Annotated in this window: 52 protein-coding genes and 1 tRNA gene; 20 read left to right on the top strand and 33 right to left on the bottom strand. The window is 63.1% G+C overall.

Annotated features, from left to right (window positions below; genetic code table 11):
- Window positions 1-744, top strand: a 744-nt coding sequence (locus ACKUUH_RS07615) for a hypothetical protein (protein WP_407949293.1), incomplete at its 5' end; no start/stop codon positions are given.
- Window positions 745-909: 165 nt separating this feature from the next.
- On the opposite strand, the gene ACKUUH_RS07620 is transcribed toward ACKUUH_RS07615, so the two are convergent.
- Genes ACKUUH_RS07620 through ACKUUH_RS07630 form a run of 3 tightly spaced genes read right to left on the bottom strand, consistent with a single transcriptional unit; the run spans window position 910 to window position 1927 of the window.
- Window positions 910-1197: a helix-turn-helix domain-containing protein gene (locus ACKUUH_RS07620; RefSeq protein ID WP_407949294.1), complete on the bottom strand. Its 288-nt coding sequence runs from the start codon at window positions 1195-1197 to the stop codon at window positions 910-912.
- A gap of 2 nt (window positions 1198-1199) precedes the next feature.
- Window positions 1200-1550 (bottom strand): type II toxin-antitoxin system RelE/ParE family toxin, encoded by a 351-nt coding sequence (locus ACKUUH_RS07625; protein ID WP_407949295.1) that lies wholly within the window; start codon window positions 1548-1550, stop codon window positions 1200-1202.
- Between the two features lie 35 nt (window positions 1551-1585).
- Window positions 1586-1927 (bottom strand): hypothetical protein, encoded by a 342-nt coding sequence (locus ACKUUH_RS07630; RefSeq protein ID WP_407949296.1) that lies wholly within the window; start codon window positions 1925-1927, stop codon window positions 1586-1588.
- Window positions 1928-2394: 467 nt separating this feature from the next.
- Between ACKUUH_RS07630 and ACKUUH_RS07635 the strand changes: the two genes are divergently transcribed.
- Together ACKUUH_RS07635 and ACKUUH_RS07640 are read left to right on the top strand one after the other, a co-directional pair.
- On the top strand, window positions 2395-2841 hold the full coding sequence (locus ACKUUH_RS07635) for a PaaI family thioesterase (protein ID WP_407949297.1): 447 nt from the start codon (window positions 2395-2397) through the stop codon (window positions 2839-2841).
- Between the two features lie 462 nt (window positions 2842-3303).
- Complete coding sequence (locus ACKUUH_RS07640; protein WP_407949298.1) at window positions 3304-3843, top strand: outer membrane beta-barrel protein; 540 nt, start codon at window positions 3304-3306, stop codon at window positions 3841-3843.
- A gap of 255 nt (window positions 3844-4098) precedes the next feature.
- On the opposite strand, the gene ACKUUH_RS07645 is transcribed toward ACKUUH_RS07640, so the two are convergent.
- Both ACKUUH_RS07645 and ACKUUH_RS07650 read right to left on the bottom strand, forming a co-directional pair.
- Window positions 4099-4908, bottom strand: coding sequence for an enoyl-CoA hydratase/isomerase family protein (locus tag ACKUUH_RS07645; protein WP_407949299.1), 810 nt, complete (start codon window positions 4906-4908; stop codon window positions 4099-4101).
- A gap of 77 nt (window positions 4909-4985) precedes the next feature.
- The gene (locus ACKUUH_RS07650; RefSeq protein WP_407949300.1) at window positions 4986-5324 is read right to left on the bottom strand and encodes a PilZ domain-containing protein; all 339 of its coding nucleotides are present in this window, start codon (window positions 5322-5324) and stop codon (window positions 4986-4988) included.
- Window positions 5325-5484: 160 nt separating this feature from the next.
- Between ACKUUH_RS07650 and ACKUUH_RS07655 the strand changes: the two genes are divergently transcribed.
- A complete protein-coding gene (locus ACKUUH_RS07655) occupies window positions 5485-5892 on the top strand; it encodes a DUF6165 family protein (protein ID WP_407949302.1) in 408 nt (135 codons plus the stop codon).
- Here ACKUUH_RS07655 and ACKUUH_RS07660 read toward each other — a convergent pair.
- From ACKUUH_RS07660 to ACKUUH_RS07670, 3 genes are all read right to left on the bottom strand, one after another.
- The gene (locus tag ACKUUH_RS07660; protein ID WP_407949303.1) at window positions 5874-6842 is read right to left on the bottom strand and encodes a glycosyltransferase family 9 protein; all 969 of its coding nucleotides are present in this window, start codon (window positions 6840-6842) and stop codon (window positions 5874-5876) included. The two genes, ACKUUH_RS07655 and ACKUUH_RS07660, sit on opposite strands and share 19 nt — an antisense overlap.
- Window positions 6843-6855: 13 nt before the next feature.
- Window positions 6856-7569 carry a S24 family peptidase gene (locus ACKUUH_RS07665; protein ID WP_407949304.1) on the bottom strand — a complete coding sequence of 238 codons (714 nt, stop codon included), beginning with the start codon at window positions 7567-7569 and terminating at the stop codon, window positions 6856-6858.
- Window positions 7570-7893: 324 nt separating this feature from the next.
- Window positions 7894-7970: transfer RNA gene (locus tag ACKUUH_RS07670), tRNA-Arg, on the bottom strand.
- A 269-nt stretch (window positions 7971-8239) separates the two neighbouring features.
- On the opposite strand from ACKUUH_RS07670, the gene ACKUUH_RS07675 reads away from it, so the two are divergent.
- The 3 genes from ACKUUH_RS07675 to ACKUUH_RS07685 are packed head-to-tail and all read left to right on the top strand — an operon-like array spanning window position 8240 to window position 11331.
- Complete coding sequence (locus ACKUUH_RS07675; protein ID WP_407949305.1) at window positions 8240-8890, top strand: DNA-binding response regulator; 651 nt, start codon at window positions 8240-8242, stop codon at window positions 8888-8890.
- Between the two features lie 33 nt (window positions 8891-8923).
- Window positions 8924-9820 carry a thermonuclease family protein gene (locus ACKUUH_RS07680; protein ID WP_407949306.1) on the top strand — a complete coding sequence of 299 codons (897 nt, stop codon included), beginning with the start codon at window positions 8924-8926 and terminating at the stop codon, window positions 9818-9820.
- Between the two features lie 32 nt (window positions 9821-9852).
- Complete coding sequence (locus ACKUUH_RS07685) at window positions 9853-11331, top strand: M48 family metalloprotease (protein ID WP_407949307.1); 1479 nt, start codon at window positions 9853-9855, stop codon at window positions 11329-11331.
- A gap of 5 nt (window positions 11332-11336) precedes the next feature.
- Here the strand turns inward: ACKUUH_RS07685 and ACKUUH_RS07690 are convergent, their stop codons facing one another.
- The 7 genes from ACKUUH_RS07690 to ACKUUH_RS07720 form a co-directional block, all read right to left on the bottom strand.
- Window positions 11337-12233 (bottom strand): RNA polymerase factor sigma-32, encoded by an 897-nt coding sequence (locus ACKUUH_RS07690; RefSeq protein ID WP_407949308.1) that lies wholly within the window; start codon window positions 12231-12233, stop codon window positions 11337-11339.
- Between the two features lie 203 nt (window positions 12234-12436).
- Window positions 12437-13513 (bottom strand): CarD family transcriptional regulator, encoded by a 1077-nt coding sequence (locus tag ACKUUH_RS07695; protein WP_407949309.1) that lies wholly within the window; start codon window positions 13511-13513, stop codon window positions 12437-12439.
- An 8-nt stretch (window positions 13514-13521) separates the two neighbouring features.
- Complete coding sequence (locus ACKUUH_RS07700) at window positions 13522-13647, bottom strand: hypothetical protein (RefSeq protein ID WP_407949310.1); 126 nt, start codon at window positions 13645-13647, stop codon at window positions 13522-13524.
- 378 nt (window positions 13648-14025) lie between these two features.
- Window positions 14026-14364, bottom strand: coding sequence for a ferredoxin FdxA (gene fdxA, locus ACKUUH_RS07705; protein ID WP_407949311.1), 339 nt, complete (start codon window positions 14362-14364; stop codon window positions 14026-14028).
- Window positions 14365-14426: 62 nt separating this feature from the next.
- Complete coding sequence (locus tag ACKUUH_RS07710; protein WP_322313549.1) at window positions 14427-14894, bottom strand: TerB family tellurite resistance protein; 468 nt, start codon at window positions 14892-14894, stop codon at window positions 14427-14429.
- Between the two features lie 56 nt (window positions 14895-14950).
- Entirely contained in the window at window positions 14951-15352 is a 402-nt protein-coding gene (locus ACKUUH_RS07715; RefSeq protein WP_407949312.1) for an RNA-binding S4 domain-containing protein, read from the bottom strand.
- A gap of 1 nt (window position 15353) precedes the next feature.
- On the bottom strand, window positions 15354-18362 hold the full coding sequence (locus ACKUUH_RS07720; protein WP_407949313.1) for a helicase-related protein: 3009 nt from the start codon (window positions 18360-18362) through the stop codon (window positions 15354-15356).
- A gap of 358 nt (window positions 18363-18720) precedes the next feature.
- Between ACKUUH_RS07720 and ACKUUH_RS07725 the strand changes: the two genes are divergently transcribed.
- The gene (locus ACKUUH_RS07725; RefSeq protein WP_407949314.1) at window positions 18721-20013 is read left to right on the top strand and encodes an acyl-CoA dehydrogenase family protein; all 1293 of its coding nucleotides are present in this window, start codon (window positions 18721-18723) and stop codon (window positions 20011-20013) included.
- Between the two features lie 37 nt (window positions 20014-20050).
- On the opposite strand, the gene ACKUUH_RS07730 is transcribed toward ACKUUH_RS07725, so the two are convergent.
- Both ACKUUH_RS07730 and ACKUUH_RS07735 read right to left on the bottom strand, forming a co-directional pair.
- A complete protein-coding gene (locus ACKUUH_RS07730; RefSeq protein ID WP_407949315.1) occupies window positions 20051-22438 on the bottom strand; it encodes an ATP-binding protein in 2388 nt (795 codons plus the stop codon).
- Between the two features lie 160 nt (window positions 22439-22598).
- Window positions 22599-23288 carry a hypothetical protein gene (locus ACKUUH_RS07735; RefSeq protein ID WP_407949317.1) on the bottom strand — a complete coding sequence of 230 codons (690 nt, stop codon included), beginning with the start codon at window positions 23286-23288 and terminating at the stop codon, window positions 22599-22601.
- A 224-nt stretch (window positions 23289-23512) separates the two neighbouring features.
- On the opposite strand from ACKUUH_RS07735, the gene scpA reads away from it, so the two are divergent.
- Together scpA and ACKUUH_RS07745 are read left to right on the top strand one after the other, a co-directional pair.
- A complete protein-coding gene (gene scpA, locus ACKUUH_RS07740; protein WP_407949318.1) occupies window positions 23513-25669 on the top strand; it encodes a methylmalonyl-CoA mutase in 2157 nt (718 codons plus the stop codon).
- A 286-nt stretch (window positions 25670-25955) separates the two neighbouring features.
- On the top strand, window positions 25956-26186 hold the full coding sequence (locus ACKUUH_RS07745; protein WP_407949320.1) for a hypothetical protein: 231 nt from the start codon (window positions 25956-25958) through the stop codon (window positions 26184-26186).
- 12 nt (window positions 26187-26198) lie between these two features.
- Here the strand turns inward: ACKUUH_RS07745 and ACKUUH_RS07750 are convergent, their stop codons facing one another.
- Window positions 26199-27062, bottom strand: a complete 864-nt coding sequence (locus tag ACKUUH_RS07750; protein ID WP_407949321.1) for a DUF3108 domain-containing protein — start codon at window positions 27060-27062, stop codon at window positions 26199-26201.
- Window positions 27063-27196: 134 nt separating this feature from the next.
- Between ACKUUH_RS07750 and meaB the strand changes: the two genes are divergently transcribed.
- From meaB to ACKUUH_RS07765, 3 genes are all read left to right on the top strand, one after another.
- Window positions 27197-28237: a methylmalonyl Co-A mutase-associated GTPase MeaB gene (meaB, locus tag ACKUUH_RS07755; RefSeq protein WP_407949322.1), complete on the top strand. Its 1041-nt coding sequence runs from the start codon at window positions 27197-27199 to the stop codon at window positions 28235-28237.
- 122 nt (window positions 28238-28359) lie between these two features.
- The gene (gene rpmB, locus ACKUUH_RS07760) at window positions 28360-28650 is read left to right on the top strand and encodes a 50S ribosomal protein L28 (protein ID WP_407949323.1); all 291 of its coding nucleotides are present in this window, start codon (window positions 28360-28362) and stop codon (window positions 28648-28650) included.
- Between the two features lie 167 nt (window positions 28651-28817).
- On the top strand, window positions 28818-29498 hold the full coding sequence (locus ACKUUH_RS07765) for a hypothetical protein (RefSeq protein ID WP_407949324.1): 681 nt from the start codon (window positions 28818-28820) through the stop codon (window positions 29496-29498).
- Here ACKUUH_RS07765 and ACKUUH_RS07770 read toward each other — a convergent pair.
- From ACKUUH_RS07770 to ACKUUH_RS07790, 5 genes are all read right to left on the bottom strand, one after another.
- Entirely contained in the window at window positions 29416-30552 is a 1137-nt protein-coding gene (locus ACKUUH_RS07770) for an esterase-like activity of phytase family protein (RefSeq protein WP_407949325.1), read from the bottom strand. The two genes, ACKUUH_RS07765 and ACKUUH_RS07770, sit on opposite strands and share 83 nt — an antisense overlap.
- A gap of 104 nt (window positions 30553-30656) precedes the next feature.
- Entirely contained in the window at window positions 30657-32090 is a 1434-nt protein-coding gene (locus tag ACKUUH_RS07775; protein ID WP_407949326.1) for an MATE family efflux transporter, read from the bottom strand.
- Between the two features lie 176 nt (window positions 32091-32266).
- Window positions 32267-34153: a cobaltochelatase subunit CobT gene (cobT, locus tag ACKUUH_RS07780; RefSeq protein WP_407949327.1), complete on the bottom strand. Its 1887-nt coding sequence runs from the start codon at window positions 34151-34153 to the stop codon at window positions 32267-32269.
- A gap of 76 nt (window positions 34154-34229) precedes the next feature.
- A complete protein-coding gene (gene cobS, locus ACKUUH_RS07785; protein ID WP_322313534.1) occupies window positions 34230-35201 on the bottom strand; it encodes a cobaltochelatase subunit CobS in 972 nt (323 codons plus the stop codon).
- A gap of 163 nt (window positions 35202-35364) precedes the next feature.
- A complete protein-coding gene (locus ACKUUH_RS07790; RefSeq protein ID WP_407949328.1) occupies window positions 35365-36051 on the bottom strand; it encodes a J domain-containing protein in 687 nt (228 codons plus the stop codon).
- A gap of 83 nt (window positions 36052-36134) precedes the next feature.
- On the opposite strand from ACKUUH_RS07790, the gene ACKUUH_RS07795 reads away from it, so the two are divergent.
- Entirely contained in the window at window positions 36135-36413 is a 279-nt protein-coding gene (locus ACKUUH_RS07795) for a BolA family protein (RefSeq protein ID WP_407949329.1), read from the top strand.
- Here ACKUUH_RS07795 and ACKUUH_RS07800 read toward each other — a convergent pair whose 3' ends face one another.
- Genes ACKUUH_RS07800 through ACKUUH_RS07810 form a run of 3 tightly spaced genes read right to left on the bottom strand, consistent with a single transcriptional unit; the run spans window position 36414 to window position 39446 of the window.
- Window positions 36414-37706 (bottom strand): HlyC/CorC family transporter, encoded by a 1293-nt coding sequence (locus ACKUUH_RS07800; protein ID WP_407949330.1) that lies wholly within the window; start codon window positions 37704-37706, stop codon window positions 36414-36416. It lies immediately after the preceding gene.
- A 1-nt stretch (window position 37707) separates the two neighbouring features.
- Entirely contained in the window at window positions 37708-38826 is a 1119-nt protein-coding gene (gene aroB / locus ACKUUH_RS07805; RefSeq protein WP_407949331.1) for a 3-dehydroquinate synthase, read from the bottom strand.
- Window positions 38823-39446 carry a shikimate kinase gene (locus ACKUUH_RS07810; protein WP_407949332.1) on the bottom strand — a complete coding sequence of 208 codons (624 nt, stop codon included), beginning with the start codon at window positions 39444-39446 and terminating at the stop codon, window positions 38823-38825. The genes aroB and ACKUUH_RS07810 overlap by 4 nt, the downstream gene beginning before the upstream one ends.
- 267 nt (window positions 39447-39713) lie before the next feature.
- On the opposite strand from ACKUUH_RS07810, the gene ACKUUH_RS07815 reads away from it, so the two are divergent.
- Genes ACKUUH_RS07815 through xerD form a run of 3 tightly spaced genes read left to right on the top strand, consistent with a single transcriptional unit; the run spans window position 39714 to window position 42784 of the window.
- A complete protein-coding gene (locus ACKUUH_RS07815; protein WP_407949333.1) occupies window positions 39714-39857 on the top strand; it encodes a hypothetical protein in 144 nt (47 codons plus the stop codon).
- Window positions 39838-41808: a hypothetical protein gene (locus ACKUUH_RS07820; protein WP_407949334.1), complete on the top strand. Its 1971-nt coding sequence runs from the start codon at window positions 39838-39840 to the stop codon at window positions 41806-41808. Before ACKUUH_RS07815 ends, ACKUUH_RS07820 begins: the two co-directional genes overlap by 20 nt.
- 16 nt (window positions 41809-41824) lie before the next feature.
- Entirely contained in the window at window positions 41825-42784 is a 960-nt protein-coding gene (gene xerD, locus ACKUUH_RS07825) for a site-specific tyrosine recombinase XerD (protein WP_407949335.1), read from the top strand.
- On the opposite strand, the gene ACKUUH_RS07830 is transcribed toward xerD, so the two are convergent.
- Genes ACKUUH_RS07830 through ACKUUH_RS07840 form a run of 3 tightly spaced genes read right to left on the bottom strand, consistent with a single transcriptional unit; the run spans window position 42781 to window position 44677 of the window.
- Complete coding sequence (locus ACKUUH_RS07830; RefSeq protein WP_407949336.1) at window positions 42781-43680, bottom strand: sigma-70 family RNA polymerase sigma factor; 900 nt, start codon at window positions 43678-43680, stop codon at window positions 42781-42783. The two genes, xerD and ACKUUH_RS07830, sit on opposite strands and share 4 nt — an antisense overlap.
- On the bottom strand, window positions 43677-44231 hold the full coding sequence (locus ACKUUH_RS07835) for a hypothetical protein (protein WP_407949337.1): 555 nt from the start codon (window positions 44229-44231) through the stop codon (window positions 43677-43679). Before ACKUUH_RS07835 ends, ACKUUH_RS07830 begins: the two co-directional genes overlap by 4 nt.
- 17 nt (window positions 44232-44248) lie before the next feature.
- Window positions 44249-44677, bottom strand: coding sequence for a hypothetical protein (locus ACKUUH_RS07840; protein ID WP_407949338.1), 429 nt, complete (start codon window positions 44675-44677; stop codon window positions 44249-44251).
- A gap of 233 nt (window positions 44678-44910) precedes the next feature.
- On the opposite strand from ACKUUH_RS07840, the gene ACKUUH_RS07845 reads away from it, so the two are divergent.
- On the top strand, window positions 44911-45870 hold the full coding sequence (locus ACKUUH_RS07845; RefSeq protein ID WP_407949339.1) for an acetyl-CoA carboxylase carboxyltransferase subunit alpha: 960 nt from the start codon (window positions 44911-44913) through the stop codon (window positions 45868-45870).
- A gap of 114 nt (window positions 45871-45984) precedes the next feature.
- Entirely contained in the window at window positions 45985-46509 is a 525-nt protein-coding gene (locus tag ACKUUH_RS07850) for a PAS domain-containing protein (RefSeq protein ID WP_407949340.1), read from the top strand.
- A 5-nt stretch (window positions 46510-46514) separates the two neighbouring features.
- On the opposite strand, the gene ACKUUH_RS07855 is transcribed toward ACKUUH_RS07850, so the two are convergent.
- Genes ACKUUH_RS07855 through ACKUUH_RS07865 form a run of 3 tightly spaced genes read right to left on the bottom strand, consistent with a single transcriptional unit; the run spans window position 46515 to window position 50715 of the window.
- Window positions 46515-48290 carry an SLC13 family permease gene (locus ACKUUH_RS07855; RefSeq protein WP_407949341.1) on the bottom strand — a complete coding sequence of 592 codons (1776 nt, stop codon included), beginning with the start codon at window positions 48288-48290 and terminating at the stop codon, window positions 46515-46517.
- Window positions 48287-49510: an epoxide hydrolase family protein gene (locus ACKUUH_RS07860; RefSeq protein ID WP_407949342.1), complete on the bottom strand. Its 1224-nt coding sequence runs from the start codon at window positions 49508-49510 to the stop codon at window positions 48287-48289. Before ACKUUH_RS07860 ends, ACKUUH_RS07855 begins: the two co-directional genes overlap by 4 nt.
- A gap of 8 nt (window positions 49511-49518) precedes the next feature.
- Window positions 49519-50715, bottom strand: a complete 1197-nt coding sequence (locus ACKUUH_RS07865; RefSeq protein WP_407949343.1) for an epoxide hydrolase family protein — start codon at window positions 50713-50715, stop codon at window positions 49519-49521.
- Between the two features lie 147 nt (window positions 50716-50862).
- On the opposite strand from ACKUUH_RS07865, the gene ACKUUH_RS07870 reads away from it, so the two are divergent.
- Window positions 50863-52227 (top strand): spinster family MFS transporter, encoded by a 1365-nt coding sequence (locus ACKUUH_RS07870; protein ID WP_407949344.1) that lies wholly within the window; start codon window positions 50863-50865, stop codon window positions 52225-52227.
- Between the two features lie 68 nt (window positions 52228-52295).
- Here ACKUUH_RS07870 and secA read toward each other — a convergent pair whose 3' ends face one another.
- Window positions 52296-55016, bottom strand: coding sequence for a preprotein translocase subunit SecA (gene secA / locus ACKUUH_RS07875; RefSeq protein WP_407949345.1), 2721 nt, complete (start codon window positions 55014-55016; stop codon window positions 52296-52298).
- Window positions 55017-55200: the final 184 nt, after the last annotated feature.

A 55200-nucleotide genomic window follows, 5' to 3' on the forward strand; every position in this document is an offset into this window, starting at 1 on the left:
CTTCAATTGACGGACTCTACTCAAATCTGGAGGAAGTTCAGGGGCTCACGTCACGATCAGCAGTTTTGGGAGCTGTTGGTCAACTGGCCTTCATCCAGGAAGTCAGTGCTGCGTTGGTGGTCGCATTGTCTCAATCCGACTGCAAAACTACATTTAATAGCAGACTTCATGGCCAATGGAGACGTGATCGACCATGGCGCTGTCATGGACGTTGCAAGAGCGCTCGTTGATACGCCACTTCCCGACAGCCCTGTTGTGGTCGCGCAGATAGACAAGATACTTACTTCTATCGATGTAAAAGACCCGTGGGGCTTCTATGCGAAGGCATGGATTCTTTCTAAGTACGGCACAGAAAAGCAGATTATAGACCTGCTCGGCGCCGAGGTTTCGCTGTGGTCAAGTCAGGAGCATCTCTCTCGAATGGTGGCCGGATTCTATCCGCGTGTAGCGGGAACGGTGGAACAGTCAAAATTTGAGGCAATACTGAATCGCTCCGGAAACGCTTGGTCTCAATCAGTTCTAGCCTTCCACAGAGATCTTCTTACAACCGCTGTAGGCTATACCGCCATTAAAGACATTGCTCTTGCACCCAATACGTCAATGCCTTCGGCTATTTCCCATGCAAAGTATCTAACAATCTTGTCACTGTTGAAGAACCCAACGATATCCGGCTCGCATGGCCTTATAAAGACTAAGCATGCGAAGGCATTGGCGGTTCCTTTTTATGCCAAATGGGTTCCTTAACTAAAAGAAGGGCGTTAAGGGCATTAGTTGAGAAATCATCTTCCCTGAACAACTCCCGCCCTCTGCGACCACGCCGTCCACAAATCCTGCAGCGGGTCTTCGATCTCGCCCGCGCGCTGGATCACCTCGTGGGCGCTGGCGCTCCGGCGCGAGGAGAGTGCCCCCTCAAGCCGCCTTCTTCAGTTTCATTTCCACCTTCAGCCCCGCGCGGCAGGCGAGTTTCGTCAGCATGTCGAGACTGAAGCTTTCGATCTGTCCCCGGAGCATGTTATTGAGGCGCGGCTGCGAGATGCCGAGCCGCTTCGCGGCTTCCGCCTGCGTCAGTTTCCACGCCGCCACCCGGTCGCGCAGCGCGATGAGCAGGTCCGCGCGCAGGCGCATCGTTTCGGCTTCCGCCTCGTCCTTCGCAAGCGCCTGCCACACGCTGTCATAGACCTTCGGTTTCGTCGTCATACTCAACTCCTTTCGCGCCGTCTTTTCATCAGCGCCTTGTACCGTGCCGCCGCAATGCCGATGTTCCGCTGCGGCGTTTTCTGCGTCTTTTTCGCGAAGGCATGGAGTACATAGACAGCCTCCTCGAACTTCGCGACATAGATGACACGGAACTGTCCATCCGCTCCGGCAACCCTTATCTCGCGCACGCCCGGCCCGATGGTCTTCATCGGCTTCCAGTCGTCGGGATCGCGGCCGAGTTCCACGAGGTAAATCTGGAAGCCTGCGGCCTCGCGCGCCGGTGGCGGAAAAGAAAGCAGTTCGCCGAGCGTATCGCCCTCGAAAACGGCCTGCTTCTTCTTGCTCGTGGTCATGTTAAACTGATTATATAACTATTTGTATAATTTAGTCAACGATCCGCGCGCCGGTTTCCCGCCCTCTGCGACCAAGCCGTCCACAAATCCTGCAGCGGGTCTTCGATCTCGCCCGCGCGCTGGATCACGTTGCGCGCGCGCTGGCGCTCCGGCGTGACGCCGTTTCCCTTTCCCGTGCCTTTCGCGCCGATGCGGTCGCGCTGCGCGGCGGCGGTCATCAGTCTGCGGAGCATATCGAGGCGCCGGGCCAGGTCGTCTCGGCGCGCCGCCGCCGCCGCGCGGGCGGCGTCCTGCCCAAGCGCGGCTTCCGCCTCCGCCATGACGGCTTTCGTGCCCGCAATGAAGGCGAGCGCCTCCTCGTATTCCCCCTCGCTCATGACGCGCCCGGCGGCGCGCGCAACCCCCGCTCCCCCGAATCCGGAGCCGGGGACAAGAAAAAGCGCCATCAGGACCACAAAAAGATATGCCCGCCTCACTTGTCCTCCCCCTCGCGCGCTCCCGCGCCTCCTCATGCACCCGCCACCCGCACCCGGGAATCTATGTGCCCGGCCGGGGACAAGTCTCCCCGTCCCGCCGCCCCGCGTCGAGCCCCTTGAGCGGGGTGCCCGAAACCGGGGACAAGATTTTTCGCAGGCCCCGCCGCAGCGTCCGCAAGGCCCTTTCAGGCCGTTTGTAACAGTTCGATGACATTTCGATGACAGTCTGGCCCCTTTATCCCCGCCTCCGTTCATTCGCGAACGGGGCGCGGGGCGCCCGTGAACGGTCATGCGGTCTTCCCGCCGCCGCCGAAATGCCTAGACTGAGCCCCACAGCCATTCCCGAAAACAGGTTTCCGCGAGTTCCCATGTCAGAGACGATTGCGCCCGAAAAACATTTCGACCGGGAGGCCGGCAAGGACGGTCTCGGTGAGTCCCTCGGTATCGTCCGTACACTGTATATGGACAAGGAGACGGGCCGCGCCGCCATCGAGGTCGAGGCCGAAATGCGCATGTGCCATTCGGGCGGCGTGGTGCAGGGCGGCTTCGTCACCGGCTGGATCGACGCGGCCATGGCGCGCGCTGCCATGTGCATCACGGATTTTCAGCAGACGCCGATGTCGCTCGAAATCAAGGTCAGCTTCTTCGCGCCCGCCACGCCCGGTCTTCTCGTCGCCGAAGGCTGGATCGAGCGGCGCGGCCGTTCCACCATGTTCGCCGAAGGCAACCTGAAAAATGCGGCGGGCGACATCATCGCAAAAGGCACCTCCACCATCCGCATGATGCCGCTCATCGACATGAGCAAGAAGAAGTAGGCAATACAGCCTCTCGTCCCACCCTCCCCTCGGGGAGGGTCGAGCGGCTGCAAGCCGTTCGGGGCGGGGGGACGGTGGCGCTCAGCCCCCGCCCCGAAAAATTCTTCGCAGGCTCGAATTTTTCGACCCGCCCCCAGGGGCGGGTGGGAGCAATGGCTCAACACCCTCCGTCAACGGATCATTTAGCGCGGGCGCTGATTCCCTCCACGCCTCGCCTTTTCAACTCCACTCACACAAACTGTTGCATTGCAGTCACGCAACCGTGACAAACGATGCAGCCTGCCGTGCTTTCCATAATTTCCCGTCGCGAAAAGTGCTTGTGGCACAGGCACTTTTCCAATTGTGGCGGCAATTCGGCAGGGATGCCATGCAACGGCCACTTGCGGCGGCGGGATTGTGGGGCCGATAGTCGCGCCGGGCTATACGGGGGGCTTCGAATAACGAAACGAGGCTCTGTCGAAAATGAAAACCGCAAATCGCATTCTTTGTGCCGCCGGCCTTGCGCTGGGTCTCGCCGGCTTTGCCAATGGCGCGGCGGCCCAGTCGGCCGGGGCATCGGGCGACGCCAATCTCTACAACCAGACCGCTTTCCAGCGCGGCCTTTATGTGGGCGGTGGCCTCGGCTGGGGCTGGGCGGATGACGACGACGACTGGACCTGGCGCGGCATGGCCGGCTGGCGTCTCAATCAGTATCTCGCCGTGCAGGGCTTCTACGCCGATCTCGCCGACATCACCGTCGGCGGCGTGAGCGACAATGTCGACACGTATGGCGGCGAGCTTCTCGTCTCCTGGCCGGTGTCCAACGACTTCGCCGTCTACGGCAAGGGCGGCATCCACAATTACGACCGTCCCGGCGACGACCGCAAGACGAGCTGGCTCGGCGGTGCGGGCGCGGAGTTCGCCGTCGCGGAGCGCACCTCCGTGCGCACCGAGTGGACGCATTACGACATGGACTCCGACAGCGTGGACGAGCTCAGCGCCGCCCTCGTTTTCGGTTTCTGATCCAGCGAACGAGACCCGTCCGGCGGGGGAGATGCATGGGCGGGCGAGCGGCCGCTTCGCGGGCAGCGAAGCGGCCGTTTTCGCGCGTGAAAAGTCGTTGGGAGAGAGGGGATTCTTTCTCCGGCGCCTTTTCTCCGCTTTCACCATAGATCGTCATGGCCCGCTTTATGCGGGCCATCCACGTCTTTGCGAGGCGAGCGACAGAAAGACGTGGATGACCCGGACAAGCCGGGTCATGACGCGACTTGGGGGTTCTCAGCTATTCGTATATTCAGGCGCGCGCTTGCCGAGAAAGGCGGAAATGCCTTCGCGAAAATCCTTCGTCTGTGCGCAGAGGATCTGGTTGCGGTCTTCCATGGCGATGGCCGCTTCGAGGCTTCCCGCATCGACCGACATGTTGAGGCATTCCTTCGTCAGGCGCAGGCCGAGCGGCGAGGTCGTCAGCATCTCGTCGATATAGGGCTGTGCCGCTTCCTCCAGCTTCTCGTCCGCCACCACCTCCGACACGAGGCCCACGCGTTCGGCGCGTGCCGCATTGATGAAGCGGCCCGTCATCATCAGTTCCGACGCGAGCGACACGCCCACGAGACGCGGCAGGAAATAGCTCACGCCGATATCGCAGGCCGACAATCCGATCCTTATGAATGCGGCATTCATGCGCGCGCTCGCGCCCGCGATGCGGATGTCGGAGGCGAGCGCCAGCGCGAAGCCGCCGCCGCAGGCCGGACCATGCACCAGCGAGATAATCGGCTGCGGGCAGCGGCGCATGCGCATCACGATTTCGCTGATGCGGCGCTGGGAGACGAGCCCTGCCTGCGGGCTGCCGCTTGCGCCGCTGTCGTCGCGGTTCGAGCGGTCCTTGAGGTCGAGGCCGGCGCAGAAGGCGCGGCCCGCGCCTTTCAGCACGACGACGCGCACGGAATGATCCGTGTAGAGCCTTCCGAAATAGTCCTGCAACTCGTCCACGAGTTCGGGGTTCATCGCGTTCAGCGCGTCGGGGCGGTTGAGCGTCACGCGGTCGACCGCGCCGTCCTTCTTCACGATGAGCGTCTTGTAGGCGGTCATGGCGTCCTCCCTGTTTCGATTGCTTTTGAGGGAGCCTAGCGCGTGGGTCCGCGCGCGCAACTGACGCAAGGTCGGCCTCAGCCGATATGCGCTTCCATTTCCTGCTGGATTGCGAGCGGCAGGTCGAGCCAGCGCAGCGCCAGCGCGCCCGCGGGGTCGAGGCGCATCACCTCGGCAGCAAAGGCGAGCTTTCGTTTGTCGCCCGCCCAGTAGAGATGCCCGCTCAGGATGTTGCCGATCGCCACCGCTTCCGCGAAGCCCTCGATGCAGGCGCCGCCCGCCGACCAGTCGCGCGCCCTGTGCGCATAGCCGCCGATCTCGACCATCAGCACGGGCGCCGAGGCGCGCGCGGCCTGGCGCTCCTCGGGCATGTCGTTTCCGCGCAAGTGGTCGAGCAGTTTCGAGATCAGGGACATCGGCCTCCGGTGGCTCGTTCGGCTTCGCGCCAATCTTCGGCGCGGGGCGGCTCTCCCGCAAGCGGAGATTGGCGTTAACGCATTTCCGCCGTGCCGGATGACAAGCCCGGTGCGCTTGCGCTATAGCAGGCTCATTCGTCACGCAAAGCCCGGAGCTTCCATGTCACAGAAAGACGCCAAGCCTGTCATGATCGAGGTCGGTCCGGGCGAGCTCATCGACAAGATCACCATTCTGCGCATCAAGTCGGAGCGGATGTCGGATGCGGCAAAGCTTGCCAATGTCCGGCACGAACTCACCGTGCTCGAGAATGCGCGCAAGGCGAATCTCGAGGACAGCGCGGAGATGCGCCGCCTCGAAGGCGAGCTGAAGGCGGTCAACGAGGCGCTCTGGGTGATCGAGGACGATATCCGTCAGTGCGAGGCGGACAAGGATTTCGGGCCGAAGTTCATCGAGCTCGCCCGCTCCGTCTACAAGCAGAACGACAAGCGCGCCGCGATCAAGAAGGAGATCAATCTCCTCACGGGTTCGGCGATCGTCGAAGAGAAGTCCTACACCGAATTCGAGTGATCGGCGAGGCGGCGTTCCACCTCGTCGAAGACGCGGGGCACGGGGAGCGCCGCGAGGTCGTCCACCTCGATGGCGCCGAAATTCTCCGTGAGAATGCCGGTGCGCTCCGCCGGCATATGCGATCCGAATAGCGCAAGCCCCGCAACGCCCATATGCGCGGCGAGGTGGCTCGGCCCCGTGTCGTTGCCGATGACGAAGCGCGCGCCCTTCAATATCCCGGCGAGTGCCGACCAGTTCGTCTTCTCGATGCAGGTGCCGGGAATGGCGCGTGCGAGTTCCACCTCGTCGGGGCCCGGCGCCGTCACGACCGTCTCGCCCGCCGCGATCAGGCGCGCCGCGAGTTCCGCGTAATGCGGCCAGCGTTTTTGCGGGTGGCGCGCGGAGCAGCCGGGCACGAGCACGATATAGGGCGCCGTCACGCAAGCTGCCGAGAGCATCCCGCTCACATCGTCGGCGAGCCATGAGACGTCGGGCTTGCGCGTGTGGCGGATGCTCAGGCCCGCATCCTCCAACTGTCCGGCGAGACGGTCGAGCGTGCGGATTTTTTTCGGGTCTTTCGCGCGGTGCGGGTGGCTGCATCCCTTCGCGGTGCCGGACCAGCGGCGGTCGTTCAGCATCCATTTGAAATAGAAGGCCGTGCGCTTCGAGTTCTGCAGGTCATAGACCATGCCGGCATCGAGGCCGCGCAGCTTTTCGCGCAGCGCCAGCATCCGGTCGATGCGCCAGCGCGGGGCGCGTTCATCGACGATCACCTCGTCCACATGCGGGCAGCGCGCAAGGATCGCGCGGTAGGCGGGCATGGTCAGCACGGCGATGAAGGCGTGCGGATGGTTCTCGCGGATGTCGCGCAGTGCGCCTTCCGCCTGGATCACGTCGCCAAAGGCGCCATGCTTGATGACGAGAATGCGTTTCGCGTCGCTCGCGAAGGAGGCGGGGGAGGGTGAGGTCATTTTCGGCGTTCGCTCACATCCGTCCGCTGCGCCAGATCACGCGTCCCAGGATGTTCAGGTTGGCGGCGTCTTCCTTGCCGATTTCTTCCGGCGGGTAGCGGGTGGCGTTGTCGCTCGAGACGATGACGCTGCCGCCGATCTTCATCTGCAGCCGCCTCACGAGAAGGGTGCTGCCGATCGTCAGAACATAGATGCCGCCGCCGCGCGTTTTCGGTTCCGAGGTGTCTGCGAGCAATATGTCGCCTGCGGAGAATGTCGGCATCATGGAATCGTCCGGCATTTCCACGGCAAGCAGGCGCGCCGGGTCCGCTTTCAGTTCGGTCTCGATGAAGTCCCGCCGGAACGCGATCGCATCGAGCAGCGAGCGTTCTTCCACCCGCATGCGCGTGCCGCTTGCGCTCTCGACGATGTGCAGCGCATAGCGCGGTACGAATATGTGCGACCCGGCCTCGTTGCGCGCAAGTTCGGGTTGGCCCCGTTCCGCAAACCCTCTGTCCGGTCCGCGGACCGATGCCACGCTCTTCCGCATCTCGCCCTGTCCGGTCAGCACCCAGTTCATGTCGAATCCCTCGCCCGACAAATGCGCAAGCACATGGGCGTTCGGCGCAGCGTTCTCCAATTCGTAGTTCTGCCACGTCGTTCCGGACACGCCGACTCGCTTTCCCATGTCCTTTTGAGAGAGACCAAGAAATCTTCGTATTCGCGTGAGGCGCTCGGCAACACTCATATGCGATGGCCGCCCGTCGAAAAGACTAAAGAGTGCGCCCGAAAATCGGCTGAAAACCGCGAAAAAACGCGTATTTTTCGAGCAAGGACAGGATACGTAACTCCGTACGCCGCTTGGCGTAGGCGGAATAGCCAAGATTTCTTGTTGACATACACAAAGATATCTTTGTATTCATGATTTGGAACGTACCAATAAAGTTATACAACCTGGGCCGAACGCCGCCAAACCCTCACCGTCGCGCTGGAGGAGAAAAATGGGCCAATCTCCGTTCAAATTGAACTTGCAGCTGGGCCTTCGGCTGGATTCTTCGGCAGTTGGAGTGAGTGGTGACCTCGGCGCGATTCGAACGCGCGACCCTCAGATTAGGAATCTGATGCTCTATCCAGCTGAGCTACGAGGCCTCAAAAAGGCAAGCAGTGCCGTGGGAAAACGGGCTGTCGCGCTGCGAAACCTAGGTCAGCTCTTCCCGCGCTGCAATAGCCCCCTGCAGACGGGATGCAGCCGGGCCAAACTTCGTTCTTTGCATCTATCTCCACTTTGGCCTAAATATCTATGGATACGCTCTAAGGTTGACGCAGGTTGTATAGTCTTGCTTGAAACACGTACAGATTGCGCCGAAGCGCCAGACGAACAGGGGGACGCCGCGCCTTCCGGAAGGCGAGGTGCCTGAATGCGTGTCCTCATTGTTGGCGAGCAGCCGATCTTTTGCGAGGGGCTTTCCTCGATAACGAAGCGGCTCTATTCCGGTGCAGAACTCCGGGTCGCGGCAGGGCCGCGCCCGCTTAATGGAATAGATACGGGCCTTGCGGACCTCGTCCTTTTTGACGCCGGCAGCGGCGCTTTGTCGAACATGGAAGTGTTGAGCGACTTCGTGTCGAGGACGAATGGCAGGATCGCCGTTTTCAGCGACAAGAGTTCGCCCGGCTTTGTGCGCGAAGTCATGGATCTCGGTGTTGCGGGCTTCATTCCCAAAAATCTGGGCGTCAATCTCGTCGAGAGCGCGCTGCGGATGATTGAAATGGGCGGGCGCTACGTGCCGGACATCCTTCTGACTGCGGAGGCGGAGGGATTCGCCGAGCCGTCCAGGGCGTTTCTTGGCGCAGGGCAGGACAAACTCACGCCTCGCCAGAGAGAAGTGCTCCAGGAGCTCGGCAAAGGCCGCTCGAACCAGGAAATTGCACGGGTACTCGGCATCTCGATCGCGACGGTCAAGCTGCATGTCAACGCGATCCTGCAGGCGCTCGGTGTGCGCAACCGGACCGAGGCCGCCATCATCGCTCTGCGAAGCGAGTCCTCGCCGCGCGTGGGAGATTCGATCTGAAACAAGGGCAAGCCGAAGGCGGATGGTGACGGAATGGTCCTGCGTATAGTTGTGGGGCGCCTGCCGCTTGTCCGCCGCTTTGCTCTTCTCATTTTTCTCGCTGCACTCGCCGCTCCCGGCATCCATGGGGACGGTGTTGCCTTTGCTTCCGAGTGTTTGCTGGAACAAGACGAGGCGACATCCGTCGTTGCATCCGTCATCGATGGCGACACACTGGTTCTCGAAGATGGCCGAGAAGTCAGGCTGACGGGAATCCAGGCGCCTAAACTGCCGCTCGGGCGGTCGAACTTCGAGGCGTGGCCGCTGGCCGACGAAGCGCGCGATGCCGTCGCCGACCTCGCGCTCGGGAAGCTCGCGATGCTCCGGTTTGGTGGAGCGCGTATGGACCGGCACAAGCGCGTGCTGGCGCAGGTCTTCATCGCGCGTGAGAACGGTGGTTTCGGCTGGCTGCAGAAGGAGATACTCGGGCGGGGGCTCGCACGTGTCTATACGTTCAGCGACAACCGGGCCTGCAGCGAAGAGCTTCTGGAGGCGGAACGAGCGGCGCGAGGAAAAGCCCTCGGCATTTGGGCGAAGGATTTCTACGACATTCGTGACGCTGCCGATGTTCCGGTTCTTCTGGAACGCATCGGGCGCTTTGAACTTGTCGAGGGGAGGGTGACGTCCGCCGCGCTCGTGCGTGGAAGGCTGTATCTCAATTTCGGCGACGACTACCGGGAGGACTTCACCGTGACAGTTCAGGAGCGGGACGTTAAGCTTTTCGGAACGGAAGAGCCTTGGGCATCCTTCCTTACCGGGGCTGAAGCAGCAGATGCCCGGGCCCTTGCGGGAAGGCGGGTCCGGGTACGCGGATGGCTCGACCGTTACAACGGTCCGGAAATGGAAGCGACGCACCCGGAGCAAATCGAATTCGTCGGCGGTGCCGGATGATATACCGGTGTTTCGCCGGTAAGCGGGGGTAGATGTTGAGACGCTCTGTTGCTGCGGTGTTCGCCAGCCTTCGCGCAATCCCGCTTGCCGCGTGTCTCCTTGCCGCGGCTGGTTGTGCGACCAATCCCGCGACGGGCGAACGGCAGCTTGCGCCGATCATGTCGGCGGAACAGGAAGCTCGCGCGGGCGCCGAAAACCACCCGAAGATTCTCAAAGCCTATGGCGGCGCTTACGGGGATGAGAAACTCGGCAGTTACGTCGCGGGCATCACAGCACGAATCGTCAAGGCGACGAACCGGCCCGACGGTCCCTACCGTGTCACCATACTCGACAGCCCTGTCGTCAACGCCTTCGCTCTGCCCGGCGGCTACGTCTATGTGACGCGCGGGCTGATGGCGCTCGTCAACGACGAAGCAGAACTCGCGGGCGTCATCGGTCACGAGATCGGGCACGTCAACGCTCGCCATTCGGCGCAGAGGCAGACGGCAGCGCTCGGAACCTCTCTGTTGGGCGCGGTTCTTGGAGCGGTCGTCGGCAGCGACGCGCTCAACCAGATTGCGGGGCTGGGCGGTCAGGGTCTGCTCGCCAGCTATTCACGCGATCAGGAATACGAGGCGGACATGCTTGGCGTTCGTTATCTCGCGGGTTCTGGTTACGATCCTTATGCGGCGGCGGGTTTCCTCCAGTCCATGGGTGCGCAACAGGCGCTCAATGCAAGGGTACGCAACGCAGAATACGACGCATCGCGCAACGACTGGCTGGCGAGCCACCCTGGAACACCGGATCGCATTGCGGCCGCTGTCGAACATGCGCGCGCGACGGGGGTGGCGCCGGGGCAAAACGCGCGAAATCGCGACATCTACCTGACCGCTATAGACGGCATGCTCTATGGTGACGATCCGAAAGAGGGGGTGGTGCGCGACCGCGAATTCATCCACCCCGACATGAGCTTCGCCTTCAATGCACCGCCGCGCTTTGCAATTACCAATTCGGCCCGTGCGGTGCTTATCGAAGGGCCCGACGGCACGGTGGCGCAATTTGACGGGGCAAAGAAAGCTGCCGGGGTGGAGATCGGGGCTTATTTGTCGAACGTCTGGGCAAGCGGTGTCAGGCTTTCGTCGATCGAGCGCTTCTCCGTGAACGGCATGAAGGCGGCGACGGCGACCACGACGATAGGCAAATACAATGGCCGTCTCGTCGCCATTGAATACGCGCCGGATCAGGTCTACCGCTTTCTGACGGGTACGTTGCCGCAGGCGGGCAATCGCTATGACGCTGCGCTCCACTCCCTGGTCATGAGTTTCCGGAAGATTTCGGCGGCAGAAGCGCGCGCGGTCAAGCCTCTGCGTATCTCGGTCGTGACGGTCCGCAAGGGCGATACGGCAGAGACGCTCGGGCGGCGAATGATATTTTCGGATTTCGCGGCCGAGCGCTTTCGGGTGTTGAACGGACTTGACCCGAACGCGCAGCCGGTGGCCGGACAACGCGTGAAGATCATCGTCGCGGAATAACTCTCTCAGACGAGAAGGCCGGCTTCCTCCGGATTGGGGACTTTGCTCAACAGCGCGTCTCTCAGCTTCCGGAGCGCGGCGTGCTCGATCTGGCGCACGCGCTCCTTCGAAATACCAAGCTGCGTCCCCAAGGTTTCGAGAGTGACCGCATCGTCGCGAAGGCGGCGTTGCCTGATAATGGTGAGTTCGCGCTCATTCAGGCTCTCGAGAGCGCTTTCGATCCACCTGGATCTCTGCCTTCCATCGTGCTCTTCCATGACTTCCTCGTCCGGCAGAGGCCTGTCGCAGGGCAGGAGATCCTGCCACTCGGTGGTGCTTTCCACCGAAGTACTGTCGGCAACGGTCGCATTGAGGGAGCGGTCGCCGTTCATCAGGCGTGCGTCGATCGTCTCCACGTCTCGCGTGCCGACGCCGAGCCGCTTTGCGATGAAAATCCGGTCTTCTTCCGTCAGATTTTGCCGCGTTCCGTTGGCGATGAGCGCGCGCAGACGGCGCAGGTTGAAGAAGAGCGACTTGTGCGCCGCTGTCGTTCCCGTCCGGACGATCGACCAGTTGCGCAGGATGTAGTCCTGGATTGCCGCACGAATCCACCAGCTCGCATAGGTCGAGAAGCGGACACCGCGATCCGGCTCGAAGCGGGCCGCAGCTTGCATGAGGCCTACATTGCCTTCCTGTATGAGGTCGCCATAGGGAAGGCCGTAGTTGCGGAACCGCGTGGCCAGGGAAATGACAAGACGCATGTAGGCACGTGTGAGTTCGTGCAGGGCGTGCTCATCCTTTTGTTCTTTCCACCGGCGAGCGAGTTCGAATTCGTGGTTTTCGTCGAGGAGCGGCACCGTCATCGCGCTCTTCATGTAGCGACGGTTGGCCCGCTGGGTTTCTGGCGTGTCCATATGTGCCATCTCGGTCTCCCCTGCTGGATGTGGGGCTCGTGTAGCGCATCCTGGTTTTTCTACGTCTCAGTCTCCGTTTGAGATCAACTCGACAGCTCCGAAAACGTTCCGGTTTCCGCCTTTGTGCGGGGAAGGGCGGTTTCGGTAAGCAAAAAAGGCCCGGCAATCTGCCGGGCCTTTCGAAGCTCAGTTCGCGATGTGCGCCGGGCAGGTTACGCCGCCTCGCTTGCCTCGTCGGATTTCGGTGTCTTCTCGCCCTTCGGCGTTCCCTGAAGGGCCTGCTCCACCCGCTCGATGGCGGCATCCTCGCCAATGCGCTCGACGGCCGCCACTTCGCGCGCCATGCGATCGAGTGCGGCTTCGTAGAGTTGGCGTTCGGAGTAGGACTGTTCCGGCTGCCGGTCCGAACGGTAGAGGTCACGGACCACCTCGGCGATCGAGATCAGATCGCCGGAGTTGATCTTGGCTTCGTATTCCTGGGCGCGGCGGCTCCACATGGTGCGCTTGATGCGGGCGCGGCCACGCAGTGTCTCGAGCGCGGAGTCGACGACGCCGGCGTCGGAAAGCTTGCGCATGCCAACGGCTGTCGCCTTGTTGGTCGGAACCCGGAGCGTCATCTTCTCCTTGTCGAAGTTGATGACAAAAAGCTCCAGCCTGTGGCCGGCCACTTCCTGCTCTTCGATTTCGAGGATCTGGCCGACGCCATGCGCCGGGTAGACCACGTATTCCTTCGCCTTGAAGTTCGGGCGCGGCGCTGCAGGTTTTGCAGGCTCGGGTTTCGCCTTCGGCGCTTCCGGCTTTGCCTGCTTCGCCTCGGCGGCTTCCTTCGCTGCTTTCGCGGCGTCGGCTTTGCGTGCATTTTCGGCGCGGCTTTTGGCCGCCGCCATCAGCTTGCTTGCCGCATTGCTGGGCGTCGTCTTGGCGGGCTTAGCGGGGGCGGCCTTTGCTTCCGGCTTTGCCGCGGGCTCCTTCTTCTTGGGAGCGGGCTTTGCGGGAGCAGCTTTCGCTTTCGGCTTCTCGGCGGCCTTCTTTGGCGCGGCGGCCTTGGCGGTTGTCTTCGGGGCTGCCTTGCTCTTTGCCGGCTTCGCCGTCCTGGCTGCCGTTTTGGGCGCGGCCTTCGCCTTCCCGGCGGGGGCTTTCGCCTTGGCGGGAGCGGCCTTCGTCGCTTTGGTTTTGGCTGCCGCCGTCTTGGCGCGCGCCTTGGCCGGCTTCGCCGCTACCTTGGATTTTGCGGGCGATTTTGCGGGTGCAGACTTGGACTTGGGTGTCTTGGTGATTTTGCTCGCCATCGTCTTTCCTATACCCAGCCTTTCTCGTTTCCGAAGGCCGGAAGCGGCGGTATGCCCTCTTCACGGCTCAGCATTTCATGCCCGCAGATACGCATCTTCATCGTCCAGCCGTCGAAGACCTGCAGGCGGGACATTATCCCGCCTCCCCATAGTCATCGAACAAGAAGACCGACATCGACGGCGGCACCAGCGCCTTCCAGGAAGGCTCGGGGCCGGGACCTTTCAACGTCCTGGACGAAGTGCGGCCTTCCATCGGGCTCAACATCTCCAGCCCTGTCGACAGCTAACGGCTAGCCACCTCGAGCCGGAAGATTGGTTAGACGCTACCGGCGCATCCTTAGAACTTTAGGTTTATGCGCCTGCATTCGCGGAAATTCCTGTGCGACATATATAGCACAAAGGCCCGCCCTTTGGAAGGACGTCCGCAGAAAAGACAGTTAACACAGGAGGATAGGCGCTCTTCTTCGCAGTTTCCTGCGCCTTTCGAGGGGCTTGCGAGCCTCTCGATCGGGTCAGTCGCCTTCGCCCGCCTCGGGGCTGAAATGCTGCTCGAACTTGCCCGCGACGCCCTGCCAGTCGTCGGCATCGGCCGGCGGTTCGCGCTTGATTGTAATGTTCGGCCACTTCGAGGCGTATTCGGTATTGAGTTCCAGCCATTTTTCGAGGCCCGGCTCGGTATCCGGCTTGATGGCTTCGGCCGGGCATTCGGGCTCGCAGACGCCGCAATCGATGCATTCGTCAGGATGGATGACCAGCATGTTTTCACCCTCGTAGAAGCAGTCCACGGGGCAAACCTCCACGCAGTCCATATATTTGCAGCGGATGCAGGCGTCGGTCACGATATAGGTCATCGCACTCTCCAATGGCGCCGCCGCATCGCAGCGAACGCTCCTTCCGGGGTTTCCCCCTTTGCTTATCCTTGCTTACGGGGCGGTATGCCGAGCCGGGCGATGACACGCTGGCGCGCCTGCCCGGATTCGCGATCGGGAACGTATATCAGCCCCGCGATGCGCCGCAACAAATTGGCTTCGTAGTCGTCGAGAACGCCGTCCGCGTAAACGACTTCCCACATTTTCTCGATCACCCCGACACGTTCTTCTTCGCTATAGGCCCGCTTGATAGCCTGGGTCCAGCGATGGAGGTCGAGCGTTTCGGCTTCTTCGCCTTCGGCCTCCTTCACCAGAGAGAGCACGGCTTCGGGCGTCAGGCCGAAGGAATCGGCTGCGATGCGGCGAATGGTTTCCCGTTCGTCCTCTCCGAACCGGGCGTCCGATGTCGCCGCCCTGATGAGTAGTGCGACAACCGCCACCTGGAGGTCGCCGAATTCCCTTGGCGCGCTCTCGGGGTTTCCGAGCAGAAAAGATTTGAGCCGGTCGATCATGAGTATTTTACCTATAGGCGCCGGAAGAATTATTCAAGCACGTAGAAAAGTGTGAATTATCCGCCGTTCCCGCGGAGCATTTCGGTCTGCCGTCTCTCTTTTTTTGTAGGGCGTCCGGAGCCCGGTTCACGCATGGGTGCTTGTGGTTCCGAAGGATCGCTTCGGGACGACAGCGGCGCCGGGGGATCGAGATCCTCGTAGAGCGATTGCGCTTCGGGCGCAGGACCACGGCGCTCGGCGAGAAAGAGAACTTTCACCACCCGGATATGGGGCCCGAGCGGGAATGTCAGTGCATCGCCCGGGCGAATGGCTCGACTTGCTTTCGAAATGCGTTCGCCATTGACCCGGACGCGGCCGGACTGGACGAGGGTGGCAGCCAGCGAACGGCTCTTCAGGAAACGGGCGCACCAGAGCCAGCGATCGATCCGCTGACCAGGTTGACCCATCGCATCGCTCATGTCAGGAGCCGTTGCCGCGCACGCGTTCCTTGAGGGCGGCGAGGGCAGCGAAAGGCGAATCCGGATCGGGTTCGCGCTCGCGCGGTTTCCTGTCCGGCTTCGCGGGAGGGGGGCCGGGGCGACGGTCCCGGCGCTGCGGCTTGTTGCCCTGCGCTTCCTGTTCGCCATCACGTTTTTTCTTGTCGTGGCGCGGCTTCTTGCGATCGCTTTCGGCTTTGCCGCCGTGACGCTTGCGGACGGGACGCCAGATTTCCATTTCGACCGGCGCTGCGGCCGCTTCGGCGATGCCGGGCGCGGCGGGCTCTGCCTCGGGTGACGTTTCGGAGGATGCGGGCGCGCTTGCCTGTTCTTCAGGTGCCGCTTCGGCTTCGTCTGCGGCCTCAACGGAGGCGGAGACATCCGCTGCCGGCATTTCTTCCGGGCTTCCGGCAGGGGTGGGCTCTTCCGGTGTTTCCGCGGCACTCGGCGCGGAAGCCGTCTCTGCCTCTGCGCCCTGCTCCGCAGCCGGTGCCGCCTTGTTTTCCTTCGGCGTTTCCATGACCGGAGGCGTCACGGTTTCGACCTGCGAACGGTAGCCGAGACCCCGAAGGAGGCTGGCGAATTCCTCTCCCGAACATCCGACGAGCGACATCATGTCGGGCGTGACGATGAAGCCGCCATTGTAGGTGCGCGCAGCGATGACCGGACGGATCAGGTCGGCAACGCGCTCGAGCATGTCGAGGCGGACAGCGCGAACACCGCAAACACGGAAGCCGACGGTTTCGTAGAAGCCTTCCGGTGCGGCCGGATCGGCGGGCACGGAGGTAAGGCCGGGTGTCGGTGGCGCGGGCAGGTTTTCGAAGGGCTCGCTCTCTGCCGCCGCATTGCCAAGCGCCCAAAGCGTCAGCCGCAAGCGGGCCGGCGCCGGCTTGAGAAGAACCGGCATGAAGATCGAATAAGCACCGAAGCGCACGCCATGCTTGCGTAGCTGGCCGCGCGCCGCCTGGTCGAGCGCGCGCACGTCTTCGGCAACGCTTTCGCGCGTCAGAGCCCCGAGGTTTTCGACGAGCCGGAATGCGATGCCCCGCGCGAGGCCTTCGATATCCGCGGCATCGCGCAGCGAAACGAGTGGCGCAAGGATGTTTGCAATGTGCATCTTCAGCCAGGCATCGAGGCGTGTCTGCACGGCCTCGCGCGCCGGACCGTTCAACTCCTCGCCTGCCACGAGTTCCACGCGTGGCGACAAGATGCTGCCACTGCCCCGGAGTTCGGCGACGGGGTGTCCCGCCCAGAGGATGCGTCCGTGCTCGGAAAGCGAAATGTCCGCATCCGGCGCCGTGACGAGGCGTTGCGCGCGACTTGCGATTTCGCCAGCCAGTGCCTGGGCTGCCGCATTGCGGAGCACGCGGCCTTGCTCGCCCTCGGCCCGTGGATCGGGCACGAAGACAAACCCCTGCAGGTGTCCGACATATTCGCCTTCAACCAGTACTTCGCCGTCGCCGTTTACTGCCGTCATGAGATCCTCGTTCTGGCGCAGCCGCCTCATCAATACGCTGGTTCGCCTATCGATGAACCGCTGCGTCAAACGCTCGTGCAGAGCGTCGGACAGCCTATCCTCTATCGCACGCGTGCGCTCTTGCCAATGCGCAGGATTGTGCAGCCAATCCGCCCGGTTCGCCACATAGGTCCAGGTGCGGATATGGGCAAGGCGGGCCGCCAGTATATCGATGTCGCCGTCGGTCCGGTCGAGGCTCCTCATCTGGCGATCGAGCCAGTCGTCCGGTATGCGCCCGGTCCCTTCCGCCGACGAGGTCATCAAAAAAAGGAAAAGACGAGTCAGGAGGCCCGCATGTTCGCTTGCGAGCGTTTTGCGGAAGTCGGGAACCTGGGCCACCTCCCAGAGGCGCCTGACCGCGGAAGCCGAGCGCAGACAGGCATTGACGTCGGGGTCGCGCACCATGCGGGTCAGCGCCTCCAGATCGTCGCCGACCTGCGCCCTTGCCAGCCCCGGCCTTGCGGGGGCCGCTTCGAGGCTCTTCATCAATGCCGCGACGCTCGAAAACTCGAGATGGGGGTTGCGCCACTGAAAGAGGCGCTCGGGTTCGAACTGGTGGTTCTCGATGCGGGAAACGACCTCGTCAGGGAGCGCGGTGGCGTCACCCGTGATACCGAAGGTGCCATCGTTCATGTAACGGCCGGCCCGCCCGGCGATCTGGGCGAGTTCGGACACCTGCAGGGGCCTGTGCTGACGGCCGTCGAATTTCTGTGTCGAGGCGAAAGCCACATGGTCGACATCCATGTTGAGGCCCATGCCGATGGCATCGGTTGCCACCAGAAAGTCGACCTCGCCGGACTGGTAGAGCGCGACCTGCGCGTTTCGGGTGCGTGGGCTCAAGGCGCCCATTACGACGGCTGCGCCGCCGCGCTGGCGGCGGATCACCTCGGCGATCGCGTAGACCTGATCGGCGGAAAAAGCGACGACGGCGGACCGGCGCGGCAGGCGCGTGATCTTCTTCGAGCCCGTCCATGACAGTTCGGAGAAACGGGGCCGGTTGATGAAATACGTGTCGGGCAGGAGTTTCTGGATGAGGCCCCGCGCGGTTTCGGAGCCGAGCATCATGGTCTCGGAATGACCGCGCGCGCGCAACAGGCGATCCGTGAAGGTGTGGCCCCGTTCGCGATCGGCGGCGAGCTGAATTTCGTCCACGGCGAGGAAATCGACCTCGCGCTCGAGCGGCATCGCCTCGACCGTGCAAATGAAATAGCGGGCGGAAGGGGGGAGTATCTTCTCTTCGCCTGTGATGAGGGCGACGTTGCGGGCGCCCTTCACTTTCACCACCCGGTCATAGACCTCGCGGGCGAGGAGCCGGAGCGGGAGGCCGATCATGCCGGTTTCGTGCCCCATCATCCGCTCGATCGCGAGATGGGTCTTGCCGGTGTTCGTGGGCCCCAGAACGGCCGTAATGCGCCGGCGTTCCGCGAGGCGGTCCCGGGTCTGGCCGGAGGTGTGCTGGGGAGACGGGGTGCTCATGTTTCGAGGCGCACCTTCCGCGCAAAGCAGGTGCGATGCAAGGCCGTCCAGGCATTAACCGTTGCGATATTAAGGAACGGAATATTGCACGAACGAACCGGGTCCGAATCGGCGACCGGACGATTTTCCACCTTCGTTCACGGCTAAATGTTGTGTCCACACAATGGCTTAGGCGGATGAAAGGTTAACGGAAAAAATCTGGAGCCCTTCCGCAGCGTCGCGGCGGCTGTCTCGCAGCGGGGCCGGTCCCGCGCCCTTTCGGATAATGGACCGCGGTCTATAGTGTCGGGATCGACATTGTGCAACAGCGCCGCCGGGCCCGCCCAAGAGGCATGCGGCAATCGCGGGAGGTAAATCGATGGACTTCAGAATTCCCAAGGAGATTACCGACTATCTGGGTGTGCTCGACGATTTCATCGAGAAGGAGATCAAGCCGCTTCAGGCGCAGGACGACAATGAGCGCTTCTTCGACCATCGGCGCGAACATGCGCGGACCGATTGGGACAATCAGGGTCTGCCGCGCCATGACTGGGAAGAACTTCTCGGCGAGATGCGCCGGCGCGCGGACAAGGCCGGCCATCTGCGTTATGCGTTGCCGGCGGAGTATGGCGGCAAGGACGGCACCAATCTCGGCATGGCTGTGATCCGCGAACATCTGGCGGCGAAGGGGCTCGGTCTCCACAATGATCTGCAGAATGAAAGCTCGATCGTCGGCAATTTTCCGACCGTGCTGATGTTCCGCGATTTCGGCACCGAACAGCAGAAGAAGACGTTCATTCCCGGCTCACTCGACGGGTCGATCCGCGTCGCCTTCGGCCTCACGGAGCCCGATCACGGGTCGGATGCAACCTGGATGGAGACCCAGGGCCGCCGCGAGAAACGCGACGGGGTCGATGGCTGGGTCATCAACGGCCGGAAAATGTGGAACACCGGCCTTCATGTCGCCACGCACGACTTCGTGTTTGCGCGGACGAGCGGCAAGGATGGCGATGCGCTGGGTATCACCTGCTTCATCGTGCCCATGGACACGCCCGGCGTCGTGGTCGAGGAATATCTCTGGACCTTCAACATGCCCACGGACCACCCGCTCGTTTCATTCAAGAATGTCTGGGTGCCGGAGGGATCCTATCTCGGCGATCCCGAGCGCGGGCTCGAGCTTGCCCAGCATTTTGTCCATGAAAACCGTATTCGCCAGGCGGCATCGAGCGTCGGGGCGGCACAGTTCTGCATCGACGAGAGCGTGAAATATTCGAAGAAACGCAAGCCGTTCGGCAAACCTTTGTCGGTCAATCAGGCGATCCAGTTTCCGCTGGTCGAAGCGCATACCGAAGCCGAGATGATCCGTACACTGATCCACAAGACGGCATGGCAGATGGACCAGATGCCGAAACCGGATGTCGCAAAGTATCTCTCGGACAAGGTTTCGATGTGCAACTACCGGGCGAACCGCCTCGTTTGCGAGGCGGCCGATCTCGCCATGCAGGTTCATGGCGGCATGGGTTACTCGCGCCACAAACCTTTCGAGCACATCTATCGTCACCATCGCCGCTACCGCATCACCGAGGGTTCCGAGCAAATCCAGATGCGCAAGGTGGGCGGTCATCTTTTCGGAATGATCGGCGCTCGCCGGCCCGCGAAGGCGGCTGAGTAGGGATCACGAAAATCGGGCCGGAACGAAAGCCGCCGCGTCAGGGCGTGGCGGCTTTTGTCTGGCCGTCGTGCCAGACCAGACGCCAGCCGGGCAGCGTCATCTTCGCGGTCGTGCCCTCGTTGACGGCGCTCTCCAGCACGAAGCTGCCGCCATGCAGCTCGATCAGCGATTTCGTGATCGGAAGGCCAAGGCCAGTGCCGCCGTGCTGGCGGGCGTTGGTGTCGTCGACCTGCCCGAAGGGTTCCATGACCTCGGCAATCTTGTCGCCCGGAATGCCAATGCCGTCGTCGCGCACGGAGATCGACAGGTCTCCGGCGTCGTCAAGGAAGACGATTACATCGATGTTGCCGCCCTCGCCGGTGAACTTCGCGGCATTGGACAGCAGATTCAGCATGATCTGTCGCATGGCGCGCTGATCCGCGTTCAAGGACGGCATGGGGTCGAACATTTGCAACTGCACCCGCTGCGACTTCTCCATGGTGCGGGCGCGCATGATGTCGACCGACCATTGCAGTACCGCGGCAAGGTCTACTTCCTGGTCTTCCAGCGCGTAACGGCCCGCCTCGATCTTCGATATGTCGAGAATGTCGTCGATGACATTCAGCAGGTGCCGTCCGCTGTCGTGTATGTCGGTTGTGTATTCGCGATAACGATCGGCTCCAAGCGGGCCGAACATCTCCTGCCGCATGATTTCGGAGAAGCCGATGATTGCGTTCAGCGGCGTGCGGAGCTCATGGCTCATGTTCGCCAGGAATTTCGATTTCGCGCGGTTGGCGAGTTCGGCGGCTTCGGTCGCGCGCTGCAGCTCCTGATCCGCCCTGCGCCGCTCGATAGCGATTCCGGCAAGATGCGCCGCGCCGAGCAGATAATCGGATTCCCATTCGCCGGGCTCATAGGCGTCCGGAAAATACAGTGCGAACGCGCCGACGACCTTCCCGTCATGCGCCATGATCGGCTGGAACCACAGCGACTGAATGTCTGCCTTGCGCATATAAGACGAGATATGAGTGCCCTGGTATTCCTCCTGAAGGTCCGTCGTTACGATCTTGGTGCCGGCGAGTGCGATGCGGCCGAAAATCCCGTGACGCTGCTCCCTCCAGAATTCGTCGACCCAGGCACCGAAATCGACCGGCAGGTGCGGCGCCGCGCAGGTCGTGAGATTGCATTCGGGATCGATAAGGAAGACGGCAGCGCGGCTGGAAGGGTTTGCTTCCTCCGATCCGAGCGCAAGAAGAGACATGACTTCATGCAGCGGCGCGCCGGTCGCCAGTGCACGCAATACCCGGAACTGGTTGCGCTGTTCGGTCTCGGTGCGCTTCCTCGCCGTGATGTCGCGCATATTGATGACGTAGCCGCGAACGTTGGGATCGTCGACAAGGTTGGTGATGCTCGATTCGATCCAAACCGTATGCGCCGCGTTTCGGGGCGTCGCGCCTCCTGTGTAGCGGGGAATCGCAAGCTCGTATGAGATCGTCTCGCCGGAGGCTGAAGGCCGGCCGGTAACGCCGTTGAGAATTTGGCTCCTCTGTTCTTCGGTCAGAAGCTTCAGGCCGTTGAGGCCTGTCAACGCTTCCTGAGAGAGACCGATCTTCTCGGCGGCCGGCGAGGCATATTGAATGATGGCGTTCTCGTCGGTGACGAGCACGACGTCGAACGCGTTCTCCACCAGGGCGCGGAAATGATGTTCGCGCCGTTGAAGCTCGTCGTTTGCCTCCTCGGCGCGACGGCGGGCGGTTTCCGAAATGTCGCGTGCCTGGCCGAGGTCCTCGATGAGATCGGCGTTCCTGAAGCGGAGATCGTGCGTCTCAATCACGTTGGCCCTCTGCTGCGCGGCGATGCGAGCCAGAAGAAGATAGGCCGGAATGCAAGCGAAGCCGAGGGCCATGAAAACGGGATCGAGCGTCCAGATGGAGACGCCGATCACCGCGGTTATGACCGGCGCGGTGACCGACAGGAATATCGGCAGGAGATGGTAGGCGATCTGCGATGCCATCACGACGTGGATGACGAGCACCGTCAGGATGGCGAGGTTCTGAATGCCGCCATCCGTCTGCCAGAAGAACGGTATCACGCCGAGCCAGACGAGGTTGAGAATCCAGTAGCGGATGGCCGTCGGACGTATCCATGCCTCCGCCTTGGCTTCGTGGCGGTCGTCGGCAGAAAAGAAGCGCTGCTGGAAAAAAGCGTACTCGGCCCAGCCCGCCACAATGGCGAGCCACCACAGGACGATTACAGGCTGCGGGAAGGCCGGCTGGAAGGTGAAAACGACGGCGCCCGATATCGCGGGGAAAAGAACCGGCATCCCGCGATAGGCGCGCATGATGGTCCGGTAGAGTTCGAGACGAATGGCAGAAGCACGTTCGTCTCCGGTAGCGTTCCCGCTGTCCGAAGCGATCGGGCTCGAATGGATGCTCGTACCGGGCATCTCGACGGGGTCTCCTCCCCCCAGAATGGACGCCTCCCCTCTACCCAGTTCACGCCATGAAGGTAAAGTTTCCCTGAATGCCCGAATTCTGCCGGAGACAATGAAAAAACCCCGTCCGCGTGTTGCGGACAGGGTTCTTCGGCGCGCCCCGACGGCGAGGTTAGTAGGCGCCTGGCACCTTTGGGATGTCGGCCTGCGTCGGAGTGGAACGCTTGCCCTCGACGGCACAGCTACGCTTCACATCGCGATCGATCGCGGTTGAGGGCGTCCAGTAGGTCGGCATCCAGTTTGCCGCGCGCTGGTCGGCGACCGCCGCCTGTTCACTGGTCAGGCTGCCCCGGAACTCCTGCGCAATGGAGACGTCGGGCTGGACACCGAGAGAAAGCAGGCTCGGGTTGCGGCTATAGAGCTTCGCCCATTTGGCGCCCTCGACGGCATCTTGCGGGACGCCCTGGCCCTTCAGATAAAGCGAGGCCATCAGCTTCTGCGCGTCGGGCCAGCCGCTTTGGGCGGCGCGATGCACCCATTCGGCTCCCTCGGCTTCCTTGTCGGTGGCGATCAGGCACTGACCCAGCGCCATTTGCGCGCCCTCGTAGCCATGGCCCCGATAGGCAAAGCAGGTCAGAACGTTGAAGGTCTCTTCTTCGCATTCACCACGGGCTGCCTGGCTCACGGATTTTGCATAGAGCGTGCCCGCAGGATCCTGCTCTGCAAGGGTCGGGATAATACGCCCATCGGCGTCGCGTTTGCGGGCGGCTCCGCCTCCGCTGCAGGCTGCGAGAGCGAGGGCGACGACGCTCAGGGCGATCACGGCTCCCGCTTTCGATGTCAGTTGAATGCGTGCTGGCATATTTCCCTCAGATTTCATTGTTGCGGCCCAACCCGGTCCGCTTTTCCCCATTTGAACCCATATGGTGACGCAGCGAAATAGCGGCGTTCCTGCCCCTCATTCAGGGCGGTTTGACCCGCTGCGGCGCTTCCCGGATACTCCCGCCGCCTCTTTGGGGTGGCGGAGAGCGGTATGTTATGCTGTCTCCAGTGAAATTTCGCAATTTGCCGTGAGTAGAGACGAAGATGGCCGACAAGAAGACGCTCAAGGATTGGGAAGCATTGGTCGCGAAGCAGACCAAGGGAGCGGGCCCGAATTCGCTCGTCTGGCACACGCCGGAGGGTATCGACGTCAAAGCGCTTTACACGGCTGAGGACCTCGAGAAGATCGCGGCCGAAGGCTATGATGCGAACACACTCCCAGGCCTTGCGCCCTATACACGCGGGCCGCAGGCGACGATGTATGCCGGACGGCCATGGACGATCCGTCAGTATGCGGGATTTTCCACCGCGGAAGAATCCAACGCCTTCTACCGCCGCAATCTCGCGGCCGGACAGAAGGGGCTGTCCGTCGCTTTCGATCTGGCGACGCATCGCGGCTATGACAGCGACCATCCGCGCGTGGTCGGCGATGTGGGCAAGGCTGGTGTCGCGATCGACAGCATCGAGGACATGAAGATCCTCTTCGACCAGATTCCGCTCGACGAGATGTCGGTGTCGATGACCATGAACGGGGCCGTGGTTCCCATTCTTGCGAACTATATCGTTGCCGCGGAAGAGCAGGGTGTTAAGCCGGAACAGCTTTCGGGAACCATTCAGAACGACATCCTGAAGGAGTTCATGGTCCGCAACACCTACATCTACCCGCCCGAACCTTCGATGCGGATCATCTCGGACATTATCGGCTTCTGTTCGAAGCACATGCCGCGCTTCAACACGATTTCGATTTCCGGCTATCACATGCAGGAAGCCGGCGCGACGCAGGTGCAGGAGCTCGCCTTCACGCTTGCTGACGGGCGAGAGTATGTGCGCGCCGCGCTTGCCGCAGGTCTCGATGTCGACGATTTTGCGCCACGCCTGTCGTTCTTCTTTGCCATTGGCATGAATTTCTTCATGGAGATTGCGAAGCTGCGGGCGGCGCGCCTTCTCTGGGCGCAGATCATGGCGGAATTCAAGCCGAAGGATCAGAAGTCGTCGATGCTGAGAACGCATTGCCAGACATCGGGTGTTTCGCTCACGGAGCAGGATCCCTACAACAACGTCATCCGCACGACGATCGAGGCGATGGCGGCCGTGCTCGGCGGCACGCAGTCGCTCCATACCAATGCGCTCGACGAGGCGATCGCGCTGCCGACGGATTTTTCCGCGCGCATCGCGCGTAACACGCAGCTCGTCATCCAGCACGAAACGGGCATCACCAATGTGATCGATCCGCTTGGCGGCTCCTATTACATGGAGACGCTGACGCATTCGCTGGTCAAGGAAGCGTGGAAGCTCATCGAAGAAGTCGAAGAACTCGGCGGCATGACGAAGGCCGTGGGCACGGGCATGCCGAAGCTCAAGATCGAGGAAGCGGCGGCGCGGCGGCAGGCGAAGATCGACCGCGGCGAGGAGGTGATCGTCGGCGTCAACAAATACCGCCCGGCCCAGAACGATCCGATCGAAATTCTCGATATCGACAATGCCAAGGTGCTTGCCTCCCAGGTCGAGCGGCTGAAGAAGGTGCGCGCAACGCGCGACGAAGATGCATGCCAAAAGGCGCTTGCGGCGCTCACGGAAGGCGCGCGCGGCAAGGGCAACCTCCTTGCGCTGGCGATTGACGCGGCGCGTGCGCGTGCGACGGTCGGCGAGATTTCGGATGCAATGGAAGCGGTTTTCGGCCGTCACCGTGCGGAGATCAAATCCATCTCCGGCGTTTACGGTCAGGCCTATGAAGGTGATGAGGGCTTCATGCAGATTTCGAAGGAGATCGAGGCTTTCGCCGAAGCCGAGGGCCGCCGTCCTCGCATGCTCGTCGTCAAGATGGGGCAGGACGGTCACGACCGCGGTGCCAAGGTCATCGCAACCGCTTTCGCCGATCTTGGATTCGATGTCGATGTCGGGCCGCTGTTCCAGACGCCGGAAGAGGCAGCCCGCGATGCCATCGAAAACGACGTTCATGTGATCGGCATTTCGAGCCTCGCAGCCGGACACAAGACGCTTGTTCCCGCTCTCGCCAAGGCGTTGAAGGATGAAGGGGCCGACGACATCCTCATCATCTGCGGCGGCGTCATTCCGCAGCAGGATTACGACTTCCTGAAAAAGGCCGGAGCGTCCGCGATTTTTGGTCCGGGTACGAATATTCCGGTGGCGGCACGCGAAATTCTGGCGCTTATCCGAGCGAAACGGCAGCAAGCGGCCTGAACTGCCGATAAACAAGGCTTCTCAGAAAATGCCTGTTTGACGGGCAGTGTGTGCGTCAAGTGAGCGTTGCCGCATATTCCTTGTTGCAACCCGCTTCGAGCTGGACTATTCCCCCGGTCAACTTTCGACCATGAGAGTCGATTTGGCAGGGCACGCGTGCCGCTCAACGATCTCCGAGCCGCCGCCCATGGGCCCCGCCAGGCAAGACGTGCCCTCCCGGAACAGGAAACGCGGGAAAACACGGCTGCCGAGCATAGATCACATATGCGAGATCCGCGGAGGTGCCATGAGCACCGGAGATGGTTTGGCGCGTCCAAAGGCGCGCCGCCCGAGCAGCCTTGCGGACGTCTGGGAAAAGGACGATCGGCAGAAGGAATATTACGGCATGCTGGCGGTGCGGCTCGAAGGGTTGCTTGAAGATATCAGGAAGAGGGGCGTCCCACCCGAGGATGACCTTGTCGAACGCTTGCGCGCGCTTCACGAGGAAGTGCAGGGACAGGTTGGCAAGCCCGATTGAAGCCGGACTTCATCAGTCAGGGATATCGGCGGCCGCGGTGTTCACACCCAGCGGCCGAAGCCGCACCACGTCCAGAACGGCACCGCCGATGGGCGTTCTCATCTGCACCCGCACCGGAAAGTAGAACTTTCCGCTGCCGACCGGCGCGAGCCATATCAAGGTATCGTCGCGCTGCCGCAGGGTGCTGGTGAGTTTCGCCTTCTCCATGCCCGCGCGCGGCGTTACGCGCACCTTGCAGCGGACCGCTTCGCCGCTATAGCCGTTGTCGCGCGTCGTAATCGTATCGATGCGGTCGAAGGTGAGATCGAGGTCGTAGCGGCGCTTGCCGTCGAAGACGGGGAGCTTGCGATTGCAGGGGCTGCCTTCGTTCACCACCGGCACGAGAAAGGTGCTGACAGGATCGAGCGTTCCCTTTCGCTCGAATGGCAAGGTGCTCTCGCGCTCTTCGGGGGAGAGCGGCGGGTCGAAGCTCAAGGCCGGCATGCCGCCATTATTGTAGGTGAGGAGCCGCTTCTTCGTTTCGTCGTTTTCGGTTGAGGTGAAAGCGAAGCTCGACGGGTGCAGTTTCTCGCCATCGACGCGGCCCTCGCTCGTCATGGTCCACTTCGCGTCCCAGAACTTCTTCGGGAGGCCGGCCGATCCGAGCTGGTTCTGCAACCGGTAGTTCTCGCCTTTCAGGCTCGCTTTCATCGAGCCTTCGGCAACGATGAGCCCGCCGATATAGACCGTGTAGTCTGCGAGCATCCCTTCGGCGGTGGCTTCCGGCTCGACGGTCTTTGCGGCCGCAGGCAAAGCAGCGCCAATCGCCGCCGCAAGCGCGAAGGCAAGCGTCAGGCTTCTTCCCGTTCTTTTCCGTTCGTATGTCGCTCGGTACATGGCCAAAAGGGGTCTCCCGGTCGTAACAGGCCCTCCCACAGGCTTTCCCGTCCATTTTCGCCGCTTCAAGCTGAACCCAGCCTGAACGGCCGGGGCTGGACGGGGCCGATCCGGACAAGTATGCAACTGGGGCCATGAGCGGAACAGAGAAAAAGCAGGCGGAGCGGCGCGCCTATAACCGGGCGGCGCCCGATCCGGGAGAGCTTGCCGCGGGAATCCGGGCCGGCAGCCGCACGGCGCTGGCCCGCGCCATCACGCTTGTCGAATCGGCACGGGCGGACCATCAGGACATCGCACAGGTCCTGTTGGCGGATATTCTGCCGGAGACGGGCAAGGCGGTGCGGCTCGGCCTTTCCGGGGCGCCCGGCGTCGGCAAATCGACCTTCACCGAAGCATTCGGCCAGCACCTCACGGGAGAGGGGCACAAGGTTGCCGTTCTCGCCATCGATCCTTCCTCGGCACGCACCGGCGGATCGATCCTCGGCGACAAGACCCGTATGGAACTTCTGGCGCGCGATCCCAATGCCTTCATCCGCCCTTCCCCGTCGGGGGGCACGCTGGGCGGCGTTGCGCGCCGGACCCGGGAGGCCATGCTCCTCACCGAGGCTGCGGGCTATGACGTCGTCATCGTCGAGACGGTCGGCGTTGGCCAGTCGGAAACGTCGGTCGCGGAGATGGTCGATATGTTCCTTCTCCTGCTGTCGCCGGGAGGCGGCGACGAATTGCAGGGGATAAAGCGCGGCATCATGGAGCTTGCAGACCTCGTCGTGGTCAACAAGGCGGATGGCGATCTCGTTCCAGCCGCCAGGCGCGCCCAGATGGAGTACAAGGCGGCTCTCCACCTGATGAAGCCGAAAAGCGCCGTCTGGACCCCGAGCGTCCTCTTGGCATCGGCCCTGAAAGGCGAGGGACTGGCCGAAATCTGGGCCGCGGCGCTCGATCACCACAGGAAGCTCTCCGAGGCGGGAGAACTCGACCGGGTGAGGGCCTCTCAGGCAAAGGCCTGGATGTGGACGGAGATCAGGGAGGGCCTTTTCGCGGCCCTCAAGGCGGACAAAAGGGCCGCTTCGCTCCTTCCCGACCTCGAGGCCGACGTAGCGGCAGGCAGGGCCACGCCGACCGCCGCCGCGAAACGGCTCCTGGCCCTTGTGCTTGGGGAGGGAAAGGGCAGCTAGAAGCGCCTTTCTGGCCTTGACGTGCCCGCGAGGGCCTTTTATACGTGCGCGCCTGTCTTCAGGTGCATTTGGGCCGCGCGGACATTCGCGGCGGCCCCGCCGATACTGCAAAGGAAGTTTCTATGTCCCGCCGTTGCGAACTCTCCGGCAAGGCCGTGATGTCCGGCAACAATGTGAGCCACGCGAACCGCAAGACTCGCCGCCGCTTTCTGCCGAATCTCTGCCAGGTCACGCTGATCAGCGACGCCCTCGGCCGTCAGGTCAGCCTGCGTATTTCGGCCCATGCGCTGCGCTCCGTCGAGCATAATGGCGGTCTGGATCCCTTCCTTCTGAAGGCGTCCGACTCGCAGCTCTCGTCGCGTGCGCTGAAGCTCAAGCGCCAGATCGAAAAGGTGCAGGCCGTCGCCGCCTGACGCTTAACAGCGAAATTTCGGAAATACGGGCGGTCCTCAGGGACTGCCCGTTTTCGTTTTGGGCGCGGAGCGCCGTTTACCCAGATTTCCAAAATTTTGACGGCGGCCTTTCGGGCGCGGTACTGCGCGGCTAGACTCCGCGCCTTGTCGATTTCGGGGGCTTCATCATGCTGGACAGGGGGGTGGATCGCGTGCCGGTGAGCCGGCCGGGGCCGGTGTCACGATTCGTGACCGCGCTCATCCGCCTCATTTTCCCCGTTCTTGCCCTATGCGCGGCGTTTCTCCTCAGCTTCTATCTGCAGGACGTTCCCGCGCCGGAGCTCGCGGCCCTTGGCCAGATCGATCCGCTGCTCGATCCGTCGGACTGGATCAACTGGGGCTTCCTCGTGCTGCCCTCGGTCTTCTTCATCATGAACCTGTCGAGCCGGCGCTACGGAGCGGCCCTGACGCTGACGGCGGCTCTCATCGCCTGGCTTGTGCTCGCGGGTAGCGTCTTCTGGGCGAACCGGGAAGGACTGATCGCGGATTTCGAAGAGGACATCGCGCCCTATGCGCTCGCCGCCTCCTTCACGGGGGCCATGGCGGTGGGCCAGCTCGTGAACATTCTTCTGTTCGACTGGCTTCGCGGCATTCCATGGTGGAAGGCGCCGTTCTTCGCCGCCTTTGTTGGCGGTACCGTCTTCGCGGTCGTCTTCAACACGCGACCGGCGATGGTGTGGGACGCCGAGCTCGGTGGCCGCATCGCCGTCGAGGCGGGCATTCACTTCATCTGGGCGCTTGGTCAGCTTCTTCCGACACTGATGCTGCGGCGGACGATCCGTCCGCTTCCGGGCTTCGGGGGAGCTTGAGCGTTCCTTCTGCTGGCGCGAGCTGCGGCTCCTTCGGCATTTCAAGGCGGAACATCAGCAACAGGGTCCGCTGCAGCGGATTGAAGTTGTCGTCCGAAATCACATAGACGAGCAGGTCGCCGTTCTGGTCCCGCCGGACCGCCATTCCTTCCATGTTGTCGATCGAGTAGCGCTGGCCGACATCGACGAGCACCTCGCCGTCCACGATGGCGTCGCGCGCGATCGTGTCTCCGGGGATCAGGCGCATCTGCATGCCGACGCCTGCAAGCGGCGAATATCGCCGTTCGAGAAGCAGCAGGTCGCCATTCGGCAAGAGCGCCATATCCGTCGGGCTGTAAGGTTCGCGCGCCGTGAGGCCGAACCACGCAATGTCGTGTCCGTCGGCGATGAAGCCCTTGATGTGGCCGCGCGGATCCAGCGTGTCTTCCGTGATCGCCAGGATGCGCGGATCTCTCTCCGGTCCGGAGGGCGGCAGAAGTTCGAGCGACTCGAGGCCGCCATTGCTGTTCAGGCGTCCGAAATGCCGCTGTGTCAGCAGTTGCTCGGGTGTCGCTTCGGCGCCGAATGTTTCGAGGTCGTAGCGCCAGATCCGGTGCGCGCGCTCGAAACCGACATAGGCCTTGCCGAGGATGCCGTCCGTTGCGCCCGGCAATATGACGAGGCTCTCCGCATCGCCGAGCGTCTTGCCGGCGATCGGTTTGCCGTCGAGCCCGAGCATCGGCGCGATCTGTGCTTCCGCCATGCCGGAAAGCCGCCCGCGTTCGTCGTAGAGGAGAATGGCGGTCAGCCACCGGCCCTGATCGGAGACGGAAAGCATGGCGGCGCCGTCGGGACTTACCGCGAGACCCGACCAGCCGCCGAAATCTTCATCCGGCGATGCGATTTCGATACCGCCCGCCCAGACGAGTTTTCCGGTTCTGGTTTCGGTGCGGTCTTCCGGGTTCCAGAGCAGCGTGGATGTCGAGACTTCTATCGGTCTGGACGCGGCGGCCAGAGGGGAGGCCTCCGCACAGATCGCCGCAAGCAAGGCGCAGGCGGCCAAGATCCTTGTCACGCAATACCGGTTAGCCAATTCGATTACCCCTCTGTACCGGGCTTCTGGCCGCTCTTGTCTGGCGGGTATGCCGGTGCCGGGCATCATATCGGCGCATCTCGCGCTTACAAGTGCGCCGCGTTCTCGGGTACGCGCGCCGCGACACCCCAGGGAGAACGATCGAGGCCGAGCTTCGTTCGCCGCGTCCAGCGCGAAATCATCATGACGGAAACGGCGGCAAGTCCCGCCGCGAGACCGAGCCAGATGCCCACGCCTTCGAGTTTCAGCGGAAAGGCGAGAAGAACGCCGGAACTGAGACCGATGACCCAGTAGCCGACGCCCGCATAAATCATGGGCACGCGCGTGTCCTGCAATCCGCGCAGCATTCCGGCGCAGATCGATTGTGCGCCATCGAAGACCTGAAACAGGGCGGCAATCGCGAGGAAGGAAACGGCAAGCGCGATGACGTTCGCGTTTTCGGGCACGCTCCGGTCGAGAAAAATGCCGATCAGCGCATGCGGGAAGAGCATCATCATGAGCGCCATCAAAGCCATGAAGGCGACGCCCATCACGAGAGGCGTCCAGCCCGCTCTCGTGATTGCCTCTGCGTCATCCGCGCCCAGCGCGCGGCCGACGCGCACGGTCACCGCTTGCGAGAAACCGAGCGGGACCATGAAGGAGACGGCTGCGATCTGCAGCGCGATCGAGTGAGCGGCGAGTGCCTCCGCGCCGAAGAGACCCATGAGAAGGACGGCGGCATTGAACACCATGACCTCGAATGCCAGCGTCATGCCGATCGGCAGGCCGAGGCGCCAGAGTTCACGGTAGCGCATCCAGTCCGCGCGCCAGAAGCGGCCGAAAATGGAGTAGCGGCGGAAACGCCGGTCAGAAACGACGATGAGTGCGAGTGCGCCGAACATGAAGATGCTCGTCAGCACGCTGCCGATACCCGCACCGGGCAGGCCGAGGGCAGGCATGCCGAGATGACCGAACATGAGGCACCAGTTGGCGAAGGCATTGAAGGGCACGGCCAGCGCGCCGATGACGAGCGCCCAGCGGGGCCGTTCGAGCGCCGAGATGAAGATGCGCAGAACGACATAGAGAAAGGCCGGAAAGAGCGCCCATTGGAGCGCGCGCGTGTAGGACGCGGCGGATGCCGCCAGCGCCGGGTCCTGACCGAGCAGAACGAGAATAGTCTCCGCGTTCCAGAGGAGCAGCCAGAACGGGATGCAGAGCGTTGCCGCCGCCCAGAAGGCCTGCCGCATGGTGCGCCGCACGTCGCGCACCGAATGGCGGCGGCGTCCGAGTTCGGCGGCCGCCATGGGCGCCGCGGCGGTGACGACGCCGATGCCGAAGATCATCATGGCGAAATAGAGGTTCGATCCGAGGGCACCGGCAGCGAGCGCCTCCGGCCCGATCCATCCCATCATGACGACGTCGGTCGCGTTGATCGCGATCTGCGCGAGGTTCGTTGCGATGAGCGGCCAGGCAAGCGCGATCGTCGCCTTTGCTTCGGCGATCCAGAGCGTCCGGACTGTTCCCTCGGTATCGGCGTGCATTGTTGGTGTCTTCTGGCGGCTGGAGAAAAGCCGCGCAGAATATTCTCCTCGCCGGGAAGCTCAAGCTTTCTTTCCGTTATTCCGCTGCCGGTTTCGTTGCTCTGAAGCGGGCGAGAAGAGGAAAGGGGAGATAGGCGAGGAATATCAGAAGCACCGCCGCGAGGAGCAAGCGTCCATCAGCGCCCTGCGCCGGCCGCCAGTCGCCGTGCGGTGCGCTGGGTTCGCCGCTTGCTCGTTTCGTCCTCGAAAAGCTCCGCAAGCTTTTCCGTCATCGCGCCGCCAAGCTGCTCGGCATCCACGATGGTGACGGCGCGGCGATAGTAGCGTGTGACATCGTGGCCGATGCCGATGGCGATCAGCTCGACCGGCGATTGCGTCTCGATCTGCTCGATCACGCTTCGCAGGTGCTTTTCGAGATAGTTGCCCGCGTTGACGGAGAGGGTCGAGTCGTCGACCGGGGCACCGTCGGAAATCACCATCAGGATGCGCCGCTGCTCGGGGCGGCCGAGCAGGCGGTTATGCGCCCAGATGAGCGCCTCGCCGTCGATGTTTTCCTTCAACAGGCCTTCGCGCATCATCAGGCCGAGATTGCGCCTCCCGCGCCGCCAGGGAGTGTCGGCTGCCTTGTAGATGATGTGCCTGAGATCGTTCAGGCGGCCCGGCTGGGCGGGTTTTCCGTCGGCAAGCCAGCGCTCCCGCGATTGGCCGCCCTTCCAGGCGCGGGTGGTGAAGCCGAGTATTTCGACCTTCACCGCGCAACGCTCCAGCGTGCGGGCCAGAATATCGGCGCACATGGCGGCGACCGTGATCGGGCGGCCGCGCATCGACCCTGAATTGTCGAGCAGCAGCGTCACAACCGTGTCGCGGAAATCCATGTCGTGCTCGACCTTGTAGGCGAGCGGCAGCGTCGGGTCGACGACCGCGCGGGTGAGGCGTGCCGCGTCGAGGATGCCTTCCTCGAGGTCGAACTCCCATGTGCGGTTCTGCTGGGCGAGCAGGCGGCGCTGCAGCTTGTTGGCGAGCCGCGAGACGACGCCCTGCATCTGCTGAAGCTGCTGATCGAGATACTGGCGCAGGCGCGTCAGTTCCTCGATGTCGCACAAGTCTTCCGCGGAGATGATTTCGTCGAATTGCGGCGTGAATATCTTGTACGAGGGCTGACGGTTGCGGTCGTCGCCCTGCTGGTTCGGGCGCCAAAGTTGGTTGCCGTCGCTCGTCTCGTCCGTGTCGCCATCCATCGGCACATCGTCCGACTCGACTTCGACGGTCTGCTCGTCGCCTTCCTCGCCTTCGCCCTCGGCATATTCGACCTGCTCGGCCGAAGAACCATCGGGCTGTTCGGCTTCGCCGGACTGGCTCTGGTCGGAGCTGTCCTCGCTATCGCCTTCCTGATCCTCCGCGTCCTCGGAGGACTGATCCGGCGCTTCGCCCAACTCGTCGCCCATGTCGAGATCGACGAGAATGTCGCGCGTTGCGCGCGCGAAGGCCGCCTGATCCTCGATCAGGTCCTGAAGACGGTCGAGGTCCGATCCCGCCTTTTCCTCGATCCAGGGGCGCCACTGGTCCACGAGCTTCTGTGCGGAGGGCGGCGGGGCTTCGCCCGTCAGCTTTTCGCGCACGACCATGGCCACGGCTTCAGAGAGCGGGGCCTCATCGCGGGAAGTGATCCGGTCGTAGCCGCGCGCGGCGCAGCGCTGTTCAAGCGCGGCGGCGAGGTTTCTCGCCATGCCGGCCATCTGGTTCGCGCCGATCGCCTCGCAGCGCGCCTGTTCGACAGCGTCGAAAACGGCAAGCGCATTGCCGCCTTCGGGCTGGAGGTGCGCGTTCACCTTTTCGTCGTGATGGGCGAGGCGAAGGGCATAGGCGTCCGATACGCCGCGCACCTGCGCCACTTCCTCGGGCGGCAGGTTGCGGCTCGGCATGGGCAGGCGCGCGCGCAGGCCCCGAAGGCCCGGCGCTTCCGTGCCGAAAGTGACGTTGAGCTCCGGCTGCTCCGCAATGGTGCGCATCGTCATGCTGAGCGCACGCTTGAACGGTTCGACCGGGCTTTCCTTTGAACTCATGATGCCGTCAGTTCTTTGCTCGCCGGTTCCGGATATTATCCCCTCCGCCGATGGCGGAGGGGAACAGGGCTTGCCGTCAGGCGACCTTGATGTTCGCCGCGGAGTCGGGAAGATCCTGACCGAAGCAGCGCTGGTAGAACTCCGCGACCGTCGCGCGTTCCAGCTCGTCGCATTTGTTGAGGAAGGTGACGCGGAAGGCGAAGCCGACATCGCCGCCGAAGATGCGCGCGTTTTCGGCCCAGGTGAGCACGGTGCGCGGGCTCATCACGGTCGAGATGTCGCCATTGATGAAGGCCGAACGCGAAAGGTCGGCGACGCGCACCATGGCGGAGATCTGCTTGCGGCCTTCCTCGGTGTCATAGCTCTTCAGCTTGGAGAGCATGATGTTCACTTCTTCGGCATGCGGCAGATAGTTCAGCGTGGTCACGATGTTCCAGCGGTCCATCTGGCCCTGGTTGATCTGCTGCGTGCCGTGATAGAGGCCCGACGTGTCGCCAAGGCCGACCGTGTTCGCCGTGGCGAAGAGGCGGAACGCCGGGTGCGGACGGATGACGCGGTTCTGGTCGAGCAGCGTCAGCTTGCCCGATGCTTCGAGCACGCGCTGGATCACGAACATGACGTCCGGGCGGCCGGCGTCGTATTCGTCGAAGACGAGCGCGACGGGGTGCTGCAGCGCCCAGGGAAGGATGCCTTCGCGGAATTCGGTGATCTGCTTGCCTTCTTTCAGCACGATCGCGTCCTTGCCGACAAGGTCGATGCGGCTGATGTGGCTGTCGAGATTGATGCGGACGCAGGGCCAGTTGAGGCGCGCCGCTACCTGCTCGATATGCGTGGACTTGCCGGTGCCGTGATAGCCCTGGACGATGACGCGGCGGTTGAAGGCAAAGCCCGCCAGCAGCGCGATCGTCGTGTCCTTGTCGAACAGGTAATCGGGATCGAAATCGGGCACGTACTCGTTCGGCTCCGAAAACGCCGGTACTTCCATGTCGATGTCGATCTTGAACACTTCCCGGGCGGAGACCTTCTTGTCCGGGAGATTTTCCGACATGCCGTTTCTCGCTTCGAAGCTCATCTTTGTCCTACTTCCGTGCCCTGGATATACAGGCCGGCTTTGATGGCCGGGTACTCAATCAAAAATGCGGCGCGCGCGCCCTCGGGCCGCGTACCGCCCGGACCGGCGGTTCTTCCGGACCTGCCTTCGCCGCTCCCGCCTATGAGCAGAAGCCGCTTTTGCGGAGGTAATCGTAGGCCTGGATGACCTTGCGCAGACGCTCCTCGGCAGACCTGTCCCCGCCATTGGCGTCCGGGTGGTGCCTTTTTACCAGTTCCTTATACCGTGCCTTGATCTCGTTCAAGGACGCGGTCGCGGGCAGGTCCAGCGTGTCCAGCGCCTGTTGCTCCAAAGCCCGCGGCTTCCGCCGCGTTTCCTGCCGTTCATGGGCATCCGGCCCGACCGTTTCGTCAAAAAAGCCAAACGTATCGCGAAAAGGCGACTCCCGCCGGAACCTTGCCGCGAAAGGCGAGCCGAAGGCCGCATTGGCCGCGTTGACGCCCAGATTCCAGGTCGGCCGGTGCCCGGTCAACGCCTCCCTCTGGAAGGCGGCGACATCGGCGTCGCTCATGCCCTTGAAGAAGTCGTAGTTCCGGTTGAACTCGCGAATGTGGTCCTCGCAGAACCAAATGTATTGCCCGTCGGCGGCGGCTCCATCGAGCGGGTGCTTCGAGCCGGGCTCGGCGCGCGGCGCGCGGAACGTGCCGGTCTCGCGGCAGCCGGCCCACTCGCAGCGCTTCGGCGGCTGTTCCCGCTTCATGCGCCGGACATGCGGGGGCTCTTCGACGCCGCGGCGTTTTCGGGGAGCGATCCGGATCGAATCGAAATATTTCGAGTTCAGCTTCACGGGCAAATTATGTGTTGGCGGCGGCGGCAAAACAAGGAAGCATGGCGCGCCTCGGGTTAACGATTAGCGTAACGGGTCGGTTCATGTCGGTCGCGGAGACCATACGCCGCAAGCTTGAAGCCGCGCTTCTGCCGGAGCGGCTGGAGATAGTGGACGAGTCCCACCTCCACAAGGGTCATGCCGGTCATCGGCCGGAAGGCGAAACGCATTTCCGGCTGACGGTCGTCTCTGCGGGCTTTGCGGGAAAGTCCCGCGTCGAGCGCCAGCGGCTCGTCACGGCCGCGCTCAAGGACGAGATGGGAGCGCCCATCCACGCTCTTTCCATGAAAACGCTGACGCCCGAGGAAGCAAAAGCTTCCTGATCAATTGCCGGCTCCTGCCTTCAACCCCCGCGCGGGCGTCACGCGAAGCTGCGCGATCTGGTTGCGATGGCGCCGCGTGATCTCGAAGCGGAAGCCGTGGAAAGTAAAGGCTTGTCCGACATCGGGAATGGTGCGCGCTTCGTGAATGACGAGACCGGCGATCGTCGTCGCCTCGTCGTCGGGCAGCGACCAGTCGAGCGCCCGGTTGAGGTCGCGAATCGGCACGGAACCGCTCACAACGATCGAGCCGTCCGGCTGCACGCGCAGGCCGGCGACTTCGATATCGTGTTCGTCGGAAATTTCGCCGACGATCTCCTCAAGAATGTCCTCAAGCGTGATCAGGCCCATCAACACGCCGTATTCGTCGACGACGAGCGCGAAGTGGGACCTCTGCTTGAGGAAGGCGTTGAGCTGGTCCTGCAGCGTCGTCGTGTCAGGCACGAACCAGGGTTTTGTCGCAACCGCCAGGATGTCCACCGCGTCGGGCTGCCAGTTCACGCCGGCCAGCGCCCGAAGCAGGTCCTTTGCATGCAGCACGCCGATGATGTTTTCCTGTTCGTCGCGCCAGAGTGGAATGCGCGTATGAGGGCTCGCCAGAACCTGCGAGACGATTTCGCTGTTTGTTTGCGCGGCATCGATCATCGCAATGTTCTTGCGATGAACCATGATGTCGCTGACTTCGAGATCCCGCAGGTCGAGAATGCCGCCCAGCATGTCCCGGTCGATCTTCACCACGCTGCCTTCATAGTGATGAAGGTTGATGGCGCCGCGCAGTTCCTCATGTGCCGAAAGAACCTGTGCCTGGTCGTCGACGTCGTATCCGAAAATGCGAAACGTGTTGCGCACGATGAACTGAACGGCAGCCGTCACCGGGCCGAACAGATAGATGATGAACCGCAAGGGCTGCACCACCGCAAGCGCAACGCGGTCCGTGTTCGTGATCGCGAATGTCTTCGGTGCGACCTCCGCGAAGACGAGAACGACGGCCGTCATCACCAGCGTTGCATAGACGACGCCGGCATCGCCGAAGAGGGCGAGGAAAAGGCTGGTCGCCAGGGCCGATGCCAGAATATTGACGAGGTTGTTGCCAAGCAGGATCGCGCCGATCAGCCTTTCGCGGTCCTCGGTCAGGTGCAGCACGCGTCGCGCGCGCTTGTTTCCCTCTTCGGCGAGACGATGCATGCGCGCGCGCGAGGCAGCCGTGAGCGCCGTTTCCGAGCCTGAGAAAAAGGCGGAAAAGAGCAGCAGCAACACGATGGCGGCGAGAATGACGCCGAGACCGAGCGAAACCATTTTACGCGGGCTCCCTCTCCCGCAGCAGGGCCCGAAGCTTGTCGGGGTCGACGTCGCGAGTGACGAAGGCATCGCCGATCCCGCGGACGAGGATGAAGGTGAGCTTGCCGTCGACGACTTTCTTGTCCTGTCCCATCAGCGCGATGAGCCCGTCCGCGTCCGGCAGCGTGCCCGGAATGTCGGCGAGCGAGCAGGGCAGTCCGGCACGGGCGAGGTGCTGGCGCACGCGCACCGCGTCCTGTCCCGGGCAGAGGCCGAGCCGCGCGGAAAGCTCGAACGCAAGCGCCATGCCCACGGCGACGCCTTCGCCATGCACGAGACGATCCGAGAAGCCGGTCGCAGCCTCGAGCGCATGTCCGAAAGTGTGGCCGAGATTGAGCAGCGCGCGCACGCCGCTTTCGCGTTCGTCGGCAGCGACGGTCGCAGCCTTCGCCTCGCAGCTCTTCACGATTGCCTGAATGCGCGTTTCGACGTCGCCTTCCTTCAGCCGGTCGAGATTGGCTTCCAGCCAGTCGAAGAAATCGCGGTCGCCGATCAGTCCGTATTTGACGACTTCGGCATAGCCCGCGAGGAACTCGCGCATCGGCAAGGTGGCGAGGGCGTCCGTATCGGCAAGCACGAGGCGCGGCTGGTGGAAGGCGCCTGCGAGGTTCTTCCCGTGCTTCGTGTTGATGCCGGTCTTGCCGCCGACGGAACTGTCCACCTGGGAAAGCAGCGTCGTCGGGATCTGCGCGAAATCGACGCCGCGCCGCAGGATTGACGCCGCAAAGCCGGTGAGGTCGCCGATCACGCCGCCGCCCAGCGCGATCACGAGGTTGCCGCGTTCGATCTCCTCGCCGAGCAGCCATTCGGTCAGCTTCTCAAGCTGGGCAAAGGATTTCGTGCTCTCGCCCGCGGGCAGGCGAATGGCGGAGTGGCGGATGCCTGCCGCGTCGAGGCTCTTTTCCAGCGTCGGCAGGTGAAGTCTTGCCACGGTCTCGTCGGTTACGATGGCGACGCGCTTGCGGCGGAGAAGCGGGGCGAGATGCGCGCCCGCGGCCGCGATGAGGCCCGGTCCGACGAAAATGTCGTAGGCCCGGTCACCGAGGTCGACCCTCACTTTTTTTGCACTGTCAGTCATTTATGGGCACCGGCATGAGCTTCGCCGGCGTGTTCCTCGCGGAACCGCTCCAGCTCTTCGACGACCTGCTCGACAACCGCATCATGCGGTCCTTCGAGGCTCTCGATCGTAATGTCTGCCCCGGCATAGACGGGGTAACGTTCATCCATCAGTCTCTTCATCGTTTCGCGGGGATCGCCCGACCGGAGCAGCGGCCGGTCGCCGCGCTTGCCGACACGTTTCATCAGCACGTCGAGATCGGCTTTCAGCCAGACGGAGATGCCGCGCGCCGCGATATTGGCACGGGTGAGCGGGTCCATGAAGGCGCCGCCTCCGGTTGCGAGCACACAAGGGCCTTCGCCCAGCAGCCTCGCGATCACGCGGCGTTCGCCGGCGCGAAAGGTGGGCTCGCCCCTTCGTTCGAAGATTTCGGGAATGGTCTCGCCGGCCGCCTTCTCTATTTCGGCATCCGTGTCCACAAATGCAAGATCGAGGCGGCGCGCCAGCCTGCGGCCGACCGTGGTCTTTCCGGCTCCCATCAGGCCGACAAGAACGATCGAGCGCTCGCCGAGCGGCACGGAGGAGAGCGCCTCGGTCTCGTCCTTGTCGTCGTCACTATTATCGTCGCTGGCGTTGCTCATTCCGCTCGTCCGGCCTCCGGCCTGTCGGCCATTGTGGCCGCCTTAACCTTGTTGGCCTAGTCTCCCGGTCTTCCGCCCGGAAGAAACCCCGAATCGTAAACGATCGTTAACGGGGTTGCAGCCGGTCAGGGCTGTAGATAAGGCCTTGCGAAGGCAGAGTCGCGCCCAAATTTCGCCGCAAGCGGGCCGTAAGGCTGGAGAACTGTCCCGGCGGCATGAACCCGAAGGCCGAGGCCTCGCGGTCCCGAGCCACAAGAAGGAAGAATCATGAGCCGTGCTACCAGCTTTCTCGTCCTCGCCGTCGTCCTCGTGGGCGCGGTGGTGGGCGGGCTGTTTTATCTGGACCAGGCCGTGAAGCCGCAGGCCCAGACAGTGGAGAAGGTTCTCCCGAATGACCAGTTCTCGCGTTAAGCCGACGGCGCGGCGGCCAATTGCCGCCGGGTTGGCGCTTATCGCCACCCTGTCGGTTCCGGGTGCTGCGGCGTTCGCCCAGGAGGCGAATGTGCTGCAGGCGCCTTCGGGTATGCAGCCCGCGCGGCCGGTCCCGCAATCGCTTGCCTCGCCACCTTCGGTAGCTGGAGAGACGGCGCCCGCGTCTGCCGCCGGGCCGCAGAGCATCGTTCCGCCCGGCTATGGCGCGACCACGCCTTCGTCCGCGATGCCCGATGCCGGACCTTCGCAGTTCTTCCCCGCGGGCCAGCAGGTCACCGAACCGAGCGTTCGCGTACTGAGCTCCATCCCGGGGCAGAGCGGCACGGGCATCGAAATGGGAACGCTTTCGGGCGTTGATGCCTCCACTGCCGGTCTCTTGAGCGCCCAGCAGGGCGGCTTCGGCGCGACGATGTGGCGCGGCGCATCGCGCGCGGATATCGACAGCTATATCGCCCGTCTTCCTGTGCCCTCGCGCTCACCGGTGATGACCGATCTCGCCCGCCGCCTTCTTCTCACGGGCGCACAGCCGCCCGAGGGAGCGGGAAATGCAGGCTCGCTTCTGGCGACGCGGCTCGACCTCCTGATTGCGGCCGGACATACGCAGGCAGCGCTCGACCTCGCGCAGGCGGCGGGCAAAGACAGGTCGCCGGGCGTTGCGGCGGGGCTTGCCCGCGCCGCGCTCGCGCAGGACAACGAGCGACTCGCTTGCGATGCGCTCAAGGACATTCCGCCGGGCAACGACCCGGCCCATGACGCGATGGCCGCCTTCGCGGTCAAGCTCAGCACCTATTGCCAGATCGCGGCGGGCAACCGCGAGATTGCGAGCCTCACGCTCGATCTCGCGCGCGAGGAAGGGCTCGACGACCCGCTCTTCTACTCTCTTGCGAGCGAAGCGGCGGCGGGCATCGTCCTGCGTGCGCCGGAACCGAACGAGCTTGGCATCGTCGATGCCGCCTTCTACCGGCTTGCGAAGCGGGATCTGCCCGGCAATGCCGCCGCACTGGCCGCCCCGGCTCTTCTGCCCTCGCTTCTCGACGATCCTTCGATATCGGACGAAAGCAAGGTCGAGGCAGCGGAGCGGGCGGCGGCCTACGGTCTCATCGACGGGCGCGGTCTTGCCGCCTTCTACAAGAAGCCGAGTTTCACGCCGGAGCAGATGGCGGGGCTTTTCACTTCCGATATCCCCGAAACGTCGCCTCTCCGCCGCGCCATGATCTATCAGGCGATCGGGTCGGCGGTTGCGGCGGACGAGCGGATCCAGCTCTTCAAGCTTGCCTTTGCGACGGCGGAATCCGCCGGGCTCTACTATCCGACGGTGGAAGCGCTATATCCTGAACTTCAGGTGATGGAGCCGAACGAAGCGCTTCGGCCTCTTGCGCCAGCCGCGACACGTGCCTTCATTGCCATCGGCGAGCAGACGAAGGCGCAGAACTGGTTCGCCCTGATGACATCCGGCGGCCAGATGCTTGGCCGCGATGCGCGGGAATTGTCGGGCCTCATGCGCGTCGCCGGCGGATCGCCGGGCGCTTTCGACGGCAAGCAACTCTCGGCCGAGATCGTTGCCGATCTCAGGTCAGGCGTTAAGGCAACGCAGTTCTATGCCGCGAGCGAGGCGATGCTGCTGGACGCACTCGGGTTCCAGTTGGACCCGGCCGTATGGGATGCGCTGCTCGATGCGCGCGGTGCATTGACGGGAAAGGTTCCGGCCGAGGCCCTGCTCAATCAGTTGCAGGCGGCGGGAGCCAGGAACGCGTTAGGCGAAACCGTCCTGCTGGCGCTCGATGCGGTCGGGCAGACGGGCCCCGGTTCGGTTCATCCACGTGGTGTGTCGCAGGCGGTATCGAGCCTTCGGGCAGTCGGTCTTGAAAGCGAGGCGCGACGTCTCGCATTGGAAGCGCTGATGGCAAGAAGCGGTGCCGGGCGCGGTTGAGTAAAGGGTGAGTTACATGTCGAAAGAGTCTCAGGAGCGCGGACAACATCTCGAGGCATTTCTCGAAATGCTGAGTGCGGAGCGCGGCGCGGCCCGCAACACGCTCGATGCCTATGAACGCGACCTGAAAGACTTTACCGGCTTTCTTGCCGCTCGCGGCAAACCGGTGACAAGCGCCACCGCCAAGGACATCCGCGACTATCTCGAAGGGCTGTCGGAGCAGGGCCTTTCCGCTTCCACCGCCGCGCGCCGCCTTTCCGCCATTCGCCAGTTCCACGGCTTTCTGTTTGCCGATGGCGTTCGTTCCGACGACCCATGCGGATCGATCGAGGGTCCGCGCCGTGCGCGTCCCTTGCCGAAAACCTTGACCGTCGAGGAGGTCGATGCGCTTCTCGCCGCCGCGCAGCGCGCGGAGGACGGACGCACGCAGGAAGAGACGGTGCTCGCCTACAAGCGGGCACGGCTCGTCTGCCTGATGGAAGTTCTTTATGCGACGGGCCTTCGCGTTTCCGAGCTTGTCGGGTTGCCGCTGTCGGCGGTGCGGGGCGATGAGCGCTTCCTGGCCGTCAGCGGCAAGGGCGGGCGCGAACGGCTGGTGCCGCTGTCGGAAACGGCGCGCGCGGCCATCGATGCCTATCTGCCGCTTCGGTCCATGCGTCTCGGCGACCAGGTTTCCCCCTGGCTCTTCCCGTCGCGCGGCAGGCAGGGTCATCTCACGCGGCACCGTTTCGCTCAACTTCTCAAAGACCTTTCGGTGGCCGCCGGTCTCGACCAGTCGCGCGTCTCGCCGCACACGCTGCGCCATGCTTTCGCCAGTCACCTGCTTGCGAATGGTGCGGATCTGAGAGCCGTGCAGCAGATGCTCGGCCACGCCGATATCTCGACGACGCAGATCTACACCCATGTGCTCGACGAGCGGCTGAAGGAACTGGTGCAGACGCATCATCCGCTCGCCAGGAAGGGCAAAGCCTCCTAAGGCATTTCGATCCGCGTCAGCTTGTCCGGATTGCGGATCATGTAGAGCGTCGAGATGCGTCCGTCGCTCACACCGAAACTCAACGCCGAGTGCACGCCGTTTTCGTCCTGCATGACGAAGCCCGGCAGCCCGTTCACGGTTGCGGGCAGCGTGATGAAGTTTTGCGGGCGCTTCTTCAGGATACCCATGAAGAACCTTGTCACGTGGTCGGGCCCGAACAGCGGGTTCAGCGCCGCGATCGCCTTGCCGCCGCCATCCGAATAGAAGACGACATCCTCGCTCAGGCAATCGATCAGCGCTTGCGGATCGGCGCTGGCGATGGCGGCGCTGAAGGCATTGGCGAGACGCAGATGTTCGCGCGCGCTCGTGTCGAAACGCGGATGCGCGTCCTGCACGCGTTTGCGGGCACGGCTCACGGTCTGCCGGCAGGCGGCTTCCGACTTTCCGAGCAGGGCCGCGAGTTCGCCATAGTCGTAGTCAAACGCGTCGTGCAGCAGGAAAGCCGCGCGCTCTTCGGGCGCCAGGCGTTCGAGTACGTGAAGCAGCGCCATGGATATGTCGTCGGCGAGCGAAAGCCGTTCCTCGGGTGTCGGTTCCGTTTCGAGCGCGGCGGAGACGATCGGCTCGGGAAGCCATGACCCGATATAGGTCTCGCGGCGTGCGCGCGCGGCGCGCAACTGGTCTATGCCGAGCCGCGCGACGGTCGTCACCAGCCATGCTTCCGGATTGCGGATGGCGGAAACGTCCGACCCCCGCCAGCGGAACCAGGCTTCCTGCACGACGTCCTCGGCATCGCTTGCCGAACCGAGGATGCGGTAGGCGACCGCGAAGACGCGTGCGCGGTGGCGCTCGAAGACGGCGTCCACTTCTGTTGCTTCGCCTGCCGCACCGCTCATGCCGCTCTCGCCTCCCTTAGCGCTGCGTCGGTGGCCTTGCCCGCGACGACGACGCGCTGGCATGCCTGACCATATCCCATTGCGCGCTTCACTGTCGGGAAGACGCGGGTCGAGGCGATGGCCAAAGCGATCTCGGCGAGACCCGCCTTGCCCCAGCGCCGTTCGACGGCGCTTCGCAGGTCTTCCGACCTCGCATCGCGCGCGGACAGGTGCTTTGCAAATTCGAAGGCGAGTCTCGTTTCCTCGTCCATGGCGGCGAGGTTTTCCTCGACCGCCGCGCGGAGGATTTCCGGCCGGGCGCCGGCGACGAGTGACAGATTGATGACAGTCTGAAGACAGGGCCCGCAATCTTCTGCATGAACGGCCGCGATGCGCACCGCGCAGGCCGCGTCGAGCGGCAGCGCGCCGCGATGCCGGCTCATCGGCAGGAAAAGCGCAAAACGCCAGAAGCCTGCGGGCGATCCCGCATATAGATCGCGCATGAAGTCGGCGCTTTCGCCTGTCATGGCCTCCTGCTTGCGGATCAGACGGGCGATGATGTTTTTCAGCATAATTCTTCTCCCCTGCGTCAGGCGTTTAAACGGGCCGGCGCGCACCACCAGGTGAGCGCTGCGGAGACAAGCGGGGGCAGGAAGACACCGGGCAGGTCGATCAGGATGTGCTCGACAGGAAGCCGGGCGGCGGCGATGTCCCAGACGTGAAGGAGGGCGTGCAGGACGAGATAGAGCGTGACGGCGCCGAGAAGAGCCACGGCATGCACCGGCCAGCGGATGGCGGCAGCGCTCAGGGTGGCGAGCATCAGGTAGGCAACGCCGATATCCCTTACAAAGTGCGGATTGTAGGGGCCTGTGTTCGGCACGCCGTCGATCGACGCATACCAGCCGGCGGGGTCGGCGAGCATCCAGATCGCGTTGACGAGCCACACGAGGGCGAAGATGCCGAGCACGATGCGCTTTGCCGGGCGGTGAGGGGTGAGGGTGGCGGTGAGCTCTGTCATGGAACCTCCGGGCTCTTGATACGGTGTTTTCACAATCCCAGACGGTTCGGGTGCCCGGATTGTGACAGGCAGGCCGTGAGGCGCAGGATTCCGCCATTTACCTTCGGCTCCAGCGCCGGTTGACAAGGGCGCGGGGGCGGGCCAGTGTGCCGCGCACTTGCAAAAAGGCGGGTCCCCGAAAGGCCCGCTCGCCGGTTCCGCATATGCGGCCGGACAGGAGCTGCCGGAGCGCGATGCATACCTATCTCGATTTCGAGAAACCGATTGCGGAACTGGAAGGCAAAGTGCAGGAGCTGAAGCTCCTCGCACAGGACGATCCATCCGTCAGCATTGGCGACGAAGTGTCGAAGCTGGAGCAGAAGGCCGCCCAGCTTCTTCAGGAAACCTACGCCTCCCTCACGCCGTGGCAGAAAGTGCAGGTCGCGCGTCATCCGGCCCGGCCCCATTTCCTCGATTACATCGAACGTATGGTGGAGGATTTCACGCCGCTCGCGGGCGACCGCGTCTATGGCGAGGATTCGGCGATCGTCGGTGGACTCGGCCGGTTCCGTGGCCGCTCGGTCATGTTCATCGGTCATGAGAAGGGCTCGGACACGCAGAGCCGGCTCAAGCACAATTTCGGCATGGCGCGGCCCGAGGGATACCGCAAGGCGATCCGCCTGATGACGCTCGCGGAGCGCTTCGGCATTCCGGTCGTCACGCTTGCCGACACGTCGGGCGCCTATCCCGGCATGGAGAGCGAGGAGCGAAGCGTCGCCGAGGCGATCGCGCGCTCGACGGACCGTTGCCTCTCGCTCGGTGTGCCGCTCATTTCGGTCATCATCGGTGAAGGCATGTCGGGCGGCGCCATTGGCATCGCGTGTGGCAACCGCGTTCTCATGCTTGAGCATTCGATCTACAGCGTCATCTCGCCCGAAGGCGCTTCCTCCATCCTGTGGCGGAGTTCCGACAAGGCGAAGGACGCCGCCACGGCCATGAAGATCACGGCGCAGCATCTCCATGAGCTTGGCGTGATCGACCGCATCCTGCCCGAGCCCATCGGCGGCGCGCATCGCGAGCGCCACCAGATGATCAAGGAGACGGGCGACGCGATTGCCGAGGAACTGAAGGGGCTCGAGAAACTCGACGCCGACTCGATCAGGCGCCTCCGCCGCGAGAAGTTCCTGGCGATGGGCCGCATCGGCCTTTCCTGAACCATTCCGGAGCTAAATGCGTCCAGCCGGGATCTCCCGATTCACATTCCATTAAGCATGTCCTCCTAGAACGAAAGCGGTTGTCTCGTTTTCGTCCACCGAGGGGCTTTGCGCATGCTTGCCGAACCCGAAGTCCTGCAAACCGCGGGCGCGAAGCGGTTCTTCGGCTACTGGAACAACCTGCCCAAGGATGGGGTGGTTCCGGACCGGAGCGACTTCAGCCCGGCGGGCATCGCATCGCTGATGCCGGCGGTAACCTTGCTCGAAATCGTCTCGGAGGACCTCATCCTGCAGCGCCTTGCCGGGACGGCTATCTGCCGGGTCATGGGCTTCGATCCGACAGGCATGAACGCGCTCGATCTCATCTCGCCTGCAACGCGGCCGGACTATCTCGACCTCATTCACAAGCAGATATCGACGCCCTGCGGCCGCTGGAACATCCTGCGCAGCCGTCATGACAACATGGTCGACCGGGCGGAGGTGCTCACCTTGCCGATGCATCACCGCCTGTCGGGGCACTGGATGATCCTTTCCTACTTCGCCGCGCTTGACCCCGTTGCCTACGATCCAGGGCCATATGAAATCCTCGGTTACGAGGACACGCGCTGGATCGACATAGGTGCCGGCGTTCCGGACTGAGGCGCTCAAGCCCAGAAGAGCATGATGAGCGGCACGGCGATGATCGTCACCATCACCTCGAGTGGCAGGCCGAGCCGCCAGTAATCCGAAAACCTGTATCCGCCGGGGCCCATGACCAGCGTGTTCGACTGGTGGCCGATGGGCGTCAGGAAGGAACAGCTCGCGCCGATGGCGACGGTCATCAGGAAGGCGTCGGGGTTCACGTCCAGCGCCTGCGCCGTTGCAATGGAGATCGGTGCCATGATGAGCGCCGTAGCGGCGTTGTTTATAACATCCGTCAGAAGCATCGTGGCGACGAGAAGAAGGGTGACGATCGCCCACACCGGCAAAACCCCCGCCATACCGGCAATACTTTCTGCGACAAGAGCGTCGGCGCCGGTATTGCTGAGCGCCTGACCGACCGGGATCATCGCGCCGAGCAGCACGATCACCGGCCAGTCGACATGCTTGTAGAGGTCGCGGAGCGGCAGGATGCCGATGATGACATAAAGCAGGATCGCCGCGATGAAGGCGATGGCAAGGGGCAGCACGCCCGCCATCGAAAGCGCGATGGCGCCGGCGAAAATGGCAAAAGCCGTGCCGAGCCGTCGCGGTCCGCCAAGGCGCAGGCCGCGCTCGGGAAGCGGCAGAAGGCCGAGTTCGGCCGGCACTTTCGGATCCTGGCTCTCTCGTGTTTGCAGGAGCAGGACGTCGCCGGTCTGGAACCGGACATTGTGCAGCCGTCCGCCGATCGGCTCGCCCTGCCGCGCCACCGCAAAGAGCTGGAATTCCCCTTGGGCAAGCCGCGCCAGCGTGCGCGGCCCGAAGCCGATCAGCGGCGAATTCGGCGCGACGATCGCTTCCATGAGCTTGAGGGCGGAGCTCGTGATGTCCGACCGGATTTCACCTTCGGGGCCGACGAGTTCCAGTTCCTGCTTGCCCAGGAATTCGGTGAGATCGGTTGGATCGGCGCGCAGGATGAATATGTCTCCCGCTTCGATGGGTTGCCAGGGTTCGGGCTGGTAGAGCTGTCCGTCCGCGCGCACGCGCGCGGCGATGGCGATGTCCTCGCCGGCCGCCGTCTTCATATGCGCGACGCGCTTTCCTGTGAGCGGGCTCTTCGATTTCACGCGCACTTCGACGACATATTCCTCAAGCGTGAACATGTCCTCGGGCTGCACACCGCCCTTGCGTTCGCTCGGAATGAGCCGCCACGCGCCGAGGGCGATGAAGAGAATGCCGCCCACAGCGACCGGAAGGCCCACCCAGGCGAAGTCGAACATGTGGAAGGCTTCGTTCGAATAGGAACTGCGGAAGCTCGCGATGATGATGTTTGGCGGCGTGCCGATAAGCGTGATCATGCCGCCGAGCATCGAGCCGAAAGCGAGCGGCATCAGCAAAATGGCGGGAGGGCGCCCGCGCTCGGCAGCCGTTGCAAGCGCGACAGGCAGCATGATCGCGAGGGCGCCAACGTTGTTCATGAATGACGAGGCGAGCGCGACGACACCGGTGAGGATGGCGATGTGACCGGTCGTGGTCTTCGTCAGCGGCACGATCCGCTGCACGACGACCTCGACGAGGCCGGAGGTGCGCAGCGCTTCCGATACGACAAGCACGGCGGCGACGGTCACGACGGCGGGATGTCCGAAGCCCGAGAGCAGTTCCGCTGGCTCGGCAAGTCCCGCAAGAGCGACGGCGACAAGCGCGATCAGCGCCACGATGTCATGCCGCAGCTTGCCGGACGCAAAAAGGGCAAGCGCAAGAAAGAGTATGCCGAATGCAAGGCCCTGCTCGAGGGTCATGTGACGGCGCTTCCTTTCACAACCCCCATTTCGCGAAAAGCATCGCGCACATCGTCGGCGAAGAGTTCGGGTTCTTCCATCGCCGCAAAGTGGCCGCCGCGCTTCATCTGGCGCCAGCGTGCGATGTTGTAGCTGCGCTCCGCCCAGGAGCGCGGTGTGTCCGGCAGCACATCGATCGGATATTCGGAATAGGCAGTCGGCACCGTCACCTTCTCGCCTGGACGGAGGAGGGCGGTGCCTTCGGCGGGGCCAGCCTTGTAGAGCGTGTTCGCCGAGTTGATCGTGCCGGTGAACCAGTAGATCGAGAACTGCGTGAGGATGAGGTCGAAGGGAAAGCGCGCCATCATGCCGTCCATCGTGTCCGTCTTGCCGGTGTCGCCGAGGCGGTAGTATTTGTCCGCGAGCCAGCCCGCGAGACCGGCGGGGCTGTCCATCAGGCCGAAGGCGAGCGCCATCGGTTTCGTCGACTGGATCGAGCGGTAACCTTCTTCCTGCCGCCACCATTTCTGCATCGTGGCAATCCAGTGGCCTTCTTCCTCGGTCACCGGCGGCTGGCTCTCGTGCTTCAGTGCCGGACGCAGCGGCAGCATGGTCAGATGAATGCCCATGAGGCTTTCGGGATACTGGAGCGCGAGGCGCGAGGTGACGAAGCTCCCCCAGTCGCCCGCCTGCGCCGCATACCGGTCATAGCCAAGCACCTCGGTCATCAGCCGGTGCCAGAGATCGGCAATCGCCGCCGGACCGATCGGCTTGCGAGGCAGCGAGGAGAAGCCATAGCCGACAAGCGAAGGAACGATGACGTCGAAGGCGGGGCCTTCGCGGCCGTATTTCTCCGGATGCGCCAGCGGATCGACCACATCCAGAAATTCGCGGAAGGTCGATGGCCAGCCATGCGTCAGGATCAGCGGCACGGGATTGTCGCCCGTGCCGCGCTCATAGATGAAGTGAATGGTGTGGTCTTCCGCGTCGTCGTCGGTCAGCGTCGCGCGATATTGCGGGAAGCGGTTGAGGCCGTCTTCCGCCGCGCGCCAGTCGAAATCGTCGCGCCAGTATTCGATCAGCCGCTCCATGTAAGGAAGGCTGGTGCCATATTCCCAGGTCTCGTTGCCCGCCGGTTCGTTCGGAAAGCGCGTGCGCTGGAGCCTGCGTTTCAGATCCTCGATTTCCGCCTCCGATATATGGATGGAGAACGGGTCGGCGGGCACGATGCGATGGGTCATGGGACTTCTCAGCCTTTGATTTTCTTCACGAAGCTCATCACTTCATCAGCAAAAAGGCGGCCGGTCTCCCAGGCGGCGAAATGGCCGCCGCGTTCGAGCTCGGACCAGTGGACGATGTTGAAGCCCTTCTCCATGTAGCTGCGCGGTCCGATGCAATAGGCCTGCGCTTCCTGAGGAAACTTCGCCATGCCGGTCGGCACGTTCACCTTCGTTCCGGGAGCCATGCTGGTGCCGCCTTCCTCCATCATGCCGCGATAGAACCAGATGGCTGTGTTGAAGCTGCGGGTCACGAGATAGATCATGATGCCGGTCAGCATGGCGTCCTTGGAGAACGCATTTTCCAGATGACCCGGCGTTTCGCCATTTCGGCGGTCGGACCACGAATGGAACTTCTCGACGATCCAGGCGGCCGCGCCCACGGGACTGTCCATCATCGCATAGGAAAGGGTCTGCGGCTTCGTCATCTGAATCTGCAGGTAAGCCCCGTCGAAAGCGAAGGCGGCGCCGGCCGCGTTGGTCCATGCCACTTCTTCCTCCGTCTCGGGAAGGACGGGCGGGCGCAACCCGTTCATGTTGACGTGGATCGCCTTGCAGCCGCCCTTCTTGTCCACGCCGTGCTCATAACCGAGCCAGCCGGTGACGACGGATCCCCAGTCGCCGCCTTGCGCGATATAGGTCTCATAGCCGAGCACCTCCCGCATTAACTTGTCCCACAGCGCTGCGGTTCCACGAGGGCCCATCGGTTTTTTAGGCTTGCCCGAAAATCCGTAGCCGGGCAGCGAGGGGATGACGAGGTTCACGCCGTCTTCCGCCTTGCCGCCGAACTTCTCCGGATGGGCCAGAGGCTCGATCGCCTCGTAGAATTCAAAGACCGAACCCGGCCAGCCATGGGTGAGCAGCAGCGTTTCCGGGTTGGCGCCCGAGCCTTTGACGTGGATGAAATGGACCTTGAGCCCGTCCACTTCCGCGTGGAACTGCGGGAAGGCGTTGAGCTTCTTCTCCGCCGCGCGCCAGTCGAACTTCTCCGTCCAGTAGGTGCAAAGTTCACGCATGTATTCCATGTCGGTGCCATAGGCCCAGCGGTCGCCGCCCGGCGCGATCTCCGGCATTTCGTGCCACTCATAGGCGCGCACCTTTGCCATGATGGCGTCGAGCTTTGCTTGCGGAATATCGATGGTGAAGGGGGTCGGGCTCTTCGCGGTCATTTCGGCCTCGCTGGTTCGTTTTGCTGTTCTTTGTTGCGGGGGATTATGGCAGCGCGGGGCGCTGCCGCAAGCGGGCGACATTGCGGGCGGAACAAACCGCCACTAGAGTTGCCTGAGCAAAGAACACGAAAAACGAGGGGAGAGGGAATGGCCGAAGCTACAATGGCCAAGGGGGCGGCGCCTGCCAGGCTGTCATCCGGGTATCGGCGCTATGCGCTGATGGTACTGGTGCTCGGCTATACGTCGAGCCATGTCGACCGCAATATCATGGGCATCCTGATGGAGCCCATAAAGGCGGACCTTCATCTCTCGGACACACAGCTCGGCTTTCTGTCGGGCATTGCCTTCGCAATCTTCTATGCGACCCTCGGTATTCCGATTGCGTTGGTCGCCGACCGCGGCAACCGCCGCAACATCATCGCCTGGGCCATCGCGATCTGGAGCGGCATGACCGCGGTTTGCGGTCTCGCCGGGAATTTCTGGCAGCTTGCACTCGCGCGCATCGGCGTCGGTGTCGGCGAGGCAGGGTCCAGCCCTCCTTCCCATTCGATGATTGCCGACATGTACGCGCCGAACGAACGCGCGAGCGCCATGGCGATCTATTCGCTTGGCGTCTATTTCGGCGTGATGGTCGGCTTTCTCGTCGGCGGCTGGGTTGCGGTCTGGTACGGCTGGCGCGCGGCCTTCTTCGTCGTCGGCGTGCCGGGCCTCCTTCTCGCGCTTCTCGTCCGCTTCACGCTGGTGGAGCCCGAACGCGGCGGTGCGGACGGTATGGCGCCGGAGAAATCCGACAAGCCGCTCAATTTCCGCACCGGCCGGGTGATCGTGAAGGAAGGGTTCCAACATCTCTGGCGCACGGCTGCGGCGCGTCATGTCGTTTGCGGCGTCACCATCACGTCCTTCGTCGGTTATGGCGGCGTCATGTGGGGCCCGGCCTACCTCATCCGCACGCATGGTATGTCGATCGGCGAAGTGTCGAGCTATCTCGCGCTGATGGTCGGTATCGTGGGCGGCCTTGGCGCCTATATCGGCGGGCGTCTGACGGATCGTCTCGCCGCGAAGGATGTGCGCTGGAACACCTGGGTCGTCGCCTGGGCGAAACTCGCGGTGGTGCCTTTCATCGTCGCCTTCTACCTCACCGACAACTGGCCGGTCTTCCATATCGGCAGCCACGGCGTTTCGATCCTCTGGGTTCTCTACATACCCATTTCGTTTCTGGGCGCCTTCTATCTGGGGCCTTCCTTTGCGATGATCCAGACGCTGACACCACCCGCGAAGCGCGCGCTCGCTTCGGCCATGATGCTCTTCATCCTCAACATCATCGGCCTCGGCTTCGGTCCGCAATTCGTCGGCATCCTGTCGGATTTCTTCAATCACTCGATGGGCATGGGCAATCAGTCGTTGCGCTGGGCGCTGTTCGGCACCTCGTTGCTGAACTTCTGGGCGGCGGCGCATTACTTCCTTGCCGGCCATCACCTGAAGAAGGCGTCGTCGGAAACCAGACGCGCCTGATCTGTCCGAAGCGCAAAAGAAAAGAGCCGCACTTTTCAGTGCGGCTCTTTTTTGTCCGGGTGCGGCGTTCAGAGCGCGCCGTGGCAGTGCTTGTATTTCTTGCCGGAACCGCAGGGGCAGGGTGCGTTGCGCTGTGTCTTGCCCCAGGTGCGCGGATCGTTCGGGTCGGCCGTGACGCCCGGATCGTTCCGCACGGTGCGGAGCGCCGTGTCGCCATCGGAGAGCTCGTCGTCGCCGGTCAGCGGATCGGTGTGATGCGCGTGCATTTCGGGAAGCGGCTCGTTCTCGATCTTCGGTACCTGTTCTTCCGTCACGAACTGCGCGACGGAAAGCTGGCGCGTCACATCCTCGCGCAGCCGCGAGAGCAGGCTTTCGAAAAGTTCGAAGGCCTCCGATTTGTATTCGTTCAGCGGGTCGCGCTGCGCGTAGCCTCTGAGGCCGACAGCCTGGCGCAGATGGTCGAGCATCATCAGGTGCTCGCGCCAGTGATGGTCGAGCGTCTGCAGCAGCACGGCCTTTTCCACCTGCCGCATGAGGTTCGGGCCGACCTGCGCCGCCTTCGCGGCCATCAACCGGTCGGAGGCCGCATTGATGCGCTCGCGGATTTCCTCGTCCGCAATGCCTTCTTCTTCGGCCCATTCCTCCACCGGCAGGTCGAGGTCGAGCGTCTTCTTCGCGTCTTCCTTCAGCCCGGCGAGATTCCACTGCTCGGCATAGGCCTTTTCGGGCACATGCAGCGCCACCAGGTCGTCGATCACCTGGCGGCGCATGTCGTCCACCGTGTCCGACACATCGTCGGCGCGCATGAGTTCGATGCGCTGCTCGAAGATCGCGCGGCGCTGATCGTTCATCACATTGTCGAACTTCAGCAGGTTCTTGCGGATGTCGAAGTTGCGCGCCTCGACCTTCTGCTGCGCCTTTTCGAGCGCCTTGTTGATCCAGGGATGGACGATCGCCTCGCCCTCCTGAAGACCGAGCTTCTGCAGCATGCCGTCCATGCGGTCGGTGCCGAAGATGCGCATGAGGTCGTCTTCGAGAGACAGGTAGAACTTGGAGCGGCCGGGGTCGCCCTGACGGCCCGAGCGGCCGCGGAGCTGGTTGTCGATGCGACGGCTTTCGTGGCGTTCGGTGCCGATCACGTAGAGACCGCCCGCCTCGAGGGCGAGGCGCTTCTTCTCCTCGATGTCGGCGCGCACTTCTTCCGTCTTGCGTGCGCGCGCGGCGTCGTCTTCGATGCCGGCCGTTTCGTCGGCAAGCCGCATGTCGAGATTGCCGCCCAGCTGAATGTCGGTGCCGCGGCCGGCCATGTTGGTCGCAATCGTGACCGCGCCCGGCACACCTGCCTGCGCCACGATATGGGCTTCCTGTTCGTGGTAGCGGGCGTTCAGGACCTTGTGCTTGACCTTCTTCTTCTTCAGAAGCTCGGACAGCGTCTCCGATTTCTCGATCGAGGTGGTGCCGACGAGAACGGGCTGGCCACGCGTCGCGCAGTCCTCGATCTCGTCGATCATGGCCGCATATTTTTCACGCGTCGTGCGATAGACCTCGTCGTCCTCGTCCACTCGGGCGATCGGCTTGTTCGTTGGAATATCGATGACTTCGAGACCGTAGATATCGGCGAATTCCGACGCTTCCGTCATTGCCGTGCCGGTCATGCCCGACAGCTTGTCATACATGCGGAAGTAGTTCTGGAAGGTGATCGAGGCGAGCGTCTGGTTTTCCGGCTGGATCGGCACGCGCTCCTTGGCTTCGAGCGCCTGGTGCAGCCCGTCGGAATAGCGCCGGCCTTCCATCATGCGGCCGGTGAACTCGTCGATGATGACGACCTTGCCCGCCTTGACGATGTAGTCCTTGTCCTTCTGGAACATCTTGTGCGCGCGCAGCGCGTTGTTCACGTGGTGAACGATCGAGATGTTCTCGATATCGTAGAGACTGCCTTCGAGAAGGATGCCGCGCTCCCTGAGAACGCTTTCGATGCGCTCGTTGCCCTCTTCGGTGAGGTTCACCGTGCGCTGCTTCTCGTCGAGTTCGTAGTCCTCGTCGCCGATCAGCGGGATCACTTCGTCGATGGAGAGATAGAGATCGGATTTGTCGTCGAGCGGGCCGGAAATGATGAGCGGCGTGCGCGCCTCGTCGACGAGGATCGAGTCGACTTCGTCGACGATGGCAAACGTATGGTCGCGCTGCACCATCGAGGCGAGCTGGTACTTCATGTTGTCGCGCAGATAGTCGAAGCCGTACTCGTTGTTCGTGCCGTAGGTGATGTCGGCGGCATAGGCTTCGCGGCGCTGGTCGTCGTTGAGGCCGTGCAGGATCGCGCCGACTTCGAGGCCGAGGAAGCGGTGGACCTGACCCATCCATTCGGCGTCGCGCTTGGCGAGATAGTCGTTCACGGTGACGATGTGGACGCCTTTGCCGGGCAGCGCGTTCAGATAGGCGGCGAGCGTCGAAACGAGCGTCTTGCCTTCGCCGGTCTTCATTTCGGCGATGTTGCCGTCATGGAGAACCATGCCGCCGATAAGCTGCACGTCGTAGTGGCGCTGGCCGAGCGTGCGCTTTGCGGCCTCGCGCACGGTGGCGAAGGCCTCGGGGAGGAGTTCGTCGAGCGTCGCGCCGTCCGCGAGACGGGCGCGGAATTCGGCCGTCCTCGCCTTCAGAGCGTCGTCGCTCAGGGCAGCGGTCTCCGCTTCGAGCGCATTGATCGCTTCGACGCGGGCTCTGTAAGCCTTGATCCTTCGGTCGTTGGAAGAGCCGAAAAGACGCTTGGCGAGGGCGCCCAAGCTTGCCATCAGGTCAAATTCCTCTTGCGGTGCGCTCCCGATGTAAGGGCGCGCCCCTGCCTTGTCAATCGAACGCGGGGTGGCGGCAATCCCGGCGGAACCCCCCTGATTTGCTTTTGCGCGCTCCCTATAGGCGTTGCGTGTGGCGCTTGTGTGACCGGGGCGCCCGGACCATGATGGCCGACCCAAATTC

Origin of the sequence: Parvibaculum sp. (assembly GCF_045863935.1) — a bacterium.
GTDB lineage: Bacteria > Pseudomonadota > Alphaproteobacteria > Parvibaculales > Parvibaculaceae > Parvibaculum.

What these genes read in the sequence shown, in the direction of transcription:
- rpmB (WP_407949323.1), top strand. Translation starts at nt 28,360, where the DNA reads ATGTCCCGCCGTTGCGAACTCTCCGGCAAGGCCGTGATGTCCGGCAAC.
- ACKUUH_RS07665 (WP_407949304.1), bottom strand. Translation starts at nt 7,569, where the DNA reads ATGAGTGTTGCCGAGCGCCTCACGCGAATACGAAGATTTCTTGGTCTC.
- secA (WP_407949345.1), bottom strand. Translation starts at nt 55,016, where the DNA reads ATGGCAAGCTTGGGCGCCCTCGCCAAGCGTCTTTTCGGCTCTTCCAAC.
- ACKUUH_RS07690 (WP_407949308.1), bottom strand. Translation starts at nt 12,233, where the DNA reads ATGGCACATATGGACACGCCAGAAACCCAGCGGGCCAACCGTCGCTAC.
- ACKUUH_RS07710 (WP_322313549.1), bottom strand. Translation starts at nt 14,894, where the DNA reads ATGATCGACCGGCTCAAATCTTTTCTGCTCGGAAACCCCGAGAGCGCG.
- ACKUUH_RS07680 (WP_407949306.1), top strand. Translation starts at nt 8,924, where the DNA reads ATGGTCCTGCGTATAGTTGTGGGGCGCCTGCCGCTTGTCCGCCGCTTT.
- ACKUUH_RS07685 (WP_407949307.1), top strand. Translation starts at nt 9,853, where the DNA reads ATGTTGAGACGCTCTGTTGCTGCGGTGTTCGCCAGCCTTCGCGCAATC.
- ACKUUH_RS07735 (WP_407949317.1), bottom strand. Translation starts at nt 23,288, where the DNA reads ATGCCAGCACGCATTCAACTGACATCGAAAGCGGGAGCCGTGATCGCC.
- ACKUUH_RS07655 (WP_407949302.1), top strand. Translation starts at nt 5,485, where the DNA reads ATGTCACAGAAAGACGCCAAGCCTGTCATGATCGAGGTCGGTCCGGGC.
- xerD (WP_407949335.1), top strand. Translation starts at nt 41,825, where the DNA reads ATGTCGAAAGAGTCTCAGGAGCGCGGACAACATCTCGAGGCATTTCTC.
- ACKUUH_RS07695 (WP_407949309.1), bottom strand. Translation starts at nt 13,513, where the DNA reads ATGGCGAGCAAAATCACCAAGACACCCAAGTCCAAGTCTGCACCCGCA.
- meaB (WP_407949322.1), top strand. Translation starts at nt 27,197, where the DNA reads ATGAGCGGAACAGAGAAAAAGCAGGCGGAGCGGCGCGCCTATAACCGG.
- ACKUUH_RS07715 (WP_407949312.1), bottom strand. Translation starts at nt 15,352, where the DNA reads ATGAGCGATGCGATGGGTCAACCTGGTCAGCGGATCGATCGCTGGCTC.
- ACKUUH_RS07700 (WP_407949310.1), bottom strand. Translation starts at nt 13,647, where the DNA reads ATGTCCCGCCTGCAGGTCTTCGACGGCTGGACGATGAAGATGCGTATC.
- ACKUUH_RS07645 (WP_407949299.1), bottom strand. Translation starts at nt 4,908, where the DNA reads ATGACCGCCTACAAGACGCTCATCGTGAAGAAGGACGGCGCGGTCGAC.
- ACKUUH_RS07720 (WP_407949313.1), bottom strand. Translation starts at nt 18,362, where the DNA reads ATGAGCACCCCGTCTCCCCAGCACACCTCCGGCCAGACCCGGGACCGC.
- ACKUUH_RS07855 (WP_407949341.1), bottom strand. Translation starts at nt 48,290, where the DNA reads ATGACCCTCGAGCAGGGCCTTGCATTCGGCATACTCTTTCTTGCGCTT.
- scpA (WP_407949318.1), top strand. Translation starts at nt 23,513, where the DNA reads ATGGCCGACAAGAAGACGCTCAAGGATTGGGAAGCATTGGTCGCGAAG.
- ACKUUH_RS07830 (WP_407949336.1), bottom strand. Translation starts at nt 43,680, where the DNA reads ATGAGCGGTGCGGCAGGCGAAGCAACAGAAGTGGACGCCGTCTTCGAG.
- ACKUUH_RS07815 (WP_407949333.1), top strand. Translation starts at nt 39,714, where the DNA reads ATGAGCCGTGCTACCAGCTTTCTCGTCCTCGCCGTCGTCCTCGTGGGC.
- ACKUUH_RS07800 (WP_407949330.1), bottom strand. Translation starts at nt 37,706, where the DNA reads ATGGTTTCGCTCGGTCTCGGCGTCATTCTCGCCGCCATCGTGTTGCTG.
- ACKUUH_RS07650 (WP_407949300.1), bottom strand. Translation starts at nt 5,324, where the DNA reads ATGTCCCTGATCTCGAAACTGCTCGACCACTTGCGCGGAAACGACATG.
- ACKUUH_RS07870 (WP_407949344.1), top strand. Translation starts at nt 50,863, where the DNA reads ATGGCCGAAGCTACAATGGCCAAGGGGGCGGCGCCTGCCAGGCTGTCA.
- ACKUUH_RS07765 (WP_407949324.1), top strand. Translation starts at nt 28,818, where the DNA reads ATGCTGGACAGGGGGGTGGATCGCGTGCCGGTGAGCCGGCCGGGGCCG.
- cobS (WP_322313534.1), bottom strand. Translation starts at nt 35,201, where the DNA reads ATGTCGGAAAATCTCCCGGACAAGAAGGTCTCCGCCCGGGAAGTGTTC.
- ACKUUH_RS07820 (WP_407949334.1), top strand. Translation starts at nt 39,838, where the DNA reads ATGACCAGTTCTCGCGTTAAGCCGACGGCGCGGCGGCCAATTGCCGCC.
- ACKUUH_RS07810 (WP_407949332.1), bottom strand. Translation starts at nt 39,446, where the DNA reads ATGAGCAACGCCAGCGACGATAATAGTGACGACGACAAGGACGAGACC.
- ACKUUH_RS07835 (WP_407949337.1), bottom strand. Translation starts at nt 44,231, where the DNA reads ATGCTGAAAAACATCATCGCCCGTCTGATCCGCAAGCAGGAGGCCATG.
- ACKUUH_RS07725 (WP_407949314.1), top strand. Translation starts at nt 18,721, where the DNA reads ATGGACTTCAGAATTCCCAAGGAGATTACCGACTATCTGGGTGTGCTC.
- ACKUUH_RS07620 (WP_407949294.1), bottom strand. Translation starts at nt 1,197, where the DNA reads ATGACGACGAAACCGAAGGTCTATGACAGCGTGTGGCAGGCGCTTGCG.
- ACKUUH_RS07745 (WP_407949320.1), top strand. Translation starts at nt 25,956, where the DNA reads ATGAGCACCGGAGATGGTTTGGCGCGTCCAAAGGCGCGCCGCCCGAGC.
- ACKUUH_RS07865 (WP_407949343.1), bottom strand. Translation starts at nt 50,715, where the DNA reads ATGACCGCGAAGAGCCCGACCCCCTTCACCATCGATATTCCGCAAGCA.
- ACKUUH_RS07635 (WP_407949297.1), top strand. Translation starts at nt 2,395, where the DNA reads ATGTCAGAGACGATTGCGCCCGAAAAACATTTCGACCGGGAGGCCGGC.
- aroB (WP_407949331.1), bottom strand. Translation starts at nt 38,826, where the DNA reads ATGACTGACAGTGCAAAAAAAGTGAGGGTCGACCTCGGTGACCGGGCC.
- ACKUUH_RS07660 (WP_407949303.1), bottom strand. Translation starts at nt 6,842, where the DNA reads ATGACCTCACCCTCCCCCGCCTCCTTCGCGAGCGACGCGAAACGCATT.
- ACKUUH_RS07860 (WP_407949342.1), bottom strand. Translation starts at nt 49,510, where the DNA reads ATGACCCATCGCATCGTGCCCGCCGACCCGTTCTCCATCCATATATCG.
- ACKUUH_RS07775 (WP_407949326.1), bottom strand. Translation starts at nt 32,090, where the DNA reads ATGCACGCCGATACCGAGGGAACAGTCCGGACGCTCTGGATCGCCGAA.
- ACKUUH_RS07640 (WP_407949298.1), top strand. Translation starts at nt 3,304, where the DNA reads ATGAAAACCGCAAATCGCATTCTTTGTGCCGCCGGCCTTGCGCTGGGT.
- ACKUUH_RS07675 (WP_407949305.1), top strand. Translation starts at nt 8,240, where the DNA reads ATGCGTGTCCTCATTGTTGGCGAGCAGCCGATCTTTTGCGAGGGGCTT.
- fdxA (WP_407949311.1), bottom strand. Translation starts at nt 14,364, where the DNA reads ATGACCTATATCGTGACCGACGCCTGCATCCGCTGCAAATATATGGAC.
- ACKUUH_RS07840 (WP_407949338.1), bottom strand. Translation starts at nt 44,677, where the DNA reads ATGACAGAGCTCACCGCCACCCTCACCCCTCACCGCCCGGCAAAGCGC.
- ACKUUH_RS07750 (WP_407949321.1), bottom strand. Translation starts at nt 27,062, where the DNA reads ATGTACCGAGCGACATACGAACGGAAAAGAACGGGAAGAAGCCTGACG.
- ACKUUH_RS07730 (WP_407949315.1), bottom strand. Translation starts at nt 22,438, where the DNA reads ATGCCCGGTACGAGCATCCATTCGAGCCCGATCGCTTCGGACAGCGGG.
- ACKUUH_RS07630 (WP_407949296.1), bottom strand. Translation starts at nt 1,927, where the DNA reads ATGAGCGAGGGGGAATACGAGGAGGCGCTCGCCTTCATTGCGGGCACG.
- ACKUUH_RS07795 (WP_407949329.1), top strand. Translation starts at nt 36,135, where the DNA reads ATGTCGGTCGCGGAGACCATACGCCGCAAGCTTGAAGCCGCGCTTCTG.
- ACKUUH_RS07625 (WP_407949295.1), bottom strand. Translation starts at nt 1,550, where the DNA reads ATGACCACGAGCAAGAAGAAGCAGGCCGTTTTCGAGGGCGATACGCTC.
- cobT (WP_407949327.1), bottom strand. Translation starts at nt 34,153, where the DNA reads ATGAGTTCAAAGGAAAGCCCGGTCGAACCGTTCAAGCGTGCGCTCAGC.
- ACKUUH_RS07850 (WP_407949340.1), top strand. Translation starts at nt 45,985, where the DNA reads ATGCTTGCCGAACCCGAAGTCCTGCAAACCGCGGGCGCGAAGCGGTTC.
- ACKUUH_RS07845 (WP_407949339.1), top strand. Translation starts at nt 44,911, where the DNA reads ATGCATACCTATCTCGATTTCGAGAAACCGATTGCGGAACTGGAAGGC.